The sequence below is a fragment of the Streptomyces sp. NPDC001222 genome (assembly GCF_042896945.1).
GTDB lineage: Bacteria > Actinomycetota > Actinomycetes > Streptomycetales > Streptomycetaceae > Streptomyces > Streptomyces gibsoniae.
Genome location: NZ_JBIAXT010000006.1, coordinates 1 through 57,671, shown reverse-complemented (window position 1 = coordinate 57,671; position 57,671 = coordinate 1). Strand labels below are relative to the sequence as shown.

The 57,671-nt window shown below is 71.9% G+C and carries 47 protein-coding genes and 1 pseudogene (1 of these 48 running past the window's edge); 43 read left to right on the top strand and 5 right to left on the bottom strand.

What is annotated here, in order from left to right; genetic code table 11:
- From ACFY2Z_RS10935 to ACFY2Z_RS10795, 29 genes are all read left to right on the top strand, one after another.
- Nucleotides 1-582 carry the 3' portion of a transcriptional regulator gene (locus tag ACFY2Z_RS10935; RefSeq protein ID WP_390743854.1) on the top strand. It extends 831 nt beyond the left edge of the window, so 582 of the gene's 1,413 nt are visible here — the last part of the coding sequence; its start codon lies beyond the left edge, outside the window; the stop codon is at nucleotides 580-582.
- 538 nt (nucleotides 583-1,120) lie between these two features.
- Nucleotides 1,121-1,825: a 3-oxoacyl-ACP reductase FabG gene (gene fabG, locus ACFY2Z_RS10930; RefSeq protein ID WP_355916315.1), complete on the top strand. Its 705-nt coding sequence runs from the start codon at nucleotides 1,121-1,123 to the stop codon at nucleotides 1,823-1,825.
- 246 nt (nucleotides 1,826-2,071) lie between these two features.
- Complete coding sequence (locus tag ACFY2Z_RS10925; RefSeq protein ID WP_390743853.1) at nucleotides 2,072-3,166, top strand: beta-ketoacyl-[acyl-carrier-protein] synthase family protein; 1,095 nt, start codon at nucleotides 2,072-2,074, stop codon at nucleotides 3,164-3,166.
- The gene (locus tag ACFY2Z_RS10920) at nucleotides 3,163-3,711 is read left to right on the top strand and encodes a beta-ketoacyl synthase chain length factor (protein WP_390743852.1); all 549 of its coding nucleotides are present in this window, start codon (nucleotides 3,163-3,165) and stop codon (nucleotides 3,709-3,711) included. The genes ACFY2Z_RS10925 and ACFY2Z_RS10920 overlap by 4 nt, the downstream gene beginning before the upstream one ends.
- Nucleotides 3,708-4,211 (top strand): hypothetical protein, encoded by a 504-nt coding sequence (locus ACFY2Z_RS10915; RefSeq protein WP_390743851.1) that lies wholly within the window; start codon nucleotides 3,708-3,710, stop codon nucleotides 4,209-4,211. The genes ACFY2Z_RS10920 and ACFY2Z_RS10915 overlap by 4 nt, the downstream gene beginning before the upstream one ends.
- Nucleotides 4,212-4,308: 97 nt before the next feature.
- Complete coding sequence (locus ACFY2Z_RS10910; protein ID WP_390744074.1) at nucleotides 4,309-4,944, top strand: UbiX family flavin prenyltransferase; 636 nt, start codon at nucleotides 4,309-4,311, stop codon at nucleotides 4,942-4,944.
- Nucleotides 4,941-6,413, top strand: a complete 1,473-nt coding sequence (locus ACFY2Z_RS10905; protein ID WP_390743850.1) for a UbiD family decarboxylase — start codon at nucleotides 4,941-4,943, stop codon at nucleotides 6,411-6,413. Before ACFY2Z_RS10910 ends, ACFY2Z_RS10905 begins: the two co-directional genes overlap by 4 nt.
- A gap of 120 nt (nucleotides 6,414-6,533) precedes the next feature.
- A complete protein-coding gene (locus ACFY2Z_RS10900) occupies nucleotides 6,534-7,022 on the top strand; it encodes a MaoC family dehydratase N-terminal domain-containing protein (RefSeq protein WP_390743849.1) in 489 nt (162 codons plus the stop codon).
- Complete coding sequence (locus tag ACFY2Z_RS10895; protein ID WP_390743848.1) at nucleotides 6,994-7,431, top strand: MaoC family dehydratase; 438 nt, start codon at nucleotides 6,994-6,996, stop codon at nucleotides 7,429-7,431. The genes ACFY2Z_RS10900 and ACFY2Z_RS10895 overlap by 29 nt, the downstream gene beginning before the upstream one ends.
- Before the next feature lie 82 nt (nucleotides 7,432-7,513).
- Nucleotides 7,514-8,437, top strand: coding sequence for a 3-oxoacyl-ACP synthase (locus ACFY2Z_RS10890; protein ID WP_390743847.1), 924 nt, complete (start codon nucleotides 7,514-7,516; stop codon nucleotides 8,435-8,437).
- Between the two features lie 111 nt (nucleotides 8,438-8,548).
- Nucleotides 8,549-9,637 carry a C45 family autoproteolytic acyltransferase/hydolase gene (locus tag ACFY2Z_RS10885; RefSeq protein WP_390743846.1) on the top strand — a complete coding sequence of 363 codons (1,089 nt, stop codon included), beginning with the start codon at nucleotides 8,549-8,551 and terminating at the stop codon, nucleotides 9,635-9,637.
- Nucleotides 9,634-10,662 (top strand): 4'-phosphopantetheinyl transferase family protein, encoded by a 1,029-nt coding sequence (locus ACFY2Z_RS10880; RefSeq protein WP_390743845.1) that lies wholly within the window; start codon nucleotides 9,634-9,636, stop codon nucleotides 10,660-10,662. Before ACFY2Z_RS10885 ends, ACFY2Z_RS10880 begins: the two co-directional genes overlap by 4 nt.
- Nucleotide 10,663: 1 nt before the next feature.
- Complete coding sequence (locus ACFY2Z_RS10875) at nucleotides 10,664-12,184, top strand: lyase family protein (RefSeq protein ID WP_390743844.1); 1,521 nt, start codon at nucleotides 10,664-10,666, stop codon at nucleotides 12,182-12,184.
- A gap of 11 nt (nucleotides 12,185-12,195) precedes the next feature.
- On the top strand, nucleotides 12,196-13,866 hold the full coding sequence (locus tag ACFY2Z_RS10870; RefSeq protein ID WP_390743843.1) for a class I adenylate-forming enzyme family protein: 1,671 nt from the start codon (nucleotides 12,196-12,198) through the stop codon (nucleotides 13,864-13,866).
- Between the two features lie 90 nt (nucleotides 13,867-13,956).
- Complete coding sequence (locus tag ACFY2Z_RS10865; protein ID WP_390743842.1) at nucleotides 13,957-15,453, top strand: phytoene desaturase family protein; 1,497 nt, start codon at nucleotides 13,957-13,959, stop codon at nucleotides 15,451-15,453.
- Between the two features lie 23 nt (nucleotides 15,454-15,476).
- A complete protein-coding gene (locus tag ACFY2Z_RS10860; RefSeq protein WP_390743841.1) occupies nucleotides 15,477-16,637 on the top strand; it encodes a 2Fe-2S iron-sulfur cluster-binding protein in 1,161 nt (386 codons plus the stop codon).
- Nucleotides 16,638-16,897: 260 nt separating this feature from the next.
- Complete coding sequence (locus ACFY2Z_RS10855; protein WP_390743840.1) at nucleotides 16,898-17,146, top strand: phosphopantetheine-binding protein; 249 nt, start codon at nucleotides 16,898-16,900, stop codon at nucleotides 17,144-17,146.
- 20 nt (nucleotides 17,147-17,166) lie between these two features.
- Nucleotides 17,167-19,068: an FAD/NAD(P)-binding protein gene (locus ACFY2Z_RS10850; protein WP_390743839.1), complete on the top strand. Its 1,902-nt coding sequence runs from the start codon at nucleotides 17,167-17,169 to the stop codon at nucleotides 19,066-19,068.
- A 129-nt stretch (nucleotides 19,069-19,197) separates the two neighbouring features.
- The gene (locus ACFY2Z_RS10845) at nucleotides 19,198-20,397 is read left to right on the top strand and encodes an acyl-CoA dehydrogenase family protein (RefSeq protein WP_390743838.1); all 1,200 of its coding nucleotides are present in this window, start codon (nucleotides 19,198-19,200) and stop codon (nucleotides 20,395-20,397) included.
- A 139-nt stretch (nucleotides 20,398-20,536) separates the two neighbouring features.
- Nucleotides 20,537-21,610 carry a saccharopine dehydrogenase gene (locus ACFY2Z_RS10840; RefSeq protein WP_390743837.1) on the top strand — a complete coding sequence of 358 codons (1,074 nt, stop codon included), beginning with the start codon at nucleotides 20,537-20,539 and terminating at the stop codon, nucleotides 21,608-21,610.
- Nucleotides 21,600-22,787 carry a saccharopine dehydrogenase family protein gene (locus ACFY2Z_RS10835; RefSeq protein ID WP_390743836.1) on the top strand — a complete coding sequence of 396 codons (1,188 nt, stop codon included), beginning with the start codon at nucleotides 21,600-21,602 and terminating at the stop codon, nucleotides 22,785-22,787. Before ACFY2Z_RS10840 ends, ACFY2Z_RS10835 begins: the two co-directional genes overlap by 11 nt.
- Nucleotides 22,788-22,946: 159 nt before the next feature.
- Nucleotides 22,947-24,266, top strand: coding sequence for a lysine N(6)-hydroxylase/L-ornithine N(5)-oxygenase family protein (locus ACFY2Z_RS10830; protein ID WP_390743835.1), 1,320 nt, complete (start codon nucleotides 22,947-22,949; stop codon nucleotides 24,264-24,266).
- Nucleotides 24,263-25,321, top strand: a complete 1,059-nt coding sequence (locus ACFY2Z_RS10825) for an NAD(P)/FAD-dependent oxidoreductase (protein WP_390743834.1) — start codon at nucleotides 24,263-24,265, stop codon at nucleotides 25,319-25,321. The genes ACFY2Z_RS10830 and ACFY2Z_RS10825 overlap by 4 nt, the downstream gene beginning before the upstream one ends.
- A 101-nt stretch (nucleotides 25,322-25,422) precedes the next feature.
- Nucleotides 25,423-27,441, top strand: coding sequence for a class I tRNA ligase family protein (locus ACFY2Z_RS10820; RefSeq protein ID WP_390743833.1), 2,019 nt, complete (start codon nucleotides 25,423-25,425; stop codon nucleotides 27,439-27,441).
- A complete protein-coding gene (locus tag ACFY2Z_RS10815) occupies nucleotides 27,438-28,958 on the top strand; it encodes an AMP-binding protein (RefSeq protein WP_390743832.1) in 1,521 nt (506 codons plus the stop codon). Before ACFY2Z_RS10820 ends, ACFY2Z_RS10815 begins: the two co-directional genes overlap by 4 nt.
- Nucleotides 28,948-29,226: an acyl carrier protein gene (locus ACFY2Z_RS10810; RefSeq protein ID WP_390743831.1), complete on the top strand. Its 279-nt coding sequence runs from the start codon at nucleotides 28,948-28,950 to the stop codon at nucleotides 29,224-29,226. Before ACFY2Z_RS10815 ends, ACFY2Z_RS10810 begins: the two co-directional genes overlap by 11 nt.
- Nucleotides 29,227-29,229: 3 nt before the next feature.
- The gene (locus ACFY2Z_RS10805) at nucleotides 29,230-29,820 is read left to right on the top strand and encodes a GNAT family N-acetyltransferase (protein ID WP_390743830.1); all 591 of its coding nucleotides are present in this window, start codon (nucleotides 29,230-29,232) and stop codon (nucleotides 29,818-29,820) included.
- Nucleotides 29,821-29,836: 16 nt separating this feature from the next.
- Nucleotides 29,837-30,331, top strand: coding sequence for a beta-carotene isomerase domain-containing protein (locus tag ACFY2Z_RS10800; RefSeq protein ID WP_390743829.1), 495 nt, complete (start codon nucleotides 29,837-29,839; stop codon nucleotides 30,329-30,331).
- A gap of 129 nt (nucleotides 30,332-30,460) precedes the next feature.
- Nucleotides 30,461-32,215 (top strand): C40 family peptidase, encoded by a 1,755-nt coding sequence (locus ACFY2Z_RS10795; protein WP_390743828.1) that lies wholly within the window; start codon nucleotides 30,461-30,463, stop codon nucleotides 32,213-32,215.
- Nucleotides 32,216-32,273: 58 nt separating this feature from the next.
- On the opposite strand, the gene ACFY2Z_RS10790 is transcribed toward ACFY2Z_RS10795, so the two are convergent.
- Nucleotides 32,274-32,972 carry a DUF4232 domain-containing protein gene (locus tag ACFY2Z_RS10790; protein ID WP_390743827.1) on the bottom strand — a complete coding sequence of 233 codons (699 nt, stop codon included), beginning with the start codon at nucleotides 32,970-32,972 and terminating at the stop codon, nucleotides 32,274-32,276.
- Nucleotides 32,973-33,253: 281 nt separating this feature from the next.
- Here ACFY2Z_RS10790 and ACFY2Z_RS10785 point away from each other — a divergent pair, with 281 nt between their 5' ends.
- The 5 genes from ACFY2Z_RS10785 to ACFY2Z_RS10765 all read left to right on the top strand — a co-directional run bounded on the left by ACFY2Z_RS10785 (nucleotide 33,254) and on the right by ACFY2Z_RS10765 (nucleotide 40,014).
- The gene (locus tag ACFY2Z_RS10785) at nucleotides 33,254-33,970 is read left to right on the top strand and encodes a FadR/GntR family transcriptional regulator (RefSeq protein ID WP_390743826.1); all 717 of its coding nucleotides are present in this window, start codon (nucleotides 33,254-33,256) and stop codon (nucleotides 33,968-33,970) included.
- A complete protein-coding gene (locus ACFY2Z_RS10780) occupies nucleotides 33,967-35,361 on the top strand; it encodes a hypothetical protein (RefSeq protein WP_390743825.1) in 1,395 nt (464 codons plus the stop codon). The genes ACFY2Z_RS10785 and ACFY2Z_RS10780 overlap by 4 nt, the downstream gene beginning before the upstream one ends.
- The gene (locus ACFY2Z_RS10775) at nucleotides 35,358-37,226 is read left to right on the top strand and encodes a GMC family oxidoreductase N-terminal domain-containing protein (protein WP_390743824.1); all 1,869 of its coding nucleotides are present in this window, start codon (nucleotides 35,358-35,360) and stop codon (nucleotides 37,224-37,226) included. The genes ACFY2Z_RS10780 and ACFY2Z_RS10775 overlap by 4 nt, the downstream gene beginning before the upstream one ends.
- 217 nt (nucleotides 37,227-37,443) lie before the next feature.
- Nucleotides 37,444-39,516, top strand: coding sequence for a SpoIIE family protein phosphatase (locus ACFY2Z_RS10770; RefSeq protein WP_390743823.1), 2,073 nt, complete (start codon nucleotides 37,444-37,446; stop codon nucleotides 39,514-39,516).
- A gap of 69 nt (nucleotides 39,517-39,585) precedes the next feature.
- Complete coding sequence (locus ACFY2Z_RS10765; RefSeq protein ID WP_390743822.1) at nucleotides 39,586-40,014, top strand: hypothetical protein; 429 nt, start codon at nucleotides 39,586-39,588, stop codon at nucleotides 40,012-40,014.
- Between the two features lie 109 nt (nucleotides 40,015-40,123).
- Here ACFY2Z_RS10765 and mgrA read toward each other — a convergent pair whose 3' ends face one another.
- On the bottom strand, nucleotides 40,124-41,167 hold the full coding sequence (gene mgrA / locus ACFY2Z_RS10760; RefSeq protein ID WP_390743821.1) for an L-glyceraldehyde 3-phosphate reductase: 1,044 nt from the start codon (nucleotides 41,165-41,167) through the stop codon (nucleotides 40,124-40,126).
- A gap of 160 nt (nucleotides 41,168-41,327) precedes the next feature.
- Nucleotides 41,328-41,693, bottom strand: a complete 366-nt coding sequence (locus ACFY2Z_RS10755) for an STAS domain-containing protein (protein ID WP_390743820.1) — start codon at nucleotides 41,691-41,693, stop codon at nucleotides 41,328-41,330.
- A gap of 171 nt (nucleotides 41,694-41,864) precedes the next feature.
- Here ACFY2Z_RS10755 and ACFY2Z_RS10750 point away from each other — a divergent pair, with 171 nt between their 5' ends.
- A complete protein-coding gene (locus tag ACFY2Z_RS10750) occupies nucleotides 41,865-42,344 on the top strand; it encodes an ATP-binding protein (protein WP_390743819.1) in 480 nt (159 codons plus the stop codon).
- 46 nt (nucleotides 42,345-42,390) lie between these two features.
- Here the strand turns inward: ACFY2Z_RS10750 and ACFY2Z_RS10745 are convergent, their stop codons facing one another.
- Complete coding sequence (locus ACFY2Z_RS10745) at nucleotides 42,391-43,857, bottom strand: MFS transporter (RefSeq protein WP_390743818.1); 1,467 nt, start codon at nucleotides 43,855-43,857, stop codon at nucleotides 42,391-42,393.
- A 216-nt stretch (nucleotides 43,858-44,073) separates the two neighbouring features.
- Between ACFY2Z_RS10745 and ACFY2Z_RS10740 the strand changes: the two genes are divergently transcribed.
- The 8 genes from ACFY2Z_RS10740 (at nucleotide 44,074) to ACFY2Z_RS10705 (ending at nucleotide 56,344) form a co-directional block, all read left to right on the top strand.
- Nucleotides 44,074-44,574, top strand: a complete 501-nt coding sequence (locus ACFY2Z_RS10740; protein WP_390743817.1) for a winged helix-turn-helix transcriptional regulator — start codon at nucleotides 44,074-44,076, stop codon at nucleotides 44,572-44,574.
- Nucleotides 44,575-44,661: 87 nt separating this feature from the next.
- Complete coding sequence (locus ACFY2Z_RS10735; RefSeq protein WP_390743816.1) at nucleotides 44,662-45,168, top strand: SRPBCC family protein; 507 nt, start codon at nucleotides 44,662-44,664, stop codon at nucleotides 45,166-45,168.
- Nucleotides 45,168-46,226 carry an LLM class flavin-dependent oxidoreductase gene (locus tag ACFY2Z_RS10730; protein ID WP_390743815.1) on the top strand — a complete coding sequence of 353 codons (1,059 nt, stop codon included), beginning with the start codon at nucleotides 45,168-45,170 and terminating at the stop codon, nucleotides 46,224-46,226. Before ACFY2Z_RS10735 ends, ACFY2Z_RS10730 begins: the two co-directional genes overlap by 1 nt.
- 507 nt (nucleotides 46,227-46,733) lie before the next feature.
- Nucleotides 46,734-46,943 carry a DUF5988 family protein gene (locus ACFY2Z_RS10725; RefSeq protein ID WP_390743814.1) on the top strand — a complete coding sequence of 70 codons (210 nt, stop codon included), beginning with the start codon at nucleotides 46,734-46,736 and terminating at the stop codon, nucleotides 46,941-46,943.
- Between the two features lie 192 nt (nucleotides 46,944-47,135).
- Nucleotides 47,136-48,419, top strand: a complete 1,284-nt coding sequence (locus ACFY2Z_RS10720; RefSeq protein ID WP_390744073.1) for a beta-ketoacyl synthase N-terminal-like domain-containing protein — start codon at nucleotides 47,136-47,138, stop codon at nucleotides 48,417-48,419.
- Between the two features lie 159 nt (nucleotides 48,420-48,578).
- The gene (locus ACFY2Z_RS10715) at nucleotides 48,579-55,046 is read left to right on the top strand and encodes an SDR family NAD(P)-dependent oxidoreductase (protein WP_390743813.1); all 6,468 of its coding nucleotides are present in this window, start codon (nucleotides 48,579-48,581) and stop codon (nucleotides 55,044-55,046) included.
- Nucleotides 55,047-55,225: 179 nt separating this feature from the next.
- Nucleotides 55,226-55,438, top strand: a complete 213-nt coding sequence (locus ACFY2Z_RS10710; protein WP_390744072.1) for a hypothetical protein — start codon at nucleotides 55,226-55,228, stop codon at nucleotides 55,436-55,438.
- A gap of 165 nt (nucleotides 55,439-55,603) precedes the next feature.
- Nucleotides 55,604-56,344 (top strand): hypothetical protein, encoded by a 741-nt coding sequence (locus tag ACFY2Z_RS10705; protein ID WP_390743812.1) that lies wholly within the window; start codon nucleotides 55,604-55,606, stop codon nucleotides 56,342-56,344.
- Nucleotides 56,345-56,718: 374 nt separating this feature from the next.
- Here the strand turns inward: ACFY2Z_RS10705 and ACFY2Z_RS10700 are convergent.
- Nucleotides 56,719-57,450 (bottom strand): annotated as a pseudogene (locus ACFY2Z_RS10700) (class F sortase); the annotation flags it as partial.
- Nucleotides 57,451-57,671 lie beyond the last annotated feature (221 nt).

The following is a 57,671-nucleotide window of genomic DNA, read 5'->3' as shown; positions in this document are numbered from 1 at the left end:
GTCACCCTGCATGTCGGCCAGTACCTGGATCTGCAGCTGCATGAGGAGGCCGCCGAACTGCTGGAGGCCGTCAAGAAGTTGCTGCGCCGCAACCAGATGCATGTGAAGGACCCGACCCTGCTGGCGCTCCTGCACACGCAGTCCGCCCGTGTCCACGCACAGCGCGGGGACGATCTGAGTCGCCGGAGGGCGCTGACCGTGGGGCGCCATGCGCTGACCACGGCGGCCTCGTCGGGCGGGATCCGGATCCTGCCGTTGCGGTCCGAGGACTGGCTCAGCTGCATGGACGCGGTGTCCCTGCTCGACCTCGGCCAGCCCGACCGTGCCATCAAGCACTTCGAGCCGGTCCTGTCCGAGCACCATCCGAAACTGGAACTCCCCCCGTGTGTGCACGCCATGTACCTGTTGCGTGCCGCCGAGACGCAGGTCGCGCTGGGCGACGCCACCGGTGGCGCGGAGTCCGCGAGCAGGGCGGCGACCCTGCTCGGGGGTGTGCGGGCGGCGGCGTCCGAGCGGGTGCGGGTCGCCCTGCGGGCTTACGCGCATCTACCGGAGGTCACCAGGTTCCTCGACTCCGCCTGAACGCTCGCTGTCCGGCCTGCGCGTCACCGTCCCGCGGCGGTGAGTGAGCCGAGTACGACCACCGGCCGCCGGTCCCGGCGCGAGCGGCGGAGCCACAGGGTGTGAGTACGAGGAGAGGAACAGGCGGCAACAGGACAGACAGCACCACCGACCACGAGGAGACCGAGGGCGAGAGCCCGGCTCCCGCGGTGACACGGAACTCGGCCGCCCGGCACGGACCGGGCGGCCGAGTGCTTTTCAAGAGGAGCCGGCAAGGCCGTAGCGCTCCGTAGCAACCCTCCCCGTCTCGCGTCAATGCCGGAGCAATGTGCCTCCGGTGTGTCCCGTGGAGTCTCCCGGCCGCGAGGCACAACCGAAGCACACGGGTGGCTGTGGAAAATTCAGGGGCGTTGCGATGAGATTTCGGTGCCCGTCCCGCCAAGTCACACGGACCCCACATACCTCGTGCGCCAAGACGCGAGATTCACCGTGCGGTGGGTGCCGGGTAGCGTTCTGGACTTTTCGCGACCATCACGACCATCAGGCTGGAGATTTACTCATGAGCCGTTCTGTCCTGGTTACCGGCGGGAATCGCGGAATCGGTCTGGCCGTGGCGCGGCGGCTCAGCGCCGGCGGTGACCGGGTGGCGGTGACCAGCCGCTCGGGCCAGGCCCCCGAGGGGCTGTTCGCGGTGCCCTGCGATGTGCTGGACCCCGCCGCCGTGGACGAGGCGTTCGAGAAGGTCGAGGCGGCCCACGGTCCGGTCGAGGTCCTGGTGGCGAACGCGGGAATCACGCGGGACGGCCTGCTGATGCGGATGACCGAGGAGGACTTCACCTCGGTCATCGACACCAATCTGACCGGCACCTACCGGGTGCTCAAGCGGGCGGTGCGGCGGCTGGTGCGGGTCAAGGGGGGACGGGTCGTCATCGTCTCCTCGACCGCCGCGCTCAGCGGAGTCGCCGGGCAGGTCAACTACGCGGCCTCGAAGGCGGGTCTGATCGGCATGGCCCGCTCGCTGGCCCGTGAACTCGCCCCGCGCGGCGTCACGGTGAACGTGGTCGCGCCCGGGCTCACCGACACCGACATGAGTGCCGCGCTCAACGACGAACAGCGCAAGAAGATCGTGGGCCAGGTCCCGCTCGGCCGCATGGCGGACCCGGACGAGGTGGCCGCCGCGGTCCAGTTCCTGGCCTCGCCCGAGGCCGCCTATGTCACGGGCGCGGTAATCCCCGTGGACGGCGGCATGGGAATGGGGCACTGATGTGTTCCCTGGCCCCGATGCGTCCGGGATCCATTACGGAGACCGCGGCCAAGTTCCGGTGACCGGAAGACTTTGTTCCCCCAAAGAGCCAACAAAGAATTCGGCACGCCCGGCCGAAAACAGACGAGGCCATTTCTTGGGGCCGTTCGACATGACTCACGGGCGAATCGCACCGACGCTGGGAGGCTACAGGTGTACCCGCAAACTGGATCCGGCCAATCCGGCAGGAGGGTCGCCGTCACGGGAATGGCGGTCACCACGGGTTACGGACATGGTGTCGACGTGCTGCGCGACGGGATCTACTCCGGAGTCCCCGCCTTCGTCCCCGTGACCCGGTTCGACACGAGCAGGTACCGGGTCGGCGTCGCCGCCCAGGGCGCGGCCGAGCTGGACCTCGACACGGAGCTGAAGACGCTGACCGAGGAGGCCTGCAAGCAGGCCGGCCTCGGCGGGCCGGAGCGGACGGACACGCTCCTGGTGGCGGCCCGGCACGCGGATCCCGCCGTCTCCCGCCTGCCCCGGGAGGAACAGGAGTCCAGGCCCATCAGCGAGACCGCGCAGTGGCTGGCACGTGAGTGCGGCTTCGGCGCCGCCGGACGCACCTACATCAACGCCTGTGTCGCCGCCAGCGCGGCCATCGCGGAGGCGGGCGCCCTGATCTCCTCCGGCCGCCAGGACCGGGTGGTCGTGGTCGCCGGTCATCTGGTGGACGCCGAGTCCTTCACCACCTTCAACGCCGGCAAGGCGCTGGCCGCCGACGGCCGGCTGAGGCCCTTCAGCTCCGGCCGCAAGGGGCTGCTGCTGGGCGACGGCGCCGGCGCGGTCGTCCTGGAGGCGGCTGACAGCCGCGCGGAGATGAGCCCGCTGGCCTACCTCGACGGCTGGGGCATGGCCGGCGACGCACACCATGTCTGCCAGCCGCACCCCGAGGGCCTCGGCATGGCCCGGTCGATCGAACTCGCCCTCGCCCGCGCCGGGTTGGAGCCGTCGGACCTGGACTACGTCAATGCCCACGGCACCGGTACGCCGTACAACGACTCCGCCGAGACCGCGGGACTGCACCGCGCCTTCGGCGAACACGCGGAGCGGATCCCCGTCAGCTCGACCAAGTCGATGCACGGGCACGCCCTCCAGGCGGCGGGCATGGTCGAGTTCGTCATCAGCGTCCTCGCCCTGCGGTCCGGGCGCCTGCCGATCAACTCCGGTTATCTCGGGCCCGATCCCGACTGCCGGCTCGACCTCGTGCTCGACTCCCCGAGGGAACGTGAGACACAGCATGTCATCAGCCTCAACTCCGCCTTCGGCGGCGCCAACACCGCGCTGGTGGTGAGCGCGGCATGACGACCACGGCAGCCAAGCCCATCACCCTGCACCACGTCGTCTGGCCCACCGAAGGGGACCACGACCAGCCGCCGAACCTCCCGGGGTTCACCGCCTCGCCGTTCGGCCCGATCATCGCCCATGTCGCGGACCGCTGTCTGAGCGGTCACTGGGGCGAGCCGCCCGCGCCGTCCGAACGGGCCGGCCGTACCGGGATGGTCATGGTCTCACGCCTCGGCGACATGGCCACCGAGGCCGCCGTCACCGGATCGGTGGACGCCGGTACGAAGGCGTCTCCGCTGCTCTTCTATCAGTCGGTGCCCAGCGCCGTCCTCGGTGTCGTCTCGGCGCGCTGGGGGCTCGGGGGGCCGGTCATCTGCATCAGCCCGGCCGGGGACCCGCTCGCCGAGGGCCTCGAACTCGCGGAGCTGCTCATCGAGGACGGCAGCGCGTCGGACGTCCTGGTGGTGCTGGTCGAACTGGCCACGCGGGACGACGAGTCGGACCGGGCGGAGGCGCTGCTCGTGGGCGCTCCCGCCGCGCACCGGGAGGAGGACACGGCATGACGGACACCGGTCTGGAGTTCCCGCTGTCCACCGAGATCGCCCTGCTGCGGCAGTCCTGGTGGCTGCATGACGCCCGCTGGTACCAGGCGGTGAAGAGCCGGTTCGGTCAGGACGTCGCCAACGAACTCAACGCCGAGGTGATGAGGTTCGTCGCCCGGCGGGTCGCCACCCTCTACAGCCGCCGCCATCCCGTGCCCGCGGAGCCCACGCCGAAGGAGGTGGCCGAGGCCCTCGAAGCGCTGGCCCGGCTGATGTTCTCCTCGATGGTGCGACTCGACTCCGCCGACTTCGACGACGACGGCACCTGGGATTCCGTCGTCAGCGAGCACTTCGCGCTGAAGATGCTCGCGGCCAGCCGGTCGCTCGAGGGCTACCAGTGCCCGTGCCTGGATCTGCGTGCCGGCTGGTTCGAGGGCCTGAAGGTCAAGGCCGACGACGAGGTCGTCGCCTGCATGCGCGACGGGGCGGCGGCCTGCCGCTTCCGGGCCTGTCTGAAGTAGCCGCCGGCCCTCGCGGAAGGACGCACCCCGCCCAGGGCCGCGGAGCCCGGACGACGGACAGGTTCGACAGCCACAGCGAAGGAGCGAGGTGCAGTCGATGCGACTGGTCGTGGCCATCACCGGTGCCACCGGAGTGATCCTGGGCGTCCGGCTGCTCGAGGAGCTGCGGCTCCACGAGCGGGTGGAGACACACCTGGTGATGAGCCGATGGGCGCGCGCGACCCTGAAGGCCGAGGGCGACCTCACGGCACGTCAGGTGGTCGCGCTCGCCGATGTGTCGTACGCCCCCGACGACCAGGGCGCCGCGATCGCGTCGGGCTCGTTCCCCGTGGACGGCATGATCGTCATGCCGTGCAGCATGAAGACCCTGGCCGCCATCAGGACCGGGTACGCCGACGGCCTCGTCGCCCGGGCCGCCGACGTGACGCTCAAGGAACGGCGCAAGCTCGTCCTCGTCCCCCGCGAGACCCCGCTGGGCGACAACCACCTCGACCATCTGCTGACGCTGTCCCGGAGGGGCGCGGTGGTCCTGCCGCCGATGCTGACCTTCTACAACCACCCGTCCACCGTCGACGACATGGTCGACCACATCGTCGCCCGGGTCCTCGACCAGTTCGGCGTCGCCTCGCACCGCGCCCGTCGGTGGCAGGGGCTCCCGGAGGCCGGCTTCCCCGCGGCCGGTCCCGACCGTCAGCCCGTCATCGCGAACTCCCCCGGAGGGCCGACCCCATGAGCCACATCGTCGACCTGCGTGCGTACACCGACGCACTCGCCGCCCTCGGCGATCTGAAGACCATCAGCCGGCCGGTGAGCGCGGACCTCGAAGCGGCGGCCCACACCCGGCGATCCTACGAACTGCGCGCCCCCGCACCCCTGTTCACAAACGTCGCGGAGGACCGGATCGGGATGCGGCTGTTCGGCGCGCCCGCGGGGGTGAGCGCCCGGCCTGACATGCCGCTGGCCCGGCTCGCGCTCTCGGTGGGCCTGCCGCCCGAGACCGACGCGGTCGCACTGGTGGAGCATCTGGTGCGCACCCGTGACGCCGCGCCCGTACCGCCGCGCACCGTGCCCCGCGAGGACGCTCCGTGCAAGCAGAACGTGCTGCTCGGGGACGAGGCGACGCTGGACCACTTCGCCGTGCCCCGCATCCACGAGGGAGACGGCGGGGACTATCTGAACACCTGGGGCGTCATCATCGCGAAGACGCCCGACGGAGCGTGGACCAACTGGTCCATCTCGCGGATCATGAAGCTCGACGGCAAGCGCATGACCGGCCTGGTGGTGCCGCCTCAGCACCTCGGCCTGGTCTGGCAGGCCTGGGCGGAGCGGGGCGAACCGATGCCGTACGCCCTGGTGCAGGGCGGCGCTCCGGCCATCCCGTTCGTGGGCGGCATCCCGCTGCCCAGGGGCGTGGACGAGGCCGGCTACATCGGCGCGCTGCACGGCGAGCCGATCGACGTCGTCCGCTGCGAGACCATCGACCTGGAGGTTCCCGCGCACGCCGAGGTGGTGATCGAGGGTCATCTCTCGGTGGGACGGGACAGCCTGGAGGGTCCGTTCGGCGAGTACGCCGGATACGCCTCGACCCAGACCTCGCTGCAGCCGGTGTACTCGGTGGAGGCGATCACCTACCGCGATCGGCCGATCTGGCCGGTCGTCGCCGAGGGCCGCCCGGCGGACGAGTACCACACCGTGACCGGCACCGGGCGGGCCGCCAACGTGCTGCACGCCCTGCGCCGCGCGGGCCTGCCGGTCACCACCGTGTGGATGCCGTTCCTCGCGGCCATGCACTGGACCGTGGTCACCGTGCCCGAGGACTGGCGCACCACCCTCCCGGGCGTCGACTCCACGGAGTTCGTACGGCGCATCGGCGAGGTGATGCACAACAGCGGCGGGCCCAGCGCGATGATGCCCGTCACCTTCGTGCTCGACGACGACATCGACCCCGCGAACGAGGCCGACCTGCTGTGGGCGCTCGCGACCCGGCTGCACCCGAAGGACCGGCGCGCGGCCTGGGACGGCGTGGTCCTGCCGTTCATGGCCTGCTACTCGGAGGAGGAGCGCAAGGCGATGCGCGGGCCGAGCGTCGTCCACGACGGTCTGCTCCCCGCCTGGGGCGAGGGCCGGCTGCACCACAGCTCCTTCGCCCAGGCCTACCCGGCCGACGTCCGCCGCAAGGTCATCGACCACTGGGACGGCTGACCACGCCGGCCGGCCGAGGGCACGCCCGCCGGCCACCGCACCCCCGGCGACGACCGGGCCCATCGGTCGACCGCCGCGGTCCGCTCGACCCCCTGTCCGACCTCCCACCGATGGAGCGACATGGCGCTCAACCCGAAGTGCGTCGGGACGACGTACCCGCCCGCACAGCCCTACCCCGTGGAACCGCAGGTGATCCGGCGCTTCGCCGAGGCGGTGGGCGACCCCGCTCCCGTGTACACGGACCCGGCGGCGGCACAGAGCCTCGGGCACCCGGACGTCCTCGCGCCGCCCACCTTCCCGTTCATCGTGGTGGCCAAGGCGATGGAGGAGGTGTTCCGCTACGAGGACATCGGCTTCGACCCCACCTACCTCATCCACGGCAACCAGCGGTTCGACTACACCCGGCCGGTCCGGGCGGGCGACCGTCTGGTCACCACCCTGGAGATCACGGGGGCCCAGACGCTGCGCGGCCGGGACGTCCTCGGTCTGCGCGCCGACCTCGCGGACATCGACGGCTCACATGTCGTCACCACACACATGACCTTCGTTTCCCTGAGTGCCGTGGAGGGCGGTGAGCGCGATGACGACCGGCTTGACGATCAGCGCTGAGGACGTGGAGGTGGGGACCGAACTTCCCGCCAGGACGGTCACGGTCACCCGCACCGACCTCGTGCGGTACGCGGGCGCCTCCGAGGACTTCAACCCCGTCCACTGGAACCCGAGGGTGGCACGGGAGGCCGGCCTGCCCGATGTCATCGCCCACGGCATGCTCACCATGGCCGTGGCCGCCCGCACGGTCACCGAGTGGGTGGGGGACCCGGGCGCGATCCTGGAGTACCGCACCCGCTTCAGCAAGCCGGTCGTGGTGCCGGACGACGAACACGGCGCGACGGTCGAGGTCCGGGGCCGGATCGCGGCCAGGCTCGACGACTCCCGGGTCCGTGTCGACCTCGTGGTGACCAGCGGCGGCACCAAGGTGCTCAGCGAGGCACGAGCGGTCGTACGACTGTCTTCGTGACGGACCGCCGCCCCAGGGGACGCGTGCCGAGAGCGGCCGACGGTCCCTCATTCGACTGCCAAGCGAACGGAATACAGGACGGATGAGCAGTTCACCGGCTTTCCTCGTGGCGCCACGGTATGTCCTGGGCGAGATCGAGGAACCCCACACCGCCCTCACGGACCTCGCATCCCGCGCGGCGCACTACGGCATCCCCGTCGCCCCCCGTACCTGGGGCTGGGGAAGCTACTTCCGCACCGAACGCAGCACGGTCGAGCTGGCCGTCGCCAGTGGCAACGCCACCCTGGAGGCGTCCGGCGCGGCACGCGGGTCGGTCGACGGAGTGATCGTGTGCACCAGCTCCTTCCCCGGCTCCGTCGACGACCACGCCGGCTTCCTCGGCGCGGTGCTGGGCGGACTGGCACTGCCGTCGGTGTCGTTCGCCTTCGGTATGACGCTCAACCGGTGCAACAACCTGCTCGCGGCCCTGCACGTCGCCGCGTCGCTCGTCCGCGCCGGAAGCCAGCGCAGGATCCTGGTGGTGACCGCGGACCGGATCCGCGACGAGGCTGTACGGCTGGAGAAGTTCGCGCTGTTCAGCGACGGCGCGGCGAGCTGCCTGGTGTGCGCCGAGGAGGGACCGGACGGCTTCGCGGTCCTCGCGTCGGCCTCGGCCCAGGACGCCGCGGTGCTCGGGCTGCGCGACCAGATCGACTCCCGGCTCGCCGTCGCCGTCAACGCGGAGCTGGAACGCGCCACCGGAATCCCGCCGGAGAAGATCACCGCGTTGCTCCCCGCCAACCTGGTCCGGCCGCTGGTGACGATGAAGGAACGTCAGGCGGGCTTCAGTGCCGCGCAGATGCGCACCGGCAACATCGAGCGCCTCGGCCACTGCTTCGCCGCCGACCCCCTGATCAACCTCGTCGACCTCCTCGCCTCGGGCGAGCAGGAGCCCGACGGGCTGTATCTGCTGGCCTCCAGCGTTCCGGGCGCCCGGCACAGCGTCCTGCTCCGCAAGCTCGCCTGACGTCGAAAAGAGGTGTCCGATCATGGTTTGGGTCCGGACCAGGACCGCCCCGGCCGCCGGGCCGTCACGCCGCACACCGGCCGCACCGCGCGCCGCCCTGGAGGTGGCACGGTGACCACGACCGCATCCGGTCCGGCCCCCCTCCTCCGGCTGACCGGTGACCCCTTCGAACTCGGGCGGCAGCACGGCGCCGCCCGCGCCACGGCGCTGCGTGCCTTCCTCGACGACGGCCTCGCCCGGCTGAACCACCTTCTGGACACCCCTGTCTCCCTGTCCTCGCTGGGCCCGACCTTCACCGAGTTCGAGAAGGAGATCGAGGCCGCCGCACCCGAACTGGCCGAGGAGATACGGGGCCTGGCCGCCGGCGCGGGCATCACCCGCCAGGAGGCCCTGCTGCTCCAACTGCGCCGGGAGATCGCCGGCTACCGCAGCACCCGCCGGCGGCCGCACGGCGACTGCACCACCTACGCCCGGGTGGACGGCGCCGGCCCGCACACCGTGCTGGCGCAGACGGTCGACCTCAACGGCAACCTCGACGACCAGACCTGTGTCCTGTCCATCAGCAGGGCCGGGGCCCGGCGGGACGTGCTGATGCTGAGCTTCGGCGGTCTGCTCGGCTATCTCGGGATGAACAGCGACGGCCTGGCCGTCGGCATCAACCTCGTGCTGGGCGGGCCGTGGCGGCCGGGCCTGCCGCCCTACCTCGCAGTCCGTCACGTCCTGGACAGCGCCGGGTCGGTGGACGAGGCCCTGGAGGTGCTCTCGCGGCTGCGGCTGGCGAGCTCCCGGTCCCTGACACTCTGCGACTCCTCCGGCGCCGCCTGCGCGGAGTTCCTGGACGGGCGGATGCATGTGGTCCGCGCCCTGCAGACCGTCCACACGAACCACTTCCTCCACTCCGAGTTCATTCCCTTCGACGAGCTGAACGTCTTCGCCAAGAACTCCTCGCTGCGCCGACTGGACGCGTGCACCGTCCGGTTGAGCGCCCTGCCGGAGTCGGCGTCGCCGCGAGACCATCTCGCCCTGCTGTCGACGCCGCCGATCTTCGTGCCGGACAACGGCGACATCCGCCGTGAGCGCACCGTCGCGGTGGTGGCGATGCGCCCGGCCGTCGGCGACCTGCATCTGCTGGGCTCCCGGCCGTCGGCGCTGCCCCAGGTCTTCACGGCCGGGGAGATGAACGGGGCGGCGGGCACATGACGACCGGACGGCCCGCGTACGACGACATGGTGATCGGACGTCGCACGTACGACGGCACGGCGCCCGGACACCCCGCGTACGACGGCACGGCGCCCGGACACCCCGCGTACGACGGCACGGCGCCCGGACACCCCGCGTACGACGGCACGGCGACCGGACCCCGGCCGACGGAGCCGTGTGTCGAAGGGTGGCTCGTCGATCTGCGCGCGGCCGAACAAGCCTGGGACGACGAGGTCCGCCGCGGTGAGCTGTCGGCGGAGGAGGTACGGCGGGCGGAGCGGTTCCGCAGCCCCGCCGCCGCGGTCACCTATGTACGGGCCCGTTCCACCGTGCGCCGGGCGCTCGCCCGGACGCTCGGCGAGCACCCCGCGGCGGTGCGGATCGCGGCCGCGCCGGGCGGCCGGCCCGCACTGCCGGACCATCCGCACTGGCACGTCAGCTGGTCGAGGTCGGCGGAGGTGCTGCTGGTCGCGGTGCGCCGGGGCGCGCCGGTCGGCGTCGACGTCGAGGTGATGCGCCCCGTCCCGTCGCCCGCCAAGGTGCTGCGCACGGTCTACCCGCACACGCCCGTACTGGCGGACCTGGGCGAACCCGAGGCCTTCTTCTCGGCCTGGACGCTGCTGGAGGCGGCGGTCAAGGCGACCGGACGCGGACTCGCGCGCGGAGGACGGGACGTACGGCTGTACCGGCCGCCCGGAGCGCGCCGCTGTGCGCTCGCCGGGATCCGCGACGCAGGCACCGCGCCGTGGTGCGGCCGCACCGATCGGTTCGAGCTGCCGTCAGCCGGTCGTAGCGCCCCTTCGGCGCGGGTGATGACGGCCGTGGTGACCCGGGGCCGCACCGCCCCGGACGTCCGCCTGAACACCTGGCGGCTGCCGGAGACGGAGCCGCCGCCGGACACGGCACCGGGAGCGGCCGTCCCGTGTGACGAGCATGCGCCGACCGCCCCGTACGAACCGAACACCACAGGCCCGGAAGGGAACTTCACCGATTCCGCACGCAACGACAAGAACAGCAGGAGGTGACATGTCCGCCGACGAAGAGACCCCGGCGCCCGGAACCGACTCCGGACTGCTGTCGCCCGTCTGGGCCGGTACGCCGGTCGAAGCGGTCACCTCGGACGAGGCCTGGCTGGCGGCGATGGTCGAGTTCGAGGCCGCGCTCGCCACCGCCCAGGCGAGCCTCGGCGCGGTGCCGCAGGGCACGGCGGAGGCCATCCGCACGGCCGGGGCGAGCGGACGGCTCGGTCTGGTGGAGCTGGCCCGCCGGGGGCGTGAGGCCGCCAACCCGGTCGTGTACTTCGTCAAGAGGCTCACCGAACTGGTCGCGGAGGTCTCCCCGGAGGCCGCCGGGCACGTCCACGCCGGATCCACCAGCCAGGACGTCCTGGACTCGGCGGCCATGCTGGTCGCCACCCGGGCGCTCACCCTGCTCCGTGACGACCTCGGCCGGATCCGTGCGGCCCTCGCCGCCCTGAGCCGCGAGCACCGCACCGCACCGGCCGCCGCGCGCACGCTCACCCAGCACGCGGTGCCGACCACGTTCGGTCTCAGGGCCGCCACCTGGCTCACCCTGATCGCCGACGCCCACGACCGGGTCGGCGCGCTGCTCGACACGCGTCTGCCCGTGTCGCTCGGCGGCGCGGCCGGCACGCTGTCGGCGTACCACGACCATCTGCGAGCCGCGGGTGTGCCGGGGGTCCACCCCGAACTGCGGCTCGTGGGGCTGGTCGCGGAGGAACTGGGGCTGGCGGAGGGCGCGCTGCCCTGGCACGCGGCCCGCACCCCGATCGCCGATCTGGCGGGTGTACTGGCCTTCGTGGGCGGAGCGCTCGGCAAGTTCGCCGCGGACGTCCTGGTGCTGTCCCGCACGGAGATCGCCGAGGTGGCGGAGCCCGCCGCGGCGGGCCGCGGTCAGTCCTCCGCGATGCCGCAGAAGCGCAATCCGGTGCTGAGCACGCTGGTCGCGGCGGCGGCGCGGCAACTGCCGGTGTACGCGTTGGTCCTGCAGCAGGCGCTGGTCACCGAGGACGAGCGTGCCGCGGGGGCGTGGCACGCGGAGTGGCAGCCGCTGCGCGAGTGCCTGCGGCTGGCGGGCGGCGCGGCCCACACGGCGGCCGAACTCGCCGAGGGCCTGGTCGTGTCGGCGGAGCGGGTCCGCGCCAATCTGGTGCTGACCGGGACCGGACTGGTCGCCGAGCGGTTGTCCGTCGCGCTCTCCACGGACCTGGGACGGCGGCTGGCCAAGGAGACCGTCACCCGAGCGGTGCGCTCCACGGAGACCGGTGTCCCGCTGGCCGAGGCGCTCCGGCTGGCGCTGAAGGAAGCCGGACACGCGGACGGTCTGTCCACCCCGCTGGAGCAGTTGCTCGCCCCGGAGGACTACCTGGGGGCGGCCGTCCCCCTCACCGACCGCGCCGTGCACCGGGCCACGACCGCCGACACCCCGTCGACCGCCGGCGACCCGTCCCCGGCCGCCACCGACAACCCGCACCCGTACACCCGTCCCACCGATCCCACCCCCTCGTCGCACGACCGGGAAGACTAGGAGACAGCCAGATGATGATCAGTGAGGAACTCCGCCAGAAGATTCTCGCGGACAGGGCTCTGGGTGCGGGCAACGTGCTGCACCGGCTGCCCGGGTACGGCCGGTCCCTCGACGAGCAGGTGCTGTGGACGGACGGCTCGTGGCGCTCGCCCTCCGGCGACCACCCGGAGGTGCTGACCCTCGGCGAGCTGCAGGAGATCGTGGCCACCTACGCCGGCTTCTACCACCAGGCGGGCGTGCGGGCGAAGGACGCGGTCGCCGTCGTGTCCACCTCCATCACCGACTTCGCCCTCAACCTGATGGCACTCACCAGCCTCGGCGCGATCGCGTCGCTGGTGAACGCGAACATGCCGCTCGAGGTGCGCCGTGAGTACATCCGCCGCCAGCAGGTGGTCGGCGTGATGACCCGGGAGCCCTGGCACAAGGAGCTGCTGCGGCACCTGGACGACGACCCCGCGCCGGGCTTCGTGGCGCTGCAGTCCGAGATCACCCCCGAGCACCGGGCGCAGCGGCCGGAGAACTACCCGTTCCGCCACACCCCGACGGACCCGATCCTGATCTCCCACTCCTCGGGCACCACCGGCATCCCCAAGTCCGCCTTCCACACCCACGAGACGCTGTTCCACGGCGCGCTCAGCAGGCTGGAGGACGGCCAGGACTGCAGCACCCGCAAGCGGCTGCTAGCGCTGCCCGGCCACCATGTGTCGGCGATGTCCAACACCCTGCTCGGCCTGACGCTCGGCGCTCCGCTGGTGCACCAGACCGACCCCAGTGGCACCGCCGTCCTGGACGCCGTCGAGAAGCACCGCCCCACCATCGTCTTCGGCTTCACCCACACCTTCGCGGAGATGGCGGCCGAGGACCTGGCGGGCCGTGACCTGACGAGCGTCGAGGCGTACTACGTCTCCGGGGACGCCGCGCACCTGGTGCACATCAAGCGTCTGCTGGAGAAGGGCTCGCACACCGTGACGGGCCGCGACCTGAAGCCGCACACGGCGCCGGGCGCGATCTTCATCGACATGTTCGGCTCCACCGAGATGGGCTATGTGCTCTTCGACTTCGCCCACCGCGCCGGCGGGCAGAACATCGGTCGCTGCATCGGACGCCCGATGCGCTTCGCGCAGGCCGCCGCGCTCTCCGAGGACGGCACGGTGCTGCCGCCCGGACAGGTCGGACGGCTCGGTGTGCGGTCCCGGTCGCTGACCCCGGGCTTCTGGAACGACAACGTCCGCTGGCACAAGCAGTGGCTCGGCGGCTACTTCCTCACCGGCGACCTCGTCTACCGCGACGGCGCGAACAACTTCTACCACCTGGACCGCACCAGCGACGCGATCCGCACCGAGACGGGCGTCGTGTACAGCGCCTACACCGAGGAGATGCTGCTCGGGGAGTACCCCGAGATCCTCGACTGCACGGTGGTCGGCATGGCCGACGAGGGCGTGCGGTTCGGCTGGGAGGACGAGGGGGTGGCCGAGACCCATGTGTTCCTCAACCTGGTCGAGGGGGCGAAGGCGCCCGAGGACCCGACCGCCTGGGTGAACGCGGCGCTGGCCAAGTACGGGCTGCCCGAGATGGCGAGCGCGGTCGTCGTGGACGAGGACACGATCCCGGTCGGCATCACCGGCAAGGTGCTCAAGCGCATCGTGCGCGACAAGGCCAAGTCCATCGTCGGCGGGTGCTGACAGGCACCGCGCCCTGACCGGGGAGGCGGCGGGTCCGCTTCCCCGGTCATCGGAGCGAAGACCATGCGGTCACCGGAGGGAGACATCGCAATGAGCGTCGACTACGACGTGATCGTCATCGGCGCGGGCAACGCCGGGCTCGCCGCCGCGGCCACGCTGCAGCGCGGCGGCCGGCGGACGTTGCTGGTGGAGCGCCACAACGTGCCGGGCGGCGCGGCCACCTCGTTCGTCCGGGGCCGCTTCGAGTTCGAGGTGTCGCTGCACCAGCTGGGCGGCATGGGCGGCCCGGGCCCGCTGCGCGAGATTCTGGACGAGATGGATGTGACGCGCCGGCTGCGGCTCATCCAGGACGACGAGCTGTACCGGACGGTCGTGCCCGGCGTGCTCGACGTGACACTGCCCGCCGACTGGCAGGGCGCGGTGGAGGTGCTCGACAACCACTACCCCGGCAACCGCGCCGCGCTCACCCGCTTCCTGGGGATCGTGCGGGACGTCGGCCTGTGGCAGCTGACCGCCCGCGCCAATCTGCACCGGCTGAAGGAGCAGACGGAGTGGCTGTCCGGCCTCTCCGATGTACGGCGCTACGGTCTGCGGACCTTCCGCGAGGTGCTGGACGAGTTCTTCACGGACGAGCGTCTGAAGTTCGTGCTGTCGTCGTACTGGAGCTACAACGGGCAACTGCCGTCCCGCATGTCGTTCATGGACATGGCGCGGCTGCTCGCGCTGTTCATCGAGACCAAGCCGTACCAGATCGTCGGCGGCAGCCAGGCCCTGTCCTCCGCGATGCTGGAGTCCTTCCTGGAGGCGGGCGGCGAGGTCCGGTTCAACACGAGCGTCGACAAGATCGTCACCCGGGGCGGCCGGGCCGTAGGGGTCCGCCTGGACGACGGAGAGACCGTCTCCTGCCGGCTGGTGGTCTCCAACGCGCCGTCCAGCACCACCTACACCCGGCTGCTCGACCCGGCGGACGTCCCGGCCGGCGTCCTGCGGGACCTGGGCTCCCGGCGGATGGGGCCGTCGGCCACCGCGCTGTACCTGGGCCTCGACGCGCCCGCGGCGGAACTCGGCTTCTCCACGGCGACCAACTTCCTCACGGCCGACCTGGACGAGCGGACCGTGGCCCGGGGCATGCGGTCGCTGGAGCCGGCCCCCTTCCTGCTCGCCAGCTGCTACGACGTCCGGCCGACCGGTTTCGCGCCGCCCGGCGCCTCGCAGGTCAACCTGGTCACCATCCAGTACGCGGACCCGTGGGAGGCGGTCCCGGTGCGGGACTATCAGGAGGCGAAGTCCGCCTACGCGGCCTCCCTGCTCGACCTGCTGAAGGCCATCGCGCCCGGGGTGCGGGACGTGATCGAGGAGGCCGAGATCGCCACCCCGGTGACCTTCAAGCGCTATCTCAGCCAGCCCGGCGGCGCCATCTACGGCTTCGACCAGGACGCCATGGACAGCTGGCTGTTCCACGAGGACGACCTCAAGCCCAATGTCCCGGGCCTGGTCCTGGTCAGCAACTGGGTCACCGCCGGCGGCTACAACTCGACCATCGTGACGGCGGCCCGGCTGTCCCGGCGGCTGCTGGCCGTTCTGTGACGCACCATCGAGCGGAGTCAGACATGTCAACGTCCACCAATCCGTTGGCCCACCTGTTCGAGGGGGCGGACGAGGTCGTCGCGGAGATCGAGCGGCGCGGCGCGGCCGGTGCGGACCATCCGGCCGACGCCCGGGAGGAGATCACGCCGTACCACCCGAAGGTCCTGGACCTGACGGTGGCGGAGGTCGTCGAGGAGACCGTGACGACGAGGACCTTCCGGATGCGGCGCACCGACGGCCAGCCGCTGCCGCCCTTTCTCGCCGGTCAGTACATCAGCCTCCACGTACGGGTCGGCGACGTCCTGACCAGCCGTGCGCTGTCCATCTCCTCCAGCCCCTCGGTGCTCGACCACTACGATCTGACCGTGCGCCGGCTGCGGGGCGGACGGGTCAGCAACCATCTGATCGACACCGTGCGGCCGGGCGACCGGTTCACCAGCGGCGGGCCGATCGGCACCTTCTACCACGACCCGCTGTTCCACGGGGACGACGTCGTCTTCCTCGCCGGCGGCTCCGGGGTCGCACCGGCCATGAGCATGATCCGGGACATCGTCGACCACGGCCTGTCCCGCCGGATGACACTGGTCTACGGCTCCCGGCACGCGGACGACATCATCTTCCGCGACGAACTGGACGCCGTCGTGAGGGATCACCCGTACATCACGGTGCACCACGTCATCTCCGACCCCGGTCCCGACTGGACGGGTGAGGTCGGGCCCCTGGACGCCGAGCTGATCTCCCGGCTGGTCGGCCCGCTGGCCGGACGGATGACGTATCTGTGCGGGCCGCCCGGCAAGTACGCCTATCTCGTGAGGCAGTTGGAGGCGCTCGGGCATCCGCGCCGCCGGATCCGCCTGGAGGCCAACAGCGTGGCCCTGCCGCCGCCGGCCGACCCCCGCTGGCCGGCGGAACTCAGCCCGGAGGAGGAGGTCACCGTCACCGTGCGGGGCCGGGGAAGCATCAGTGTGCCGCGCGGCCGGCCGCTGCTCGACGCCCTGGAGGACAACGGCCTGCGCCCCGAGGCCTCGTGCCGCTCGGGGGAGTGCGCCCTGTGCCGCGTGCGGGTGTGCTCCGGCGAGGTGTTCCACGCCGAGGAGGCCCGACTGCGCGCGTCCGACCGCGAGTTCGGCTTCGCGCACTGCTGCGTCGCCTATCCGCTCACCGACCTGGAAATCGATTTCTAGCTCTCTGCCGGCCTTTTCGGACCGTCGCAACCTGTCCGAAAAAGTGCTCCGTTCCCCTTCATGTTCCCGCCGGAATGTGATGTGATGGAACAGCACGCCGACCGGTCGGTCCGGCTGGAGGAGATGAAGATTCTCCGTCTCCTCTCCCTGTGTTTCCGAAGCTCCTCCGGAGCTTCCCGGAGTTCATCTCCCTTTATGCCCGGCGGCATGCCGAGGCGTTTCCCGTGGTGTCCCCACACCCTCGACTGGAGGTTTGCAATATGTCCTCTGACCTGCGGAAAGTAATGATCGACACGCTCCGGGACATGCACTTCGACACGGAGTCGGTGACCGACGACACCCCGCTGGGTGACGGTGGTCTCGAATTGGAGTCGCTCTCGATAGCGGAACTCGTGATGCAGCTCGACAATCACGGCGTGGAATTCTCCGACGAGGAGATGGAAAAGCTGCCGACAATGACCTTCGGTGAATTCGCCGAAGAAGCCGCGCGGCGCGCCGTAGCTGAGTAAGAAAAGGCCCCCACCGTACCGTGCCCCGGCGCTCGTTTCGCTCGGGCGGACCGAAGGAAGGAGATGTGACCTTGCCGCAGCCGACCAGGACGATCTGTGTCGTGGGCGCCGGTCCGCGAGGCCTCGCGGTCCTTGAGCGGTTATGTGCCAACCACACCGGCGAGCGCCGGCTGTCGGTCCACGTGGTCGACCCCTGCCCGCCCGGGCCCGGACGCACGTGGCGCACCCGGCAGTCCCCCCATCTGCTGATGAACACGGTGACCTCGCAGGTCAGCCAGTTCACCGACGACAGTGTCCAGTGCGCCGGGCCCATCCGGCCGGGCCCCAGCCTGTACGACTGGCTCCAGCGGCCCGAGGCCGGCACCCCGAAGGACTGGCCGCGGGCGGAGCGGCTCGGGCCCGACGACTACCCCTCCCGGGCGCAGTACGGCCGCTATCTGGAGTGGGTCTTCGCCCACCTCGTGGCCACCGCCCCCGACACCCTCCGGATCGTCGTCCACCCGGCCACAGCCGTCGCCCTGGACGAGGACGCGACCGGCCAGTGCGTCACCCTGGACGACGGAACTCGGCTGACCGGCCTGGACGTCGTGGTGCTGTCCCTCGGACACGGGCCCAACGAGCCCGCGGCCGAGGAGCGTCGCCTCACGGCGTTCGCCGGCCGCCACAGGCTGCGCTACCTGCCCGCGGCCAACCCCGCGGACCTCGACCTGGACGACATCGCCTCGGGAGAGGTCGTCGGGCTGCGAGGTCTGGGACTGGCGTTCTTCGACGTCCTCGCCCTGCTCACCGAGGGCCGGGGCGGGAAGTTCGCGCCGACCCCCGACGGACTGCGGTACCTCCCCTCCGGTCAGGAGCCCGTGCTGTACGCGGGATCCCGTCGCGGAGTGCCGTACCAGGCGCGCGGGGAGAACCAGAAGGGGCCGACCGGCAGACACGAACCGCTGTTCCTCACCCTCGACGCGGTCCGCCGGATCCGCGCCGTGTCCGGCGCGACCTTCCGGCAGCACGTCTGGCCGCTGCTGGACGCGGAGGTGCGCGCCGTCTACCACCACGCCCTCGTGGCGCAGCGCACCGACCGGGCGACCGCCGACCTGTTCCTGGCCGAGTACCTGGCCGCCAACGCCTCCGGGCGTACGGCCGTACTGCGCCGCCACGGCGTGACCGCCGCCGACGAGTGGGACTGGGAACGCGTCGAACGCCCCTGGGGACAACGTGCGTTCGCCGACCGCGCCGACTTCAACCGCTGGCTGCTGGACTATCTGCGCGAGGACGCCCGGCAGGCCCGGGGCGGCAACGTGCACAATCCGGTCAAGGCCGCCCTGGACGTCCTGCGCGACCTGCGCAACGAGGTCCGGCTCGCCATCGACCACACCGGGATCACCGGCAGCTCCTACCGGGACGAGGTGGTGGGCTGGTTCACACCGCTCAACGCGTATCTGTCCATCGGCCCGCCCCTGTCCCGCATCGAGGAGATGACCGCCCTCATCGAGGCCGGAGTGCTCCAGGTCGTCGGCCCCCGCACCCGGGTCCGCCCGGACCCGCTGGGGGAGGGCTTCCTCATCGGCTCCGACGCCATACCCGGCGCGGAGGTGCGCGCCACCACGCTGATCGAGGCGCGCATCCCCGACGTGGATCTGCGCCGCAGCGGCAACCCGCTGCTGCGGCACCTGCTCAGCACCGGGCAGGGCCGGCCGCACAGCATTCCGGATCCCGAGGGTGACTACGAGACCGGCGGACTCGACGTCACCCGCCGCCCCTACCGGGTGGTGGACGCCGAGGGCGTGCCCCATCCGCGCCGGTTCGCCTACGGGGTGCCCACCGAGTTCGTGCACTGGGCGACGGCCGCGGGCATCCGCCCAGGGGTCGGCTCGGTGATCCTCGAGGACGCCGACGCCATCGCCCGGGCGGCACTGGCTCCCTGACGGCCGCCCAGGCCCGCCGGTCCCTGCCGTCCCGGCGCGGACCCGTCGGCCGGTCCGACGCCCGCCCCGGTCATCCGAACCGGCCGGGCCGCCCCGCGGCCCTGGTCCTCACCCGCACGGAGTTCCCCAGTGGACATCACCACGAGCTTCGACCCCGAGGCACTCGCACTCCCCTTCTACGACGACGAACACCGCCGCTTCGCCGAGGAGATCGGCGTCTGGTGCGACGGCCACGGCCCGCTCTGGGAGGCCGTGCGCCGGATGGACCCGGACGAGGCCGGGCGCCGCCTGGTGGGCATGCTCGGCGAGGACGGCTGGCTCGCCACGCTCGACCCCCACGCCGCGCCGCACCGTCTGCCCGGGGATCTGCGCGCCCTGTGCCTGGGCCGGGAGGCGCTCGCCTACGCCGAGGACCTCGCCGACTTCGCCTACTCCATCCAGTCGCTGTCCGCCACGCCGATCATCCGGTTCGGCGACGCCGAACAGCACAAGCGCTATCTGCCCGGCATGGCGGACGGCTCGATCATCGGCGCCTTCGCCGTCTCCGAGAAGCAGGCCGGCTCGGACCTCGCGGCGGTGGGACTCGGCGCCCGGCGCGTCGAGGGCGGCGGGTACGTCCTCAACGGCGGCAAGGCGTGGATCGCGCACGCCACCATCGCCGACCTGTTCGTCGTCATCGCCCGCACCGGGGACGGCCCGGGGCCGCTCGGCCTCACGGCCTTTCTGGTGCCCGCCCACACTCCCGGCGTGCGGGTGAGCGAACGGCTGGAGGCCATCGCGCCCCGCTCCTTCGGCCATCTGTCCTTCGAGGACTGCCGGGTTCCCGCCGAGGCCGTGCTCGGCCGGCCGGGCCGGGGCTTCGTCATCGCCGCCGACCTGCTCGACCGGTTCCGGATGACCGTCGGCGCCGCGGCCGTCGGCTTCGCCCGCCGGGCCGCCGACGCCGCGCTGGCCCACACCAGGAACCGGGACGCCTACGGCGGCACCCTCTTCGACCTCCAACTGGTGAAGGGCTCGCTCGCCGACATGGAGGTCAAGATCAACGCCGCCGAGCTGCTCGTCGCGCGCGCGGCCTGGGACTGCGACCGCGGCAGCCGCGGCTACGCCCGGCACTCCCACATCGCCAAGGTCCATGCCACGGAGGCGGCCCAGGACGTCGTCGACGCGGCCGTACAGCTCTTCGGCGCCGCCGGAGTGGTCAAGGGCGGCCTGCCCGAACGCCTCTACCGGCAGATCCGTTCGCTGCGCATCTACGAGGGCGCCACCGACGTGCTGCGCCTGGCCGTCGCCGACGCCCTGGACGTACGGCGCGCCGCCCTCGCCGGATGACGGCCCGTCGCCCCGGGCCGGCCACCGGATTCCGTCCACCCGCAAGGAGCACCAGATCGACCACCCCGCCCCGGACAGCGGCCCACCCGGCCCGCGTCCACCGGGCCGAGGGACGTACCCCCTTCGAGGAGCAGCACTGATGTCGGACCTGCCCCGCCTGTGGCTGCGGCACGAGAGCCGCCCCACCGAACGCCGAGCGCCGCTGGTGCCCCGCGACGCCGCGCGCCTGGTGAGCCAGGGCGTCCCGATCACCGTGGAGGACTCGCCGCAGCGCGTCTTCCCGCTGGCCGAGTACGTCCGCGCGGGCTGCGCCACCGCACCGGCCGGCAGCTGGACCCGAGCCCCCGAGGACCATCACGTCCTGGGGCTGAAGGAACTGCCCCCGCAGCCGGGCCCGCTGCACCACCGGCATGTGTACTTCGGCCACGCCTACAAGGGGCAGCGGGGCGCCCGGGAGCTGCTCGGCCGGTTCACGTCGGGTGGTGGCGCGCTGCTCGACCTGGAGTACCTCACGGACGACGACGGACGGCGCCTTGCGGCCTTCGGCTACTGGGCCGGCTACCTGGGCGCGGCACTGGCGGTCCTGCACCGGCGCGGCACGCTGCGGACACCGCTGCGCTCCCTGGAGCGTACGGAACTTGACACCCTGCTACGGGAGGGCCGCGGCGGCGGCACGGCTCTGGTCGTCGGCGCCCTGGGCCGCAGCGGCCGGGGCGCGTGCGACGCGCTGGAGACCGCCGGGATCGAACCGGTCCGCTGGGATCTGGCGGAGACCCGCGCCCTGGACCGGGACGCCCTGCTCGACCACGACATCCTGGTCAACACCGTGCTGGTGACCCGCCCGGTGCGGCCGTTCCTCACCCCCGAGGACCTCGACGCGCCGGGGCGGCGCCTGTCCGTCGTCGTCGACGTCACCTGCGACGTGGGCTCCGACTGCAACGTCCTGCCCATCTACGACGCGGTCACGGACTGGACGCATCCGGTACGGCGGCTGCGCGAGGGCGACCGTCCGCTGGACCTGATCGCCCTGGACAACCTGCCCTCGCTGCTGCCCACCGAGGCCAGCCGGTCCTTCTCCGCCGAACTGTGGCCCCATCTGCCGGACCTCGGCGCGGACTCCTCCCCCTGGTCCCGCTGCCTGCACCTGTTCGGAGAGGCGGTGGCCCGGGAAGCGGCCGGTGCCGACGGAGAGGAGGACAGCCGTGTCCGATGACCGGATCGTGCCCGCGAGCGGTGTCGTCCACTGGATCGGCACCGGGCTGTCCACCGGCCGCAGCGGCCTGGGACTACTGTGCGAACGTGCCGAACGGCTGCTGCTGTGGGACCGTACCGCCGAGCGCGCCGACCGCCGGCTCGCGGCCCTCGGACTCGCCGGCCGCGCCGAGGCCCGTGCCCTGCGACCGGGCGCCCTGGAGGCCCAGGTGCGCCCCGGCGACGTGGTCGTCTCCATGCTGCCCGCGACCGAGCACCCGGCCCTGCTCCGGCTCGCCGTCGACCGGGGGGCCCACTTCGCCTGCACCAGCTACACCTCCGAGGCGCTCGACGAGCAGGCGGCCGTGGCGGCCGGGGCCGGCCTGGTCGTCCTGACCGAGGCCGGGCTCGACCCCGGTATCGACCACCTGATGAGCCATCAGCTGGTCGAGCGGGCCCGCGAGGAGGTCGGTGACCGGGCGGCGTCCGTCACCTTCACCTCGTACTGCGGCGGCATCCCCGCCGAACCCAACGACTTCCGCTACCGGTTCAGCTGGGCGCCCTACGGCGTCCTGGCCGCGCTCCGCTCGCCCGCGCACCACATCGACGGCGGCCGACGGCGCACCGTCCGCCACCCCTGGCAGGCCACCCGCACCGTGGTCCTCGGCGGGGAGCCGTTCGAGGTCTACCCGAACCGGGACAGCCTGCCGTTCGTCGCCCAGTACCGCGTTCCCGACGGCTGGCACCTGGACACCTTCGTCCGGGGCACCCTGCGCAACGCCGGCTGGCGCGCTGCCTGGACCGAGGTCTTCGAGACCGTCCTGACCGACGACGAGACCCGGATCCGCTCCCTGGCCAAGGAACTGGCCGACCGCTACCCGACCACGGAGGCCGACCGGGACCGCGTGGTCCTCTCCGTCGACCTGAGGGTGGAGGACACCGCCGGCGGCACCCGGTGGCAGGGATCCCGGCTGCTGGACCTCACGGGCGACGACACCGAGAGCGCGATGGCCCGCTGTGTCTCACTGCCGCTCGCCCACGGCGTGACCCGCATCCTCGACGGCGCCCTGCCGACCGGTCTGAACCGCGCGGCCGAGGACCCCGACGAGGCCGCCCGCTGGCTGCGTTTCCTCGCGGCCCACGGCGTGCCCACGACGTACACCCAGACCCCGCCCACCGGCCCGGGAGTCGAACCATGACCTCCGTGGCCCGCCCGCACGCATCTGTCGGCATCGCGTCGCCGGGCCCCCGCCGAGCGGTGGCGGCCGCTCGGCACGCGTCCGGCGGTCCGCCGGGCATCGCACGTGAACCCCTTCACACCATCGAGCGCGGCGACCCGCCCCAAGGAGAGATCCCACATGGCTCATGAGCCCACTCGCTCCGGCCCGACGCACTACCGCTGCCTGGGAGTCGGCGTAGGCCCGGCCAACCTGAGTCTCGCGTCCCTGCTCCACGGCCGGACGGACGTGCCCAATCTGTTCCTGGACCGCAAGGAGTCCTTCAGCTGGCACGACGGCCAGCAGCTGCCCGGAAACACCTTGCAGGTCTCCCTGTTCAAGGACCTGGTGACGCTGGCCGACCCCCGCAACCCGTTCTCGTTCCTGTCCTACCTCCACGACAACGGCCGCCTGTACCACTTCCTCAACGCCCAGTTCGACGCCGTACCGCGGGTGGAGTTCCGCAACTACCTCGCGTGGGCGAGCCGTTGCAACAAGAACATCGTCTTCGGCGAAGCGGTCCGGGAGGTCGGCTTCGACGGGGTGTTCACGGTCCGCACGGACCGCCGCACCGTCACCGCGGACAACGTGGTCGTCGGCGTGGGCAGCGAGCCCTGGGTCCCGCCGCAGGTCCAAGGCGCCCTCGGGCCCACGCAGTTCCACATCAGCGAGTACCTCAACCAGGCCAAGAACCTGGGCGGCAAGCGCGTCGTGGTGATCGGCGGCGGACAGTCCGGCGCCGAGGCCTTCCTCGACATGATCTCCCAGCCCAGCAAGGATCTGCCGCGCCGGGTCTCGTGGATCTCCCGTCGGGGCAACTACTTCCCGATCGACGACTCGCCCTTCACCAACGACTATTACATGCCGTCGCACGCCGAGTACTTCTTCAGTCTCGACCGCGACAGCCGGCAGGCGTTCAACGAGCGGCACATCCTCACCAGCGACGGCATCTCCGAGAGCACCCTGCGCGACATCTACCAGCGTGCCTATCTGCACCGGTTCGTCGAGGGCAACGTCGACCTGGTGGGCCTGTACCCCAACCGCGAGGTGACCGAGGTGTCCACCGGCCTGTACGGCGGCTGGCAGGTGACCGCCCGCCACAACGACGACCGCGAGGCCGTGGAGCTGTTCGAGGCGGACGTCGTGATCTGGGCGACCGGCTTCCGGTCGACCCAGATGGACTTCCTCGACCCCATAGCCGACCGGCTGGAGCGCGACGGCGACGAACTGCGCATCGACGAGGACTACGCCGTCCACTGGGACGGGCCCGACGACCGCCGGATCTTCGTGCAGAACGCGGCACGCGGTCAGCGCGGCCTCGCCGACCCCAACCTGAGCCTGAACGCCTGGCGCAGCCAGCGCATCGCGGACCGGCTCGGCAAGGTGTCCAGCAACGACCAACTGCCGTCGTTCATCGAGTGGTCGACCAAGATGGGCGCCCGGGCCGGGAGGGACACATGAGCCCGGCGCAGAGCACACCGATCGCCGTGATCGGCGCCGGGGTGATCGGCTGCCTGATCGCGCACGAGGTGCTGGCCGCCGACCCCGGTGCGGACGTGACGGTGCTGGACCGCGACCTGGTGGGCTCCGGTGCGACCCGCCGCTCCGCGGGCCTGCACTTCCCCCGCGGCGCCTCCCCGTCGGTGCGGGCGATGGCCTCCGAGAGCCAGCGCTACTACGCCCAGCTCCTCGCCGAGCGCCCCGAGCTGCCGATCCACCCACTCGCGATGACCGTCGTCGCGCCCGAGTCGGCCGCGCCGCGGCTCGACGAGGTGTACCTGCCCGAGACGAACCTGCGGCGCGTGGACAAGGTGCCGTCGGCGGCCGTCAGCCTGCCGGCGGGCGCGGCGGCCTGGGCCGGGGACGGCTGCCAGTACGCGGACGTGTCGGCCCTCACCCAGGCCCTCGCCGCCGAACTGCGCCCGCGCGTGGAGTTCCGTGAAGGCGTGACGGTGACCGGCCTGGAGCCGGACACGCACGGCGTCCGGCTGACGCTGAGCACCGGCGACGTGCTCACCGCACGGCAGGCGGTACTGGCTCCGGGACCATGGCTCGCCCACCCCGCCTGGCGCGATCTCGTGGCGCCGCTCGGGGCACGGGTGAAGAAGATCGTGGCGCTGCACATCGAGGACGCCCCGTCCGACGACGACGGCGCGATCGTCTTCCACGACGAGGACGCGTTCCTGCTGCCGTACCGCCGGCGCGGCCACTGGCTGTTCAGCTACACCTGCACGGAGTGGGACGTGGACCCCGACACGGTCGACCCCGGTCTCACCTCCGTCAACCGGGCGGAGGCCGTGGAGGTGCTGGCCGGCTACGCGCCCCGGCTCGCCGACCGGATCCGGTCGGGACGGGTCTTCTGCGACGCCTACAACCCGGGCGGCGGTCCGCTCGTGCAAACGCTCACCGAGGACGGGCGCCTGATCTTCGCCGGTGCCGCCGGAGGCTCCGGGTACCGCCTGGCGCCGGCCGTCGCCGCGGAGAGCGTGCGCCTGCTGTCCAAGCACGCCGCCTGACCGACGCCTTCACGAGGCCTTCCCGGTTCTCGAATGCCTTCCCGGGCGTCCTCCGAGCGGCCTTGCCGAGCCCTCGGAACGTCCTCCCGAAAGGAACCGACATGATCTTCAGTCGCTACGACGCGCGTGCCCTCCACGACGCGTTCGGCATCCGCATGAGCAGCATCGAGGGGCTCGGCGTGGGAGCCGGCTGGGGGCGGGTGGCCCCGGGGCAGGCCTCCACCGGTCACCAGCACGACGAGACCGAGTTCTTCGTCATCGTCGCGGGCCGGGGCGAGTTCGTCGTGGACGGCCGCAGGCACCCCGCCGAGCCGGGCACACTGGCCCTCTTCGAACCCTTCGAGACCCACGTTCTGGAGAACACCGGCGACACCGACCTGATCTTCGTCACCCAGTACTGGCGTGACCCGGGCCGCGCCCTGCAGTCCGCCGGCAACGAGGAGCGCCGCGCCTTCGGCGACCGCCCGGTGTTCGTCTTCTCCACGCCGCCCACCCCCAACGGCGACCTCCACCTCGGCCATCTGTCCGGCCCCTACCTCGGCGCCGACGCCTTCGTCCGCTTCCAGCGCATGAACGGCACCGAGGCCTGGCACCTCACCGGCAGCGACGACTACCAGAGCTATGTGGTGGGCGCCGCCCGTCAGGAGGGCCGGGAGCCCGCCGAGACGGCCGCGCACTACAGCGCCGAGATCGCCCGCACCCTCGACCTGATGGACATCAGGCCCGACCAGTACACCGTCACCGACGCGGAGCCCGGCTACCGGGACGGCCTGCGCGACTTCTTCTCCCGTGTGGTCGCCTCCGGCTGGGCCACCGTCACCGAGAAGGACGCGCTCTTCGACGCCGAGAGCGGTCAGTACCTCTACGAGGTCGACGTCAAGGGCGGTTGCCCCGGCTGCGGTTCGGGCACCAGCGGCAACATCTGCGAGGAGTGCGGCGAGCCCAACACCGTGGTGGACCTGGCCGAGCCCCGCTCCGCCGCCTCCGTCGGCGAACCGCGGCGCGCCCCGCTGGCCCGCTACTCGCTGCCGCTGCACGTGTTCCGCGAGGAGGTCGCCGCCCACCACAGGCTCGGCCGTGTCCCGGCCCGGCTGCGCGAGCTGAGCGACCGGCTCTTCGCCCGGCCCGCCATGGACATCCCTCTCACCCACCCCTCCTCGTGGGGCGTCGCGCCCACGGAGACGGACGTCGACGGACAGGTCATCTGGGTGTGGCCCGAGATGTCCTACGGCTTCCTGCACGGCATCCAGTCCCTGGGCGTGCGCCTGGGCCGCGACTGGAAGGCCGCCGAGCCCGGCCAGGACTGGAAGATCGTCCACTTCTTCGGCTACGACAACAGCTTCTACCACTCCGTGCTCTACCCGGTGCTCTACCGCCTGGCCCACCCCGACTGGGAGCCGGACATCGACTACCACGTCAACGAGTTCTATCTGCTGGAGGGCAGCAAGTTCTCGACGAGCCGGCGCCACGCCGTCTGGGGCAAGGAGATCCTGACCCCCGACTCCGTCGACGCCGTACGCTACTTCCTGTCGCGCACCCGGCCCGAGGGCGAGCGCACCAACTTCCGCCGCGTGGACTACGCCCGGACGCTCGACGAGACCCTGATCGGCACCTGGCAGCGCTGGTTGCACGACCTCGGCGCGCGGATCGCCAAGCACTACGACGGCAAGGCCCCCGACGCCGGCAACTGGACGCCGGAGCACTCGGCATTCCTCGCCCGGCTCGGCGCCCGCCTCGCCGCCGTCGGCGGCAGCCTGCGCGCGGACGGCTTCTCGCTGAACCAGGCCGCGGCCGAACTCGACGGTCTGGTCGCCGACACCGTCCGCTTCTCCGCCCTGGAGTCGCTCACCGCCCAGAGCGCCGGCTGGCAGAACGAGGCCCGTACCGCCATCGCGCTGGAACTGGCCGCGGCCCGGCTGCTCGCCCATGCCGCCACGCCCGTGATGCCGCGCTTCGCCGGCCGGCTCGCCGCGGCGCTCGGTCTGCCGGAGCCCACCACCTGGCCGGACACGGTGGAACTGGTCGCTCCGGGCACGGAGATCAGGCTCTCCGAGACCGTGTTCTTCAAGTCGGCCGGCGCGACCGGCACGGACACAGGGCCGGGGGAGGAGGACCGGTGACGGACGACACGCTGGGCCGCATCGTCTCCGCCGAACCGGGGTACGGGCACATCCGCGTCGCCAGCCTGCTGGGCACCCAGACCCTCCCGCTGCGCGAGCTGTACCGCCGCTCCGGCCGGGTGGCCCGATGGCTGCGGGAGCAGGGGATCCGCCCCGGTGACCGGATCGGGATCCTCGCGGCCAACAGTCTGGAATGGGTCCTGCTCGACCTGGCGGCGCTGCGGCTGAAGGCCGAGACCGCCGGGTTCGAGCCGGGCAAGTTCGCGGCGACCACCGACCTGATGGACCGTTACGGCATCCGTCTGCTGTTCACCGACCGGCCCGTCCAGGGGCCCGGTATGGTACCGATCGGCGAGGTGGCCCAGCTCGCGGAGCGGGCGGACCTGGACGGGGCGCCACTGCCGCCGGTGACCTGGGGCCCCAAGGACGTCACCACCATCAAGTTCACCTCCGGCAGCACCGGCGAGCCCAAGGGGCTCGGTGCCACCGCGGGCAGCATCGACAGCTCGCTGCGGGCGGTGCAGGAGATCTTCGAACACGGCCCGGACGACGACCTGTTCGTGTTCCTGCCGCTCTCCCTCCTCCAGCAGCGCTACTGGGTCTACTCGGCGCTGCTGCACGGCCACGACATCACGGTCAGCACCTACGAGGCCGCGTTCGCCGCGCTGCGCCGGGTGCGCCCGACCGTGGTGATGGGGGTCCCCGCCTTCTACGAGACCGCCAAGCGGCAGATCCAGGCCAGGATGCGCCGCGGCGACGGCCAGACCGCGGGGCAGGCGGCACGGGCGGTCTTCGGCGACCACATCCGCTATCTGTGGACCGGATCGGCACCCGCGGCCTCCGGCATGCTGCGCTTCTTCACCGAGGCGGGGCTGCCCATCTACGAGGGCTACGGGCTCAACGAGACCTGCATCGTCACCAAGAACCACCCCAAGGCCCACCGTGACGGCAGCGTCGGCAAGGTGCTGCCGGGCAAGGAGGTGCTGATCGGCGAGGACGGGGTCGTCACGGTCCGCAGCGAGCACCCGGTCAACGACCACTACGCCTACTGCCGGCCGGGCGACTCCGAGCGGGTGTTCGGTCCGGACGGCACCGTCCGCACCGGCGACCTCGGCTACATCGACGAGGACGGATTCCTCTTCATCCGCGGCCGGGCCGACGACGTGATCGTCCTGGACAACGGCAAGAAGGTGATCGTCCGGCCGATCGAGGAGGACATGAAGGCCGATCCGGCCATCGCCGAGTGCGTCCTGTTCTGCCCGGGCCAGACCGAGCTGGTGGCCGTGGTCTCGCCGGCCACCGAGCCCGCCGACGAGAAGGCGATAGCCGCCCGCCTCGCCCACACGAACGCCTCCCGCGCCGCCGACGAACGGATCGGCCGCGCCCTCGTCGCCGACCCCCCGTTCTCCATCGACAACGGCCTGCTCACCTCGCAGTACAAGCCGAAGCGAGCACGGATCCTCGACGCCTACCACGACGCCGTCCACGACCCCGAGGAGGGAATCCATGCTGTCTGAGTCCACGCAGTCCGCGTTGGAGGGCGCGGCCCGCGAGCAGCTGGCCGCCGTACTGACCCACGACATCGCGCCGACGGCGCTCGATCCGGACGCCGACATGGCCGGTTCCTACGCCCTGACGTCCTTGAACAAGGTCTTGTTCCTGACGGAGCTGTGCGAGGCTACCGGCGTCGACCTCGGCCATTTCACCGAGGACGACCTCGACCGGATGCGAACCCTGCGCGACGTCGTGGAAGCACTGGCCCGTTACTCGACCGAGGGAACCTGATCTATGACCTGGGCCCAGAAGGCGGCAGCCGTCCTGGAGAACGACCATGTACGCCTGCACCCGGTGACGGAGGCCGACCGCGAGGGGATCCGGGCGGTCGCCATGGACCCGGACATCTGGCGGTACTTCGTCTCCCGGGTGGAGGACGAGGCCGACTTCAAGGTGTTCTTCGACACCTGCCTCGCCGACCAGGCGGCCGGCCGCCGGATCGTGTTCGTCGTCACCGACAAGTCCTCCGGCCGGATCGCCGGCAGCATGTCGTACGGCAACCTCGCCGAGGCCGACGCCCGGCTGGAGATCGGCTGGTCCTGGCTGGGCCGCGACTTCCGTGGCCAGGGCGTCAACCGGTGGGTGAAGTACCTGCTGCTGGAGCATGCCTTCGAGCAACTGGACGCAGAGCGGGTCGAGTTCAAGACGGACGTGCTCAACGAGCAGGCGCGACGCGGGCTGCGCAACATCGGCGCGACCGAGGAAGGCGTCCTGAGGAGCTTCAACTACATGCCCGGCGGGCGTCGTCGGGACGCGATCTTCTACAGCGTCCTGCGCGCCGAATGGCCTCGGGTGAAGGAACACCTCATGACTTCAGGGGTGTGACGAAGGGGGATCGCACATGATCGACGGCCTGTTGCTCCGTAAGTTCCTGCGCGTCCACGCGCGCCAGATCGGCTATCGCTCGGCCGCGACAGGGTATGCGGCGCTGGTCGACCAGACCGAGCACGAGCACGCCCGGTTCTCCGGTGCGGAGCTGGTCAGCGCGGTGCACGGCTCGTACACGGGCTGGATGGGCGGACGCCGGGCGGTCGGGGTCCTGGGCCGTCTCGGGCGCCGGACGCCACACGCGGCGGCCCGGACCCTCACCCTGGTGACACCGCGGCTGTTCCGGTGGCTCGTCGGCCCGATCCGCCGCACGGGCCCGACCGAACTGGTGGTGCAGCGGTGCAGGTTCCTCGCCGAGACCTCGCCGGAGATCTGTCTGCGTGTCTGCAAGGGTCCCACGGAGAGCTTCTTCACCGACACGCTCAACGTTCCCACGACGCTCACCCCCGACCTCCGTCGGTCCACGTGCCGCGTCTCCTTCGTCCCGGCTCCGCGCCGGGCCCGGTGACCCGTACCCCGCCGTACCCCACCGGCGGGGTACGGCGGGTGAACAGGCTTATGGCGTCGCCGAGATGGGGTACGAGCGCCGGACGGGGGCGATGTCGTCCGGGTGCGGGGTGGAGGGGATCATGGGGGTATGCCTGACACTTCCCGACGCGGCCTTCTCGCCGTCCTCGTGGCCTCGGCCGCGTCCGCGCCGCTCACCGGGCTCGCCGCGAGCCCGGCGCGCGCCGCCGGCCCGGCCGCCACCGTGCAGCCCTTCCCCGCTCCGGCGGGCCTGAGCTCCGCGCGTTCCTCGGTGACCCTGCCCCCGCTGGACGCCGCCTACTTCACCCCGGTGACGCTCGGCGCCTCGCTCACCGCCACGGTGCTGCCCGGAACACCGGCCCGCACCGAGGTCACCTCCGGCGGCCGGCGCGTCGCCCTGCTGACCCACGGCGCCCGTACCGTCGTCGTGCCCGGTCCGCAGCGCACCTTCGCCGAGAACAAGCGGCCCTTCGCGGACAATTTCCAGCGCACCCTGCCGGATGTGTCGCTGCCCGTCGCGGACCGCGAGTACTGGGGGGACTCTCCCGGGGGCGGGAGCTGGTCCACCCTCGGGCCAGCGGACACCGACTACTCGGTCGTCCCCGGGGCCGGCGTGATCAGTCTGACGACCGACTTCGCCAGCCGCCATGCCACGCTCAGGGACGCCGACATCACGGATGTCGATGTGCGGTGCGTGGGCCGCTTCGACAAGGTGCCCACCGGTCAGGCGTGTTCGTTCGCCCTGTCCTTCGGCTACCAGGACCCCCACAACAACTACCGCGCCCGGCTGTCCTTCCTGACCACCGGCGCCGTCGAACTGCGGGTGGAGAAGGAGGTGTCCGACACCGTCACCCAGCTGGCCCCGGCCCTTAGCCTCGCCACCGGTGTGCCCGCGGGCACCGACTGGACGATACGGGTACGCCATGAAGGCTCCCGCATCCAGGCGAAGGCCTGGCGCGCGGCCTCGGCCGAGCCCTCCGAGTGGGCCGTCGACGTCACCGACCCCGTCTTCGCCAAGGGCCGGGTGGGCGTGCGCGCCCTGGCCAACAGCGGCTGCACCAACCTGCCCGTCAAGCTCTCCGTGAGCAACTTCGAGGTGGACGCAGCGAACTGGGAGGCTCCGCCGACCGTCACCCACGGCGACTGGGTGCGGGTCCTTCCCCAGCCGTTCGACGGCACCTGGAGCGACGGACTGGAGCAGACCATCCGTGCCTGGGCCGGTTCCACGGCCCCGGACGTCCTCGCGCATGCCGCGATGTTCCTCGGCGGCGCGCCGGCCGTGACGGCCGGCGCGGGACCCGCGCAGGGCAAGCAGGTGCTGGGGGAGGCGGGTTACGGCTACCTCGATCCGCAGGGCTACCGCTACGAGGGCGCCGACTTCCATGAGTACATGAACGTGGGCTGGACCTTCGACGACGGCGTCCACACCGGGCCGTCGAGCAGACAGGTGGGGAACCTGGACTGCTCCGGCTACACCCGCATGGTGTACGGCTACCACATGGGGGTGCCCATGGCCGCGGGGCAGGACACCTCCAAGGAGAGGCTGCCGCGCAAGTCCCGGGACATGGCCGACTACGCGCCCGGGGTGCGTGTCGACCGGACCGACGGCACCAACCCGCCCGCCGCCGCCCTGCTCCAGCCCGGTGACCTGGTGCTGTTCAACGCCGACTCCGGTGACGACAACCCGACCGTCACGGTCGACCACGTGGGCATCTATCTGGGCCAGGACACGATGGGCAAGCGCCGTTTCCTGTCCAGCCGCAAGACGGTCAACGGGCCCACGATGGCCGACCTCGGTGGCGCCTCGCTACTGGACGGCACGGGCACGTACGCCAAGAAGCTGCACACCGTGCACCGCATCTGACACCGGGCGGCCCGGGAGAGTCGTCGCGTACGGCGACTCCCCCGGGCCGGGGACCTGCTCAGGAGGGCTTCAGCGCCGAGACCGCGGTCACCGTCACCTTGTTGTCGCACTCGGCGAACTCACCGTCCGCCAGGGCAACTTGGTGCGCCCCGGCCCCCGGCACACCCACCACCAGGGTCGGGTACACCACGGGCTTCGCCCCCGACACGCAGTAGCCGTCGCCCTCGCCCTGGACCTGGACGAAGGTCAGCTTTGCCCATGCCCTGCCGCCCGGCGCCAGCCGCACCGGCGAAGCCGTGCCCACGCGGGTCACCGACAGCGGAACATTGTGCTGCGGGGACCCGTTGCCCGCTCCCGCCACGGTCGGATGGCCCTGCAGGACGCAGGGCTGTCCCAAGACATTGGTGAACTCGGCGATCACCGCTCCGGTCCCCGTTCCCGACGGCCGGTGGGCGGCCGGGTACACGGCCGCCTTGAGGGCACTCGCCGTACAGGCCTTCGCCGGGCTGCCCGACGTCTTGACCACGGGGGAGGCGCCGGCCGCGGACGCCGGCGGGGCGACCGTACCGGAGGCCTTCGAGGGCGCAGAGCCCGTCGCGCCTGACGACGCCGCCGTGCTCGACGCCCCGGAAGGCGCCTTCGACGTGGACCCGGCGGCCTTCGGACCGCCACCGGGCTGGCACGCGGTCACCAGCAGCGCGGTCGCGACCGCGGCCGTCGCCAGCGTGGCACCGCGGCGGGTTTTCGTGTACGGCATGACATCCCCCGACTTTCGACTTGCGTGGACACCGGTCGTGCACCGGCACTCGCCGGTTCAGACGAGGTGGCCGGACGGCGGGTTCGCCGTCCGGCCGGCTGTCACACGACAGTGACATGGCCCTTGCCGTCCTGCCGCAATCGTTGCGATTCTGCCTGGCTGCGGGCCCTTTGAGCGGCCGTCGACCGCACGACCCCGCCGATGTCCACCCGTTGACGTGGCGTCATCTTCAGTGGTTCAGTGGCTCAGCCACTCAACCACTCATTCGCCGGGGGGCCGAGGTGGAACCACTGCCACGCGAGACGATCGTCGACGTTCTGGAGAAGCGGCTGCGCGAGGAGATCCTCGACGGACGCCATCCGGCCGGGAGCTATCTGCCGCCCGAACGCGAGCTGGCCGACGGATTCGGGGTCACGCGTACCACGCTCAAGCACGCCTTCGGCCGGCTGGTGCACGCCGGACTGCTGGAGACACGGCACGGAGTGGGCACTCGCGTCCGCGACTTCCTGCGCCTCGGCGGGGCGGATCTGCTGCCCATGCTGGTACGCCACAGCCCGGACTGGATCGGCGAGATCTTCGAAGTCCGCCGCAGCGTCGGCGCGTTGATCGCGGAACGCGCCGCCGTCGGCGCCACGGCCCCGCAGGTCGCCGAACTGCGCACCCTGCTCGCGGCCGTCGGGGACGCGGCGGGCGGCGACCCCGTGCAGCTGGCGGACGCCGAGGTGCACCGGGCGCTGGCCCGAGCGACGGGCAACCGGGTGTACGTCCTGCTGACCAACACCCTGTTCAACGCCTACCTGCCGGTGCGTGCCGCGCTCGTCGGCCCCTTCCAGGATCCCCGGGCCGCGCGGGACCGGCTGGCCCCGGTGGTCGAGGCCGTGGCCGCCGGTGACCGGACGGCGGCGCGCACCGCCGCCGGCGACTATCTGTCGGCCACGGAACGCATCATGCTCGAAGGGCTGGCACCCGCCCACGGACGCCGGGACGATGCCCGGTGACCGTACGAGGGACGGTCTTCGAGGAGACGATGCTGGGCCGTGTGCGCTTCGTCCAGGAGGACCGCGACCGCCCCATACGGCTCGATCTGACGGCCCGGGCCGACGACGTGCTGCTGCCGCACCGCACGACACACGCGCGGCTGACCGGACGCGTGCGGATAGCGGGACGGGCCGACGACCCGGAAGCGGCCGGGCAGTTGGAGATCTCGCCCGTGGCCCGCCGCAGGATCCGCTACCGGATCACCTTCACCCTGGAGGGCCGGCGCCTGACACTGGACGGCTGGAAGTCCGTGTCACCCCGGCGCCCGCTCACCTCGCTGACCGTGTTGCCGTACACCCTGTACGAGGACGGCGAGCGCGTCGGCGACGGCACCCTGCGGTTCCCCCTCACCACCGGCCTGCTGCCCTTCCTCACCAGCTTCCGGTTCCCCCGTGCCGGCGTGCCCGCCGCCGACCGCGATCATGTGTCACGCTGGGACGGCACCCCCGGGCGGACCGAGGTCTGGTACACGACCCTGACCGACCCCGCGACCGGCAGCGGGGTGTGGCTGCACCATGAACTGGTCGCGCCCACCGACGGCTCCGGCGCCTACGCCCACGGGTGGGCCGCCGTCTTCCCGAAGGACGGCCCCGTCGAACACGCCGCCTTCGGGCCCGTCCCCTGGGAGGCGGATCCCGACGGCTTCACCGCCGAGGGCGTCAGCGCCGTCCCCGGCCGACTCAGCGGCTCGGTGGGGCCGTTCGCCTGGGCACTCACCGAGACACCCGAGGGCCCGCCGCTCCACACCTTCCCCCGCTGGTCCTGGCGACGCCCCTGGCTGCCGGCCGCGCAGATGCTGCCCGCCAGCCGCTCCCGCTACACCGGCACGGTGCGGTACGGCACCGGCGAGCTGTGCCCGGACGGGGCCCCCGGCGCGAGCGCCCGCATCTACGGCCACGGCAACGCCCGCCGCTGGGCCTGGCTCCACGCGGACCTGGGTGGCGGTGACATCCTGGAGATCATCGCCGCGGTTTCCATGCGCCGGGGACTCGACCGGCTGCCCCCGCTCGTCTTTCTGCGGCTGCACCGCAACGGCCGCACCTGGCCCCGGCGCGCGGAGCGCTCCGCCGTGGGCTGGGCGGGCCTCGGCCGGTTCCGCGCGGACATCGGCCTGCCCGAGTGGCGGGTGGAGGGCCGAGCGGGCCGCCGCCGCATACGCGTGACGGTGACCCAGCCGCCCGAACGGACGCTGGCCCTCGACTACACCGACCCGGACGGCTCCCGCGCGGTCTGCCGCAACAGCGAGACGGCGGACGCTGTCGTCCAGGTGGACCGCTGGTGGGGCAGCTGGCGGCCGGAGGCCATATGGCGGCTGTCCGGCACCGCCCATGCTGAGGTCGGGGAACGATGAGCCACTCGACACCCGCCGCATGGACGGGACTTGTCGCGGCGCTGCTCGCGGACGACGGCACCGCCGACTGGACACGGTCCGTACCACGACGACTGGACACCCTCCTCGGCACCATGCCCGCCCCGGCACGGACAGCGATACGCGGCGCGGCCGCGGCGCTCGACGCGTACGCCGTGACCCGCACCGGAGGGCGGCTGTCGGGCCTGAGCCCCGCCGAACGCGAGAACGTGATGGCCTCGCTCGCCTCCCACCGCGCCCTGCTGCCCCTCCTCGACGCCGTGAAGGTGCCGGTGCTGCTGGCGGCCGGTACCGAACGGACACTGCGGCACGGCGGCATGTCACCGAGATCCGCGGACTCGGTCCCCGACGATCCACCGCTCCACTGCACGCCCTCCGCCCAGTGGCCCACGCGGTCCACAGCGGACGCCGTCGTCATCGGATCCGGGGCCGGCGGGGCCATGGCGGCGAGGACACTCGCCCGCGCCGGCCTGAGTGTCGTCGTGGTCGAGGAGGGCGAGCACCACACCACCGCGTCGTTCGCGCGACGGGCCCCGCTCGACCGCTTCGGCGACCTCTACCGGGACGGCGGCGCGACCATCGCCGTCGGCAACCCGCCGCTGGTCCTGCCCATGGGCCGCGCGGTCGGCGGCACCACCGTCGTCAACTCCGGGACCTGCTACCGCACACCGGACCACGTCCTCACCCGCTGGGTCCGCCGCCATGGCTTCGCGGCCGCCGAAGGCCTCGACGGCCGCCTCGACGAGGTCGAGCGCACCCTGAGGGTGGCGCCCCAGCCGCTGGACGTCCTCGGCACCAACGGGCTGCTCGCACTGGCCGGGGCACGGCGGCTGGGCTGGGCCGCCGCACCCATCCGCCGCAACGCCCCGGGCTGCGCCGGCTCCTGTGAGTGCGTGGTCGGCTGCCCCACCGGCGCCAAACAGAGCGTCCAGCTCTCCGTGCTGCCTCAGGCCTGTGCGGCCGGTGCCCGCATCGTCACGAGCGCACGGGTGCGGCGAATCCTCACCGACCCCGACCGGCCCGGCGGCCCACGGGCCGCCGGGGTGCTGGTCCGGCGCCCGGACGGCAGCGAACTGGAGATCCTCAGCCCGCTGGTCGTGGTCGCCGCCGGGGCCCTGGAGACCCCGCCGCTGCTGCGCCGCTCCGGCCTAGGCCGCCACCCCCGGCTCGGCCGGAACCTCAGCGTGCACCCGGCCATCAGCGTCGCGGGCCGCTTCGACCGGCCCGTCACCGGCCGGCAGGGCGTGCTGCAGAGCGTCGGCGTGGAACACCTGCGCGCCGACGGAATCCTCATCGAAGCCACCGCGGCACCCCCGGGCATGAGTTCGTTCGTGCTGCCCGGCGTGGGCCGCGAACTGCGCCGCGAACTGGACGGAGCGGACCGGCTGGCCACCATCGGCGCCATGATCGCCGACCGCCCCTCCGGCCGCGTCCACGGCCGGGACCGTACCCTGGTCCGCTACGACCTGGCCCCGAGCGACGCCCGCCGCCTGCTGCGCGCCCATCGCGCCATGGGCGAGCTGCTGTTCGCCGCGGGCGCCGAGGAGGTGCTCACCGGAGTGCCGCACGCCCCGCGCGCTCGTACCCCCGCCCAGCTGGAGAGGCTGCTCGACACGGTGACGGCGCGCCGCCTCCATGTCTCCGCCTTCCACCCCACGGGCTCGGCCGCCGCGGGCTCCGACCCCGAGCACTCACCGGTCGACCCGGACGGGCTGCTGCGCGGCATCAGCGGCGTGCTGATCGCCGACGGCTCCGTGCTGCCCAGCTGCCCGGAGGTGAATCCCCAGCTGAGCATCATGGCGGCCGCCCTGGCCATCACTGAGCGCTATGCGGCGAGAGCTCTGTGACACCGGTCCCGCGATCCTCCCGCGCCGGGCAGTCGCCCGAGAACGCCCGAACCCGCACCGCCCCGGGCGCGGGCGCCTGCTGGTGGAGGCCATTTCCCGGCGGAGGCTCCGCCCCGCTCCGGATGTGCCACGTCGGTTTGCGACGACTATGGAAGGAGGCACAGCGGCCACCGAGGCACGGCGCGAGCCATGACCCACTGGGAGAGGGGATCGGTGTATGGGGACGACGGACTCCTCCCGGCCCGGCCGGCGCCCGTCACCGGTCGGCCCCGCGGTACCGCCCAGTGGCCTCCTCGATCTGCTGAGCGTTGCCGCCGTCGTGCTGGACTCGAAGGGCCGCGTGATCTTCTGGAGCTCTCACGCCGAGGAACTGTTCGGTTACACGGCGGCGGAGGCGCTGGGCCGGTTCGCGGCGCGGCTGATGGTCCACGAGGAGCACTGGGACGAGGTGGTCCTCCTGTTCGCCGAGGTCATGGAGTCCGGCGTCGACTGGGCCGGGGCCTTCCCGATCCGGCACAAGGACGGCAGCACGCGCCTGGTGGAGTTCCGCAACATGCGGCTGCTGGACGACCTGGGCGACACCTACGCACTGGGACTCGCCGCCGACCAGGCCACCGTCGCGCAGGTCGAACGGGACGTGGCCCTGTCCACACGGCTGGTGTCCCAGTCCCCGATCGGGCTGGCGGTGCTGGACACCCGGCTGCGGTTCCTGACCGTGAACCCGGCTCTGGAGCGCATCGTCGGCCTGCCCGCCGCCGAGCAGTTGGGCCGGCCGATCCCCAAGGTCCTGGCGTTCCTCGACACCACGGGCTTCGAGGAACACCTCCTTCGCGTTCTCGACACCGGGAAGCCGGTCGTCGACAGCCATGTCCTGTGTCATCCCCCGGCCGACCCGGACCACGAGCACGCCTGGTCCGTCTCCTGCCACCGGCTGGAGGACTCGGGCGGCCGGGTGCTGGGCGTAGCCTTCTCCGTCATCGACGTCACCGAACGTCACCGGGCGGCCATGGAGGCGTCCCATGCCCGGCAGCGACTGGCCCTGATCGCCAGTGCCTCGGTGTCCGTGGGCACCACCCTCGATCTGGAGATCACGGCGCGCGAGCTCGCCGATGTCGTCGTGCCGGTCCTCGCCGACGTGGCCTCGGTGAACGTGCTCGACAGCGCGCTCACCGGCCGGCCCGCGGCGCCGTCGGGCCCCGCCCGCTTCCGCGTCCTCGCCGTCGCCGCGTCCCGCCCCGAGGAGGCCTACCATCCGGACGAACGGCCCGGGCGCGGCATCACCTATGACGCCGACCATCTGATCACGCGATGCGTGCAGACCCGCCGGCCGGTGCTGCTGCCGCACACCACCCCCTCGGATCTGCCGCGCATCACCCGTCACCCCGGTGCCGCCGCTCGGCTCGCGGCGGCCGGACTGCACTCGTATCTGGCCGTCCCGCTCATCGCCCGCGGCGCAGTCCTCGGCGCGCTCGCCCTCAAACGCACCCACCACCTGGCCCCCTTCGGCGAGGAAGACGTCTTCCTCGCCGCGGAGTTGGCCGCCCGCGCCGCCGTGTGCATCGACAACGCGCGCGGCTACCAGACCCAGCGCCATGCGGCCCTCACCCTGCAGCGCAGTCTGCTCCCCGAACTCCCGTCGAGCCGACCCGGACTGGAGGTCGCCTGGCGCTATCAGCCCGCCGGCGCCGCCAGCGAGATCGGCGGTGACTGGTTCGACGCCATACCGCTGCAAGGGGACAAGACCGCCCTGGTCGTCGGGGACGTCATGGGCAGCGGCATCAACGCCGCCGCCACCATGGGCCAACTCCGCAGCGCCACACGCGCCTTCGCCGAACTCGACCTGGCGCCCGCCGAGGCCCTCCACCATCTCGACCACCTGAGCGAGGGCATCGGGCGCGCCATCACGACGTGCCTCTACTGCGTCTACGATCCTCACCGGGGCCAGTGCGAGATCTCCCTCGCCGGCCATCTGCCGCCGGCCCTGATGCGCTCGGGCGGCCCGGCGCAACTGCTCAACCTGCCCCCCGGCGTGCCGCTGGGCGTGGGCGGGATCCCCTTCGACACCACCACCATCGTCTTCCGCCCCGGCGATCAGCTCGTCCTCTACACCGATGGTCTGGTCGAGACCCGGAGCGACCCCATCGACGTCCGCCTGAACACCCTCCTCGACGCGCTGACCGCGGCCCAGCAGCAGGACCTGGAGGCGACCTGCGACCGTCTCCTGGCGATCCTCCGTCCGCCGGGCGGCGAGGACGACGTGGCCCTGCTCATCGCCCGGGCCCGGACCTGATCCTGTCATCGGTCGGGCGCCGCGCGGCCGGACGTGTTTGCCATCGGCGGGAGCGGTAACGCGGTGTCCATGAGCGAACCGAAAAGCGGAACGAACCAGAAGACCGATGCCGAGCGGACGCCCGCGGCCAAGGCCGGGCGTACCGCGCGGAAGGCCACCGCTACGGCCTCACGGGCCGCGAAGAACGGCGCGGCCACCACGACTGACGCGGCGTCGGCGGCGAAGTCGGGCGCCGAGCGTGCGGCGGAGTCGGCGGCCGGGGCCGTGCACGTCGCGGCCAAGGGGGTGGAGGTGGGCCGCCAGGCCGTCCTCGCGACCTCGGGCCATGTCGCTGCGACGGCGAAGACCGCGTGGACGGTCATCGCCCACCGCAAGCTCGTCGCCGCGGGCGTCGGGGCCGGACTGACCGCGCTGAGCGCCGCGTCGTACGCGGTGGGCCGCCGCACCGGGAACCGCGCCCAGGGCCCTCTCACCCGGCTCACCGGCGGCCGCATCTGACGCGCGAGGGCGCCGCCCCCTCGGTGGCCTGGTGGCCGGTGGCCCGAGGGCCGGGTCGGGCCGCGGACAGCGCGGCCACGACCACGGCCGGTCGGCAACCGGGCCGGTCTCAGCCCAGATTGCCCAGCCGGGCGTCCTGCCACAGATCCACGCCGCCCTCGGTGGCGTACTTGTCGATCTCGGCCAGCTCCTCGCTGCTGAAGTCGGGGTTCTCCAGCGCGGCGACGTTCTGCTCCAGTTGCTCGACGCGCGAGGCGCCGATGACGAGCGAGGTGACGCGTTCGTCCCGCAGGGCCCAGGCGAGAGCCATCTGCGCCAGCGTCTGCCCCCGGCGCGCGGCGATGTCGTTGAGGGCGCGCAGCCGGTGCAGCATGTCCTCGGACAGCCAGGCGGTGTCGAACGACGTGCCCGCCGCGGCCCGCGAGCCCTCCGGGATGCCCTCGAGGTAGCGGCCGGTCAGCAGGCCCTGGGCCAGCGCCGTGAAGCCGATGACCCCGAAACCCTCCTCCTGGGCGGCGTCGAGGAGGCCCTCGGTCTCGATCCAGCGGTTGACCATGCTGTAGGACGGCTGGTGGATGAGGAGCGGGGTGCCCAGCTCGCGCAGGATGGCGACCGCCTCACGGGTGCGCCGGGTGTCGTAGGAGGAGATGCCGACGTACAGCGCCTTGCCCTGGCGGACGGCGGTGTCGAGCGCGCCCATCGTCTCCTCGAGCGGCGTGGTCGCGTCGAGGCGGTGGGAGTAGAAGATGTCCACGTACTCCAGGCCCATGCGCTGCAGCGACTGGTCGAGCGAGGCGAGGAGGTACTTCCGGGAGCCGCCGCCCTGGCCGTAGGGCCCGGGCCACATGTCCCAGCCGGCCTTGGTGGAGATCACCAGTTCGTCCCGGTACGGCGAGAGGTCCTGCTTCATCAGGCGCCCGAAGTTGATCTCGGCGGAGCCGTAGGGCGGGCCGTAGTTGTTGGCGAGGTCGTGGTGGGTGATCCCGAGGTCGAAGGCGCGCAGGGCGATCTCGCGCTGCGCCTCGAACGGCCTGTCGTCCCCAAAGTTGTGCCAGTAGCCGAGGGACAGGACGGGAAGGTCGAGCCCTGAGCGCCCGGTGCGGCGATAGCGCATGGTGCCGTTGTAACGCTCAGGATCCGCGACGTGGTTCATCGGGTGATCTCCGGATGGTTCGGTGAAGGGTGCCCCCCGCCGGGAGACAGGGGACGTGCCCACAGTGCCTCCGCATGATCCTGAAGTCCAATAGCTCCTTTTCATCGGATTCAGTGGTGTCGTTTCTGAATCGCCCGCGGGAGCCGCGCTGCCGTCCGGATCAGTGGATCAGAGCCTTGCGGACGGTGGGATAGCAGTCGATGACCGTGTCGAGGCCGACGATCTGCATCACGCGCATCACGGGCTCGGTGAGATTGGCCAGACGCAGCCAGCCACGGGCGCGGTGGGCCGCGTGATGGGCGGCGACGAAGGCGTTGACGCCGCTGGAGTCCATGAAGGTGACGGCGTCGAGGTCCACCACGGTGTACCGCGGGCCGGAGCCGTCCACCGGAATCAGTGTCCGCCGCAGGCCCTCGGCGGTGTCGTGGTCGATCTCGCCGCGCAGGGTGATGACGCGTATGCCGTCGACGGTGGTACGGACGATCGACAGCCGGGCGGGACCGGTTGATCCTGCGGTCTCTGTCATGCTTCCCCCACCAGCAGTCGGTGACGCCGTCGGCCATTCCCTCTGTGCGAAAGGCTGCCCTGGATGCGACGGGGAATGCTCCCAGCGCCGAGTCAGTCCGGACGCATGGGGCGTGGGCGGCCCGGCTGCGGGTAGACGCGGGGCGTGAACGGGGTGGCAGAGGCGGTCCGAATGGATCCATTTCCGCAGGGCGAGAGCCGTACGAGGCCGGACGAGGGCCTGCTACGGACCACGATCGTGCTGGACGGCGGCGGCGCGTGCATCGCCGACGCCCGGCACCTCACCGCGGCGTTCCTGGCGCGGGTGCAGGCAGTGCACGGGATTCCGGTGTCCCTTCGGGCGATGGACGTCACCCAGCTCGTGGTGAGCGAGCTGGTCACCAACGCCCGCAAGTACGCTCCCGGTCCCGTGCGGCTGGAGCTGCGGGTCGTCGGCGCGGCGGTCGACGTGACGGTGTGGGACAGTGATCCGGTGCTGCCGGCGGCCCAGGCGCCGGACCCCGGAAGAGTGGGCCGGCACGGTCTGGAGATCGTCAGGGCCGTCTCGCAGGGGTTCGAGGTGCGGCGCGAACCGGTCGGCAAACGCGTCAGGGCGCGTATGGCCCTGTGGGACGACCCGGACGGCCGGCCGTCCGGACACCCTCCCCTGTAGCGGGTGCCTCACGTCGGCCGCCGGGTACGGCAGCGGCGTTCGGGGGTCACGGTGGGGTGACCCGGGGCGCGAGGGTGCCGGCCTGGGCGCCGGAGAGGTGGTCGAGGGAATGGCCGCAGGTCTCGACTCGGAAGACGAGCGTGATGAGGAACCCGCAGGCGCAGGCCGCGGCCACCGCGTAGAGGAGTGCGGCCTCGCCGATGCCGGCCAGCATCACCGGGAAGAGGAACGTGCCGAGAGCCGCGCCCAGTTTGCCGCAGCCGGCCGCGAACCCGTGTCCCGCCGCACGCATCTCGGACGGGAAGACCTCGGCGGGCAGGGCGAACGTGGTGGCGTTGGGCCCCAGGTTCATAAAGGTGTTGAACAGTGCGAAGCCCAGCATCACCAGGCCGAGATGTGCCTTGGCTCCTCCGGACATCTGGGTGCTCGTCGCGAGGACGCACAGCGCGATCGCCATGACCGCGAAGCCGGTCAGTTGCAGCGGGATCCGGCCGACCCGGTCGATCAGCAGCACGGCCACGACGAACCCGACGACGAGGAAGACGTCCAGCACGGCGGTGCCCTTGGTGGACGCGATGTCGTCCGCGATGAACGTGGTGTCGGCGTGGCTCAGCGCGAACGAGGCCAGCAAAGTGGGGGTGAAGATGCCGACCCCGTAGGTGGCGATGTCCATCAGGAACCACGGGGCCGCGGTGAAGACGGTGCGTCGGCGCCACTGACGGGAGAAGAGCTGGGGCTGGAGGAACGCCCGCACCCCCTCCGCCGGCGGCGCGTGCCGTTCCCGGTCCGCGGCGGTCACTTGCACTGGTGCGCCGACGAGCGCCCGACCGACCTCGCGGGCCTGGTTCTCGTGCCCGTTCTGGGCGAGCCAGCGTGGACTCTCCGGCACCCGGCGGCGCAGCCAGATGATGAACAGGGCCGGGATCATCCCGAATCCCAGCATGATCCGCCACGAGCTCACCTGCGGCCGGGCCTGGAGGACCACGACTCCCGTCGCCGCACCCAGCACGATGCCCACCGCCTGCAGGCTGAAGGCGCCGACCAGCCATCGTCCACGCGCCTTGGACGGCAGGATCTCGGCCAGGTAGCTCGCGGCGATCGGGTAGTCCAGGCCGACCGCGATGCCCAGCGCGCATCGGAAGATCATCAGGGACCAGACGTCCCACGCGGCCGCGCACAGGATCGAGAAGACGACGAACAGCCACAGGTCGACCCGGAAGATGCGGCTGCGTCCGATGCGGTCTCCCAGAGGTCCCAGCAGCGCCGCGCCGAACACCGAGCCCACGATGGCGGCCGCGGACAGCATGCCCTTCTGCACCGCGGTCACCGAGAAGTCCTTGGCGATCAGGGGATTGGCGACACCGATGACGAAGAAGTCGAATCCGTCGAGCAGAATGCCCAGACCGGCCAGCAGCCAGAACCGGATGTGCATGCGGGAGATGGCGGCGTCGTCCAGTGCTTCGCCCAGGGGCCGCAATCGGTCGGCGTTCCTGAGCGGTGTCTTGGTGGTCATGTCGTCCTTACCGGTGGCTCGGGGACAGGGCTCGCCGTGGGCCATCCTCCCGACGTGATCACGCCGGACGGGGACGACCGGGCGACGCGACGGCACCAAGGCACTCGAACGGACGTACTCGCTCCGGCCGGTGCAGGCGCCGGGAGCGCCGGGAAGGGTCCCGATTGACCATGCTCATCTGCTGGGTTTCTTCGCAGAACTGGCTATCGTGAAAGCATGAAACGGACCTCATTCTCCGGCTGGCCCTGCTCCATCGCGCGGACCGTCGACCTGCTCGGTGACAGTTGGACGCCCCTCGTCCTGCGCGAGGCCTTCTACGGGATCCGTCGCTTCGACGAGTTCCAGCGGGAGTTGGGCATCGCCCGCAACACGCTGACCGACCGGCTGAACCTGCTGGTGGACGAGGGAATCATGGAGAAGCGGCTCTACCAGGGCGAGCCGCGGCGCTACGAGTATCTGCCGACGGAGAAGGGGCGGGATCTCTTCGCCGTGCTCGCGGCGATGTCCCGGTGGGGCGACAGGTGGCTGGCGGGGGAGGAGGGCGTCCCCGTGGTGCTGCACCACGATGTGTGCGGTCATGACACCTATGCAGAGGTGGTGTGCGCCGCGTGCCACAAGCCGCTGGAGGCCGAGGACACATCGATACGGATGGGGCCCGGCTACCCGGAGCGCCTGAAGCGGCGGCCGGATGTCCAGCGACGGTTCGGCACCGTCTGAACGACTCAATCGCGCGGTCCCTTGACAGGTGAGTCTCGTAAAGCAACTCTGGTGGTCATTCCCTGGATGCTGAGGAGGTCGACCGACTTGGAGTGGACGGGCGCACGGTACGCGGACAAGCCCACCCTCGAGGTGAGCACCTGGATCGACGCTCCACCGGAACGGGTGTGGGGTCTGGTCTGCGACATCAGCCTGATGCCGGGCATGAGCGATGAACTCCAGTCGGTCGAATGGCTCGACGGCGCCGCAGGACCCGCGGTGGGGGCCAGATTCGTCGGCCACAGCAAGCACGAGGCGTTCGGGGAGTGGCAGACGACCTCCCACGTCATCGAGTACGAGCCGGGGCGGGTGTTCGCCTGGGCGGTGGAGGACCCGGCCAACCCGTCGGCGGTCTGGCGCTTCCGCGTCCGGCCCAAGGACGGCGGGACCGAGCTGTCGGAGTGGATGCAACTGGGTCCGGGCCGCTCCGGTCTGTCGTTCGCGATCGACCGGATGCCGGAGAAGGAACAGAAGATCGTGTTCGTGCGGCTGCGCGAGTTCGAGGGTGCCATCGCCGCCACGCTGGAGAAGATCAAGGAAAGGGCGGAGGCCTGATGCGCACTGCCACAACGGTCGAGGCGTCCGGCGGTGAACCCTGGTCGCAGCAGACCGACTTCGTCGTCGAGGCCGAGAAGCTGGGCCTGGACATCTGCTGGGTGGCGGAGGCATGGGGCTCGGACGCGCCCTCCGCGCTCGGCTACTACGCCGCGCTCACCGACCGCATGCTGCTGGGGTCCGGTGTCATGCAGCTGGGTACGCGTACCCCGGCGGCCGTGGCGCAGACCGCGATGACGCTGTCCAATCTGTCCGGCGGGCGGTTCCTGCTCGGCCTGGGTGCCTCGGGTCCGCAGGTGATCGAGGGCCTGCACGGGGTCCCCTTCGCCCGGCCGCTGAAGCGTATGCGCGAGACCGTGGAGATCGTGCGGCGGGTGGTCGAGGGCGGCAAACTCTCCCACTCAGGATCGGAGTTCCAGATTCCGCTGCCCGGCGGGGACGCCGTCCCGATGCGGCTGTCGATGCGAGCGGAACACCGGATCCCCATCTACCTGGCCGCGCTGTCCCCGGCGATGCTGCGACTGACCGGTGAGGTCGCCGACGGCTGGCTGGGAACCAGCTTCGTGCCCGAGGGGGCCGCCGGCGCCTACTTCGCCCATCTGGACGACGGCCTGGCCCGCAGCGGGCGTACCCGGGCGGATCTCGACATCTGCCAGGGTGCCGAGGTCGCCTTCGCCCCGGACGAGGACGCACTCGGCGCGATGACCGCCCGGCGGAAGAAGGAACTGGCCTTCAGTCTGGGCGGCATGGGATCGGCGTCCACGAACTTCTACAACAACGCCTACAGCCGCCAGGGCTGGGCCGAGGTCGCCACCGAGATCCGCGCCCGCTGGCAGGCCGGTGACCGGGACGGTGCGGCCGGCCTCGTGACCGACGAGATGGTGCTGGGCACGACGCTGATCGGTACCGAGCCCATGGTGCGGCAGCGGCTGACGGTGTGGCGCGACGCCGGCGTGGACACCGTCCGTCTCTACCCGGCCGGGGAGACCCTGGAAGCCCGGCTCACCACGCTGGCGAGGGCGATCGAATTGGTGCGGGAGGTCGACAACGCGTCATGAGCGCGGTTGCCGCCCCCGCCGGCCGCAGGGTGGTTTTTGGGTGCCGACGGGCCTGAATGAACGTCACATTCCTTTTCACCGCCCCTCCTCTCTCCGGGAACCCGCCCTTTCCGCCGCCGAATTCACCCGATGCCAGTCAGTAATAGGGCCCCGGGGTGAGGCACCCTCGCGCAGGGGCGGGTCCCTGTGGGAAGGTGGTGTTCCGCCGAAGGAAACGATTCGCCGGAATGCGGGGCCATCGCGCGCACCTGACTGAATTTCGACGGCTGGCGTTGCATTTCAGCCCGTTCGAGGCGTGCGCCGGTGCGTCGTCCGATTCATGGGGCGCTCATTCGCACGATCATTTGCGCGCGGAAAGCTTATGCTTCCGCGTGCTCTCTTTGTGCTTCGGTGCCCCGTTTCTGTAGGCCGTGCCCCGGATCTACGTTGGGCGGGAGACTTGAAATCCCCTTACCGACAGGCCGTCCGGCCTGTCCCGGCCTTTCGCGTCCGTGGGGTGATGCTCCCATGTCTTCCACCGGTCTTGTGCTGCTCAAAGGTGGTCCGAGCGATGCTCCGCAAGTCGTCCACGCACCGCCCGGCGGAACGGACGACCCGGTGAAGCTCACGTATCGCGACGGTTACGACCACTACGAATTCACCGGTGAGTTCGTCGACATCGGTGCGGGTCCGATGCCCGTCTACCGCTGGGCGCGCCACACCCGGTACGCGGAATAGCCGACCCCCGATTCCACAGCCGAACGTGCGGACTCCACGCGAAAACCGGTGCGGCCACCTTTTTCCGGCGGTGGCACCCATGCACCCACCCATCGCCTCCTGGAGGTCAAGATGAGCAATCCCCATAAGCGGAAGCGGGTTGACGAGACATCGGCCGGGCCGGCCCGCGGTGGAGTGCACGCGAGGGATGTCATGGTGACCGGCATGGGTTTCTGCCTGCCGGGCAGCAGCCGGCCCGTGTTCACCGGGGACGACATCTGGGACGTCGCCTCACACGGCAGATCCTGCCTTGCGCACGGCGATGTCTACTACGGCGCGGTCGACCTGTCCCAGGCCATGTTCGACGCCCGGCTGCCGGACATCCCGTCGACGTTCTCCCGGCACTACACCAACGCTCACCGGTTCGGGCTGGTGTCCCTGGTGGAGGCCTGCGCGGACGCGGGACTCGACTTCCGCGCCGGTGACTTGACCGAGGCCGCCGTGCTCGCCGGGCGCGGCGGGGTCGACTCCAATGTGGAGCCCTACCTGGCCGTGCTGACCGCCGATCCGCTGACGACCAGCCCGCAGGAGGCCATGGAGCTGTTCGTACGGGGCCAGCAGGGACTGACCCCCTCGGACGTCTCCCTGGTGCAGGGCGCCCTGGTTCGGTCGACCGGCCCCTGCTTCACCGTGTCCTGCGGCTGTGCCTCGTCCGCGGTACAGGTCGGCACCGCCCGGCAGTTGATCGCCGACGGTGTGGTCGACCTCGCCGTCGTGTCGGGCGTCGATCTCTTCGGCCTCGACGTCATCCTCAACGTCCAGCGGCTGCTGCGCTCCGCCCAGGGCGCCTACGACGCCGTACGCGTCGAGGGCATGCCCGAACTCCTGCCGTCCTTCGACCGTCTGATGCGTCCCTACGACCGCAGGGCGGACTGTGTGAACCACGGCGAGGGCGCGGCCACCCTCGTTCTGGAGTCCCGACGGCACGCCGACCAGCGGGGCGCGCGCCCCTACGGACGGGTGCTGGCCAATGCCATGACCCGCGACGGGCTGATGAACCCCCTGGCCAGCGACGACAGCGGTGCCGCCCTGGTGAGAGCCGTTCACCGGTGTCTGGGCGACCGCTGGGACATCGCGCAGGTGCCGTACATCCACGGCGGCAGCGACGGCGATGTCGTGGTCACCGCGTTCGAGGCGAACGCGGTCAGGCAGCTCTACGGCCCGGACAGCGATGTGGTGATGACCTCGCAGGAGGCCTGCTTCGGGCACAACGGCGCGCCGTCGGGCTGTGTCGGAGTGGCGCTGAGTCTGCTGATGATGGAACGGGGCGCGGTCTGCCCCACGGCGAACTGCGAAGAGCCCGCGGACGACCTGCCGTTCGACCCCGTCGCCGGGACCCGCACCAGGCCCCTCGACTTCGACTATGCGCTGACCTGCAACTATCAGATCGGCGGCGTGAAGAGTGTGATTCTCGTGGGCAGCCCGAACGCCAGGTGACACCGGGCGCCCGCCCCGCACACCGCCGCCTCTCCGGCCCGCGCCCCGGACCCGCGGCCCGCGGAACGCACCCGATGCCGTGCCCACCCACCCGGCCGGCACCGACCGCCTCCGCCCTCGGCGTGCCACTCGCACCAATTCACCCCAACGGAGGGGCTCGTGGGACACAAGGAGCAGGAACCGGCAGGCGGCGACGGCGGCCGCATCGCAGTCATCGGCATGGGCTGCCGGCTTCCCGGGGACGTCGACTCGCCCGGGGCGCTGTGGCAGTTGCTCGCTGCCGGACGCGACGCGGTCGGAGACCCGCCGGCCACCCGTACGGAGATCGGACGGACCCCGGACGCTGCGTCGCCCCGGCAGGGCGGCTGGCTGAGCGACATCTCAGGCTTCGACGCCGCGTTCTTCGGGGTCTCGGGACGGGAGGCGGACATACTCGACCCCCAGCACCGGCTGTTGCTCGAGGTGTCCTGGGAGGCCCTGGAACATGCGGGCCTGCTGCCCGACCGCCTCGTGGGCACGCCGACCGGGGTGTTCACCGGCCTGAGCTACACCGACTACATGGACCGCCTGGCCGGGCATCCCAAGGAACTGGAGGGGGCCGTCCTCACGAACGGACACTGCGTCGCGCCCGGCCGCATCTCCTATCTCCTCGGGCTCCAGGGGCCGTCCGTCGCCCTGGACACCGCGTGCTCGTCCTCCCTGGTCGCCCTGCATCTGGCGGGGCAGGCCCTGGAGAGAGAGGAGTGCGATGTCGCCCTCGCCGGTGGCGTCTCCCTGATGCTCGCCTCCCGCACCACGCGGTCGTTCCTCCGTATGGGCATGCTCTCGCCGACGGCGCGCTGCCGCGCGTTCGACGCGGCGGCCGACGGGTTCGTGCGCGGCGAGGGCTGCGCCGTCGTCGTCCTCAAACGGCTGCGGGACGCCGTGCGGGACGGGGACCGGGTGCTGGCCGTGGTCCGGGGCTCCGCCGTGAACCAGGACGGCCGCTCGGACGGCCTCGCCGCGCCCTCGGCGGTGGCCCAGCAGGCGCTGTTCCGCCAGGCCCTCACCCGCGCCGCTGTCGACCCCGGCGACGTCGGCATGATCGAGGCGCACGGCACGGGCACCCCGGTCGGTGACCCCGTGGAGTTCACCAGCCTGGCCCGCGTCTACGGTACCGGCCGGGACCGCTGTGCCCTGGGTTCGGTGAAGACCAACCTGGGGCACCTGGAGCCCGCCGCGGGCGTCACCGGACTGCTGAAGGCGGTGATGTGCCTACGACAGGGTGTGGTCCCGGCGAGCCTGCACTTCACCCGGTGGAACACCGCCATCGAGGCGGAGGGCACGCGCTTCTTCGTGCCCGACCGGCTGACGGACTGGCCCGCACGCACCGCGACCCGGCTCGCGGCCGTCTCCTCGTTCGGGTTCTCCGGCACCAACGCCCATGTGGTGCTGGAGCAGGCGCCCGTCCCGGCCCGGCGCGGCTCTCCGGGCACCCGTCGTCCCGCACGTCCGGCGGCCGCCCGCTGCCATGTGCTGCTGATACCGGCGGGCTCCGCCGACGTGCTGCCCACCGCGGCCCGGCGCCTCGCCGACTGGCTGGAGGACGAGGGAGCGAGCACGCCCCTCGGCGACATCGCCCACACCCTCGCGCTGCGCCGCCCGGCCGGACGCGGCCGACTGGGCGTGGTGGCCTCCTCGCGCCCCTCTCTCGTGGCCGCCCTGCGGGCGTTCGCCGACGGGCAGGCCGTGCCGGGCGTGGTCTCGGGCACGGTGGCGGCCGGTGTGTGCAGGCAGCCGGTCTGGGTCTTCTCCGGACAGGGCTCGCAGTGGCCGGGCATGGCCCGCGCGTTCCTCGCCCACGAACCCGCTTTCGCCGCCGCCCTGACCGAGGTCGATCCCCTGATCGCCGAGGAGGCCGGCTTCTCCGTCCTGGACATCGTGCGCGAGGGACGGGAGGTGACGGACTGCGGCCGCGTGCAGCCGGTGTTGTTCGCCGTGCAGACCGCGCTGGCCGCCACCTGGCGGGCCTACGGTGTGGAGCCCGCCGGGGTCATCGGTCACTCGATGGGCGAAATCGCCGCCGCGGTCGTCGCGGGAGCCCTGTCGCTGCGGGACGGCGTTCGGGTGATCTGCCGGCGCTCCGCGCTGCTGACCCGCGTCGCGGGCGCCGGCGCCATGGCCACCGTCGCGCTGGGCCGCGCGGAGGCGGAGGCGGATCTGACGGCCGCCGGCGCCGAGGCGTCGGTGTCCGTCGCGGTGCTCGCGGCCCCCGGCTCCACCGTCATCGCCGGTGCCCCGGAGCAGGTGGAGCGACTGGTCGAGCGCTGGGACGCCCGCGGCATCCCCGCCCGGCTGATCGCGGTCGATATCGCCTCGCACTCCCCGCAGGTGGAACCGCTGCTGGAGGAACTCACCGCCGGTCTCACCGATCTGACACCCCGTCCGCCCACGGTGCCGTTCTACTCCACCGTGCTGGACGACCCGCGGTCCGTGCCCGTCTTCGACGCCCGGTACTGGTGTCACAACCTCCGGCGTCCGGTGCGGTTCGCGGACGCGGTCCGTGCCGCCGCCCAGGACCGGCACACGGTCTATGTGGAGGTGTCTCCCCACCCGGTGGTCACCCACGCCGTCACGGGCAGCCTCAGGGGACTCGTCGAAAACCCCGTCGTCCTGCCGACGTTACGACGCGAGGGCAACGAGCAGGCGACCTTCCGCAGCCAGCTCGCCGGCCTGCACTGCGCCGGTGCACCCGTCGACTGGAGCGTGCTCCACGGCGACGGCGCCCTCGCCGACGTACCCACTCTCACCTTCGACCGCAGGCGCCACTGGGTGGATCCGGGCGACCGGCCCGACGCCGAGGGCCCCGTCACGGGCTCGCCCCTCCCGGCAGCGGCGGGCGCGGGCGGCGGGCACGACTCCCTGCCCGGGATCCACGGGACGACACCGGGCCGCCCCGTCCGGCACACCTGGCGTGGCGATGCCGGGACCCGGGCCCACCCCTGGCTGGCGGACCACCGGGTGAACAACGCGGTGGTGCTTCCCGGAGCCGCCTACTGCGCTCTCGCCCTCACCGCCGCCTGCCAGATCTTCCAGGCACCGCCACGCGACGTCGAGGTCACCGACATCGCCTTCCACGAACTGCTCGCGCCGACCGACCGCACGGACCTCGTCATGACGGCGGACCTGACCGCCCAGGACCGCGCCACCTGCCAGGTCTTCGCACGCGCCGACAGCGAGGAGCACGGCGCGGACGGCGGGAGCGAGGAGCGGTGGGTGCCCCACGCCGGTGCCGTGCTGCGGGCGGGCGGACCGTCACACGAACCCGAGCCCGCCTCCGTACCCGCGCTGGCCCTGCAACACCCCCGGGTCCTGCCCTCCGCCACTCTGTACCAGCGGCTGCGCTCCCGTGGCCTGCACCACGGAGCCGCCTTCGCGGGGCTCGGCGAGGTGCATCTCTCGCCCGCCCGCGACAGCGTCTGGGCGCGGGTCTCCCTCCCGCACTCGGCCGGCCCCGTACCGGGTTCGCTCGCTGTCCATCCGGTTCGGGTGGACCTGTGCGCCCAGCTGGCGGTGGCGACCCTGGCAGGGGACGAGCCCGGCGGCGGCCTCGTACTCCCGGTGGGTGCACGGTCGTTGAAGGTCCACGGGGATCCCTCCGCGATCGTCTTCGGCCATGCGGAGATCACCCGGAAACAGCCCGGTGGTGTCACCGCGGACGCCCGGCTGCTGACCGGGGACGGCCACCCCGTGATCACCCTGTCCGGTCTGCGCCTGGTGCACCGGGAGCTCACCGACGACAGCGATGTCGACCGTTGGTTCTACGCCGTCGACTGGCAGCCCGCACCCGCGGCCCCGCCCGCCGGGGCCGCCACCGACGCACCGGCCGGCGGCTGGCTGGTGGTCGGAGAACAGGGCGCGGCCGCCGAGGCACTCGCCGAGGCGCTCCGCACCGCCGGGGCCGACGCCCAGAGCGTCACCCTCGGGGAACGGGCACACGATGCCGCCGTGCTGCGGTCCCGCCTCGCCGCCCGGGAACCGCACTCGGCGCCCGGCGCGGTGGTGTTCGTGTGCGGGCCGACCGACGCACCGCAGGCGCCCGGGCCGGCATCCGCCCGGTCGGCCACCTCCGGGGTCCCGTACTCCGACCCCACCGCGGACGCCCTGGAGCGCACCCGGCGGCTCCTGGACGTCACCCGGGCCGTCGTGAACTGCCCCCGCCCACCGAGGCTCTACGTCCTGACCAGGGGCGCCCGCGCGATCGCGCCGGGTGAGACGGAAGACCCGGGGCAGAGCCCGCTGCGGGGGCTGATGCGCGTAGTGGCCCATGAACACCCCGAGGTCCGTCCCGTACTGCTCGACGTGGGACGGTCCGACGACGACCTGCGGCAGGCAGCCCGCCCGCTGCTCGGCCCCCCGCCCGGCGACGAGTCGGCCCTGCGCGACGGAGAGTGCCGCGTGGCCCGGCTCGTCCCCGCACCGGTGACGGACACCGAACGCCTGACCGCGACCGCCCGCACCGTGCGCCACGGCGTGGACCGCTTCCGCCTGCGCGCCGGCCGTTCCGGGGACCTGGGTTCCCTGCACCTCGTCGTGGCCTCGCACACGACACCGGGGCCGGGAGAAGTGGAACTCCGCGTCCGCGCGGCCGGATTGAACTTCCGCGACGTCCTCACTGTCATGGGACTCCTTCCGGCCGCCGAGGGCGGACCGGTCGGGGAAGCCCCCATCGGCTTCGAATGCACCGGCACGGTGACCGCCGTGGGCCCCGGCGTCGGACACGTCCGTGTCGGGGACCCCGTGCTCGCCGTGGACCTCTCCGGCGGCGCCTTCGCCTCCTTCACCACGGTCCGCGCCGACGCCGTGGTGCCGCTCCCGGCAGGCACGGACGCCGTCGCCGCGGCGGGCCTTCCGACGGCGTACCTCACCGCCTGGTACGCCCTGCGGCATGTGGCCCGCCTCAGCGAGGGTGAGCGCGTGCTGATCCACTCGGCCACCGGCGGCACGGGCCTGGCGGCCGTCGCCGTCGCCCGCCTTCTGGGGGCCGAGGTACTGGCCACGGCCGGGAACGACGAGAAACGCGGGTTTCTGCGAGGCATGGGCGTCCGCCACGTCATGGACTCCCGTTCGCTCGACTTCACCGAGCGGACCCGCGAGGCGACCGGAGGCGAGGGCGTCGACGTCGTCCTCAACTCGCTGTCGGGACCGGCGATCCGAGCCGGAGTGGAGGCACTGCGCCCCTTCGGTCGGTTCGTCGAACTCGGTCTCCGTGACATCCTCGACGACAGCGCGCTGGGGCTGGCGCCGTTCCGGCACAACGTCACCTTCAGCACCGTCGATCTCATCGAACTCCAGCGCAGGCGCCCGGAGTTCTTCCACCGCCTCCTGCACGAGGTCATCGGCCTGTTCACGGAGGGCCGGCTGAAGGTGCTGCCGCACCAGGAGTTCCCCCTGCCCCGGGCCACGGAGGCGTTCCGGTTCATGGCGGGCGCCGGTCATATCGGCAAGCTCGTACTGACCGTCCCCGAACAGGGCGCCGGGACCGCGGTGTACGACGAGCCGACGTCGCCCGTCCGCTCCGACGGCGCCTACATCGTCACCGGAGGGCTACGGGGCGTCGGACTGGCCACGGCGGCCCACCTCGCCCGACTGGGCGCGGCCCACCTCGTCCTCAACGGCCGTACGGCGCCCAGCGACAGCTGCGCCGCCGAACTGGCCCGGCTGCGAGCCACCGGCACCCGTGTCACCGTAGAACTGGGTGACGCCTCACGACCCGGGGTCGCGGAACGACTCATGTCCGTCGCGACCGCCGACGGGCTGCCGCTCCGTGGCGTGGTGCACTCGGCCATGGTCCTCGACGACGCGGTCGTCGCCCACATCACCGACGAACAACTCGAACGCGTATGGCGGCCCAAGGTCACCGCGGCATGGCGACTCCACATGGCCCTGGCCGAGCACGCGCCCGACTGGTTCGTGCTCCACTCCTCCATGGCCTCGCTCCTGGGCAATCCGGGCCAGGGCGCCTATGCCGCCGCCAACGCCTGGCTGGACGGCTTCGCCGCCTGGCGGACCGCCCAGGGGCTGCCCACCCTGGCCGTCAACTGGGGCCCCTGGGGAGAGACCGGCCGGGCGACCGGCTTCGCCGACCGGGGCTACGAGACCATTGCCACCCAGGACGGCCTGCGCGCCCTGGGCGTACTGCTCACCCACCGGCGCACGGCCACCGGCGTCCTGCCCGGCCCACCGGCGACCTGGATCCTGCCCGCCGTCCGCACCACCACGTTCTTCGCGGGCCTGCTGGGCGACCACGAGGGCCAGGGCACCGCACCCGGGCACAGCGAGCCCGGGACCGGACCCGACATCCGCTCCCGGCTCGCCGGTCTCGACTCCCCGCACGCCCGCCGCAGCGCGCTGGAGGACTATCTCGCCGACGAGATGCGCACCGTCCTGCAATCCGGCAACTCGCGACCTGACCCGCAGACACCGCTGCGCAGCCTCGGCTTCGACTCACTGCTGTCCATGGAACTGCGCACCCGGCTCCAGGCGGGACTGGGCATCAGACTTGCCAACGATTTCGTGTGGAGGCACCCCACCATCGCCTCGCTCGCCACCGGTCTGGCCCACCGGATGGGCCTGGACCTGTCGTGACGGCGGGGCGGGGGAGGCGGACACCGAAGCGCTGCCGGCTCGTCGGGTCACCGCGACCGAGACGTGGTGACAGCCCGGCGGAACGGCACCCGGCAATGTCCTGTGGGATCAATGACTGGCCGTACACTCGGCAGTCGCCCATACGGCGGTAAACCGTCTACAGGAAGGTTTCGTTGCTCGTGTTCCAGGATGCCCCGATCTATCACCGGCTCGTAGCAGAGCGCGGCGACGTGCCCGCGCGCGTCCGCGACGCGGCCGAGAGCATACGTCGCGAGTTGGAAGGAGTCATGCGCACGGGGCAGCCACCCGGCCCTTCCCGACCGGACCTGTTCACTCCCGCTTCGCAAGGTCGGCAGACCTCCGCGCTGCCCCCCGGCTCGCTGCCGCAGTGACGCCGCGCCGCCGGTCGCCGCTCCCGCGAGGCAGGTGACGAGGGCGGTGCTTACCGGGGCCGCCGCTCCGCAAGCGCCGCCCCGACCGCTTCGCACATGCGGCCCCCACACCTGCGCGCCGGGGTCTCCGGACGGTTCTTACCACCTCACGGCACACTGGGTCGCGTGGACGAAGAGGTCAGAGCTCTGCACGAGCGACTCGCGCGACTGGAACAACTGCTCACCACGGCCATGGAGAAGCCGGTCGAGCCGGCCTGGCGCCGGCCCACGGCCCGCGAGTCGCGCTGGGCCGTCACCGCGGCCGTGCTCGGCGCGGTCGCTCTGCAACTGCTGCTCCCCGAGCGTTTGGCGTTCCGGCCGGAATGGCTGCTGCCCGCGCTGGAACTGCTGCTGCTGGTCCTGCTCCTCCCCGCCCACCGCGCGCGCACGAAACGGACGACCTCGCTGCTGCGGGGCTGCGGGTTGACGCTGGCCGGCATCGTCAGCCTCGCCAACGGATGGTCCGCGGTGCTCCTGATCCGGGGTCTGGTGCGCGGAACCGAGGGAGGCGACGCCAGAACACTGCTGATGACGGCAGCGGCCATCTGGCTGACCAACGTCATCGTGTTCGCTCTCTGGTACTGGGAGTGGGATCGGGGCGGACCGGTGGCCCGGGCCGAGGGCGGCAGTGACTGTCCGGACTTTCTCTTTCCGCAGATGCAGAGCAAGGAACTGACGCAGGCGGACTGGGAGCCGGCGTTCGCCGACTACCTGTACGTGTCCTTCACCAACGCCACCGCCTTCAGCCCCACCGACACCATGCCACTGTCCCGCTGGGCGAAGCTGCTGATGGCGAGCCAGGCGTCGATCTCTCTGCTCACCCTGGCCCTGGTGGTAGCGCGTTCGGTGAACATCATCGGCGGGTGAGCGCCGTTCTCCGGCAGGGGGAGCCAGGGGCCGCGTCACGGCCGGGTGTACCTCCAACTGCTCATGGCCAACCCCGTGCGGCCGGGACGCACCGTCAGGACCGGCCCAACGGTGGGACGGCTCGTCCGACCAGGGACGACCGGGTGCAGCGACGGTCGCGGGCGGGACGGGGCCGGGACGGCGGGGACGGTGGGCTTGAGGGGCACGGCGGGTGCGGCGGTCGCGGTCGGTGCCTTGGGGACGAGGGGCACAGGGGGCACGGCGGGAGCGGTCGGCACGGTGGGCGCCGTGTGCTTGCCGGGCGCGGTGGGTGCCGTGTGCTTGCCGGGCGCGGTGGGTGCCGTGGGTGTGGCCGTGCTCGGAAGGCGGACGGGTGTGCTCAGGTGGGCGAAGACGACGGTGTTCGACAGGTACTCATGGGCGCTGCGGTTGTAGGAACCGCCGCAGGTGATGAGGCGTAGTTGGGGAGTGGGAGCGTCGGCGTAGACCCGCTTGTCGGGGAAGTGGGCCTTGCTGAACGTCTCGACGGAGTCGACCTGGAAGCGGGCCGTGGTGCCGTCGGCACGGGTGATGTCGATGGTGTTGCCGGGTCTGAGGAAGCGCAGGTAGACGAAGACGGCGGGACCGGTGGTGGTGTCGACATGGCCGGCCACGATCGCCGTGCCTCGTTCACCCGGTGAGGCGCCGTCCTTGTACCAGCCCGCGAGGTTCCTGTCGGCGGCGGGCGGCGGTTTCAGATGTCCCGAGGAATCCAGGGACAGATCGGTGAAGGGGGCGTCCACGCCGATCTGCGGGATGACGAGCCGTTCGGGTGCCGACCGGGGCAGTGCTCCCAGGACGGAGGGTGCGTTCGTCCTCGGCGCGGGCTCAGCCGGAGGCAGCGCGGCGGGCGGCGGACCGGCCGCCGGCTGGAGGGCCGCCGCGGACGGGGCCGGGGGTTTGGGATCGGAGGGCGGCGCTGCCATCGAGTGGTGAATGAGCAGTCCGCCCAATGCGACGGCTGCGGCCGGCCACAGAAGGGCGCGGTTGACGGTACGGACGGGTGGGGCGGCGGGCTGGTCCGTCGGGGCCGGCAGTGAGGAGGTCATGGGAGCGCGCCTGTTCATCAGCGGGAGCGGCGGTCATGCGTCGACGGGTCGGCCGTCGTTCGGCGCGGGACCGGCACCCGCGGCGGCACCACGGCCGGGGCTGCTGTCGCCGTTTCCTGGAGCGACAGCAGCCCGTGACCGTGACCGCATGAGTGCCGGCGGGGGTGAGCCGGTCAGATTCCCGCGGTGCCGCGGCGGCGGAGCATGAAGGCGCCCGCTCCGAGGCCGCCGAGGAGCAG

Coding starts and splice junctions, on each gene's coding strand:
- fabG (WP_355916315.1), top strand. CDS start 1,121: ATGAGCCGTTCTGTCCTGGTTACCGGCGGGAATCGCGGAATCGGTCTG.
- ACFY2Z_RS10925 (WP_390743853.1), top strand. CDS start 2,072: ATGGCGGTCACCACGGGTTACGGACATGGTGTCGACGTGCTGCGCGAC.
- ACFY2Z_RS10920 (WP_390743852.1), top strand. CDS start 3,163: ATGACGACCACGGCAGCCAAGCCCATCACCCTGCACCACGTCGTCTGG.
- ACFY2Z_RS10915 (WP_390743851.1), top strand. CDS start 3,708: ATGACGGACACCGGTCTGGAGTTCCCGCTGTCCACCGAGATCGCCCTG.
- ACFY2Z_RS10910 (WP_390744074.1), top strand. CDS start 4,309: ATGCGACTGGTCGTGGCCATCACCGGTGCCACCGGAGTGATCCTGGGC.
- ACFY2Z_RS10905 (WP_390743850.1), top strand. CDS start 4,941: ATGAGCCACATCGTCGACCTGCGTGCGTACACCGACGCACTCGCCGCC.
- ACFY2Z_RS10900 (WP_390743849.1), top strand. CDS start 6,534: ATGGCGCTCAACCCGAAGTGCGTCGGGACGACGTACCCGCCCGCACAG.
- ACFY2Z_RS10895 (WP_390743848.1), top strand. CDS start 6,994: ATGACGACCGGCTTGACGATCAGCGCTGAGGACGTGGAGGTGGGGACC.
- ACFY2Z_RS10890 (WP_390743847.1), top strand. CDS start 7,514: ATGAGCAGTTCACCGGCTTTCCTCGTGGCGCCACGGTATGTCCTGGGC.
- ACFY2Z_RS10880 (WP_390743845.1), top strand. CDS start 9,634: ATGACGACCGGACGGCCCGCGTACGACGACATGGTGATCGGACGTCGC.
- ACFY2Z_RS10875 (WP_390743844.1), top strand. CDS start 10,664: ATGTCCGCCGACGAAGAGACCCCGGCGCCCGGAACCGACTCCGGACTG.
- ACFY2Z_RS10870 (WP_390743843.1), top strand. CDS start 12,196: ATGATGATCAGTGAGGAACTCCGCCAGAAGATTCTCGCGGACAGGGCT.
- ACFY2Z_RS10865 (WP_390743842.1), top strand. CDS start 13,957: ATGAGCGTCGACTACGACGTGATCGTCATCGGCGCGGGCAACGCCGGG.
- ACFY2Z_RS10860 (WP_390743841.1), top strand. CDS start 15,477: ATGTCAACGTCCACCAATCCGTTGGCCCACCTGTTCGAGGGGGCGGAC.
- ACFY2Z_RS10855 (WP_390743840.1), top strand. CDS start 16,898: ATGTCCTCTGACCTGCGGAAAGTAATGATCGACACGCTCCGGGACATG.
- ACFY2Z_RS10840 (WP_390743837.1), top strand. CDS start 20,537: ATGTCGGACCTGCCCCGCCTGTGGCTGCGGCACGAGAGCCGCCCCACC.
- ACFY2Z_RS10830 (WP_390743835.1), top strand. CDS start 22,947: ATGGCTCATGAGCCCACTCGCTCCGGCCCGACGCACTACCGCTGCCTG.
- ACFY2Z_RS10825 (WP_390743834.1), top strand. CDS start 24,263: ATGAGCCCGGCGCAGAGCACACCGATCGCCGTGATCGGCGCCGGGGTG.
- ACFY2Z_RS10820 (WP_390743833.1), top strand. CDS start 25,423: ATGATCTTCAGTCGCTACGACGCGCGTGCCCTCCACGACGCGTTCGGC.
- ACFY2Z_RS10810 (WP_390743831.1), top strand. CDS start 28,948: ATGCTGTCTGAGTCCACGCAGTCCGCGTTGGAGGGCGCGGCCCGCGAG.
- ACFY2Z_RS10805 (WP_390743830.1), top strand. CDS start 29,230: ATGACCTGGGCCCAGAAGGCGGCAGCCGTCCTGGAGAACGACCATGTA.
- ACFY2Z_RS10800 (WP_390743829.1), top strand. CDS start 29,837: ATGATCGACGGCCTGTTGCTCCGTAAGTTCCTGCGCGTCCACGCGCGC.
- ACFY2Z_RS10795 (WP_390743828.1), top strand. CDS start 30,461: ATGCCTGACACTTCCCGACGCGGCCTTCTCGCCGTCCTCGTGGCCTCG.
- ACFY2Z_RS10790 (WP_390743827.1), bottom strand. CDS start 32,972: ATGCCGTACACGAAAACCCGCCGCGGTGCCACGCTGGCGACGGCCGCG.
- ACFY2Z_RS10775 (WP_390743824.1), top strand. CDS start 35,358: ATGAGCCACTCGACACCCGCCGCATGGACGGGACTTGTCGCGGCGCTG.
- ACFY2Z_RS10770 (WP_390743823.1), top strand. CDS start 37,444: ATGGGGACGACGGACTCCTCCCGGCCCGGCCGGCGCCCGTCACCGGTC.
- ACFY2Z_RS10765 (WP_390743822.1), top strand. CDS start 39,586: ATGAGCGAACCGAAAAGCGGAACGAACCAGAAGACCGATGCCGAGCGG.
- mgrA (WP_390743821.1), bottom strand. CDS start 41,167: ATGAACCACGTCGCGGATCCTGAGCGTTACAACGGCACCATGCGCTAT.
- ACFY2Z_RS10755 (WP_390743820.1), bottom strand. CDS start 41,693: ATGACAGAGACCGCAGGATCAACCGGTCCCGCCCGGCTGTCGATCGTC.
- ACFY2Z_RS10750 (WP_390743819.1), top strand. CDS start 41,865: ATGGATCCATTTCCGCAGGGCGAGAGCCGTACGAGGCCGGACGAGGGC.
- ACFY2Z_RS10745 (WP_390743818.1), bottom strand. CDS start 43,857: ATGACCACCAAGACACCGCTCAGGAACGCCGACCGATTGCGGCCCCTG.
- ACFY2Z_RS10740 (WP_390743817.1), top strand. CDS start 44,074: ATGAAACGGACCTCATTCTCCGGCTGGCCCTGCTCCATCGCGCGGACC.
- ACFY2Z_RS10730 (WP_390743815.1), top strand. CDS start 45,168: ATGCGCACTGCCACAACGGTCGAGGCGTCCGGCGGTGAACCCTGGTCG.
- ACFY2Z_RS10725 (WP_390743814.1), top strand. CDS start 46,734: ATGTCTTCCACCGGTCTTGTGCTGCTCAAAGGTGGTCCGAGCGATGCT.
- ACFY2Z_RS10720 (WP_390744073.1), top strand. CDS start 47,136: ATGGTGACCGGCATGGGTTTCTGCCTGCCGGGCAGCAGCCGGCCCGTG.